Origin of the sequence: Mycoplasma sp. 1232 (genome assembly GCF_034863345.1) — a bacterium.
In the GTDB taxonomy this organism is placed as follows: Bacteria; Bacillota_I; Bacilli_A; order Mycoplasmatales; family Metamycoplasmataceae; genus Mycoplasmopsis.
Map to the genome: position 1 here is coordinate 1 of NZ_JAYFFB010000007.1, position 41,994 is coordinate 41,994.

The 41,994-nt window shown below is 28.0% G+C and carries 34 protein-coding genes and 2 tRNA genes; 18 read left to right on the forward strand and 18 right to left on the reverse strand.

Features of this window, described 5'->3' with window-relative positions; all coding sequences use genetic code 4:
* Nucleotides 1–244: 244 nt before the first annotated feature.
* The gene (locus VBM88_RS02220) at nucleotides 245–892 is read right to left on the reverse strand and encodes a DUF402 domain-containing protein (protein ID WP_257089504.1); all 648 of its coding nucleotides are present in this window, start codon (nucleotides 890–892) and stop codon (nucleotides 245–247) included.
* A 33-nt stretch (nucleotides 893–925) separates the two neighbouring features.
* Nucleotides 926–3,106: an MYPU_1760 family metalloprotease gene (locus VBM88_RS02225; RefSeq protein WP_323680350.1), complete on the reverse strand. Its 2,181-nt coding sequence runs from the start codon at nucleotides 3,104–3,106 to the stop codon at nucleotides 926–928.
* Between the two features lie 153 nt (nucleotides 3,107–3,259).
* On the opposite strand from VBM88_RS02225, the gene VBM88_RS02230 reads away from it, so the two are divergent.
* The 3 genes from VBM88_RS02230 to VBM88_RS02240 all read left to right on the forward strand — a co-directional run bounded on the left by VBM88_RS02230 (nucleotide 3,260) and on the right by VBM88_RS02240 (nucleotide 7,220).
* On the forward strand, nucleotides 3,260–3,475 hold the full coding sequence (locus VBM88_RS02230; RefSeq protein WP_257089500.1) for an MAG6790 family protein: 216 nt from the start codon (nucleotides 3,260–3,262) through the stop codon (nucleotides 3,473–3,475).
* 116 nt (nucleotides 3,476–3,591) lie between these two features.
* The gene (locus VBM88_RS02235) at nucleotides 3,592–5,499 is read left to right on the forward strand and encodes a M13 family metallopeptidase (RefSeq protein WP_323680351.1); all 1,908 of its coding nucleotides are present in this window, start codon (nucleotides 3,592–3,594) and stop codon (nucleotides 5,497–5,499) included.
* 341 nt (nucleotides 5,500–5,840) lie between these two features.
* Nucleotides 5,841–7,220, forward strand: a complete 1,380-nt coding sequence (locus VBM88_RS02240; RefSeq protein WP_323680352.1) for an MIP family Ig-specific serine endopeptidase — start codon at nucleotides 5,841–5,843, stop codon at nucleotides 7,218–7,220.
* A 25-nt stretch (nucleotides 7,221–7,245) separates the two neighbouring features.
* Here the strand turns inward: VBM88_RS02240 and lepA are convergent, their stop codons facing one another.
* Nucleotides 7,246–9,048: a translation elongation factor 4 gene (lepA, locus tag VBM88_RS02245; protein ID WP_323680353.1), complete on the reverse strand. Its 1,803-nt coding sequence runs from the start codon at nucleotides 9,046–9,048 to the stop codon at nucleotides 7,246–7,248.
* Nucleotides 9,049–9,434: 386 nt separating this feature from the next.
* Between lepA and VBM88_RS02250 the strand changes: the two genes are divergently transcribed.
* A complete protein-coding gene (locus VBM88_RS02250) occupies nucleotides 9,435–10,046 on the forward strand; it encodes a variable surface lipoprotein (protein WP_323680354.1) in 612 nt (203 codons plus the stop codon).
* 159 nt (nucleotides 10,047–10,205) lie between these two features.
* Here VBM88_RS02250 and VBM88_RS02255 read toward each other — a convergent pair whose 3' ends face one another.
* From VBM88_RS02255 to secG, 5 genes are all read right to left on the reverse strand, one after another.
* Nucleotides 10,206–10,865, reverse strand: coding sequence for a deoxynucleoside kinase (locus VBM88_RS02255; RefSeq protein WP_323680355.1), 660 nt, complete (start codon nucleotides 10,863–10,865; stop codon nucleotides 10,206–10,208).
* An 80-nt stretch (nucleotides 10,866–10,945) separates the two neighbouring features.
* Nucleotides 10,946–11,230 carry a putative quinol monooxygenase gene (locus VBM88_RS02260; RefSeq protein ID WP_323680356.1) on the reverse strand — a complete coding sequence of 95 codons (285 nt, stop codon included), beginning with the start codon at nucleotides 11,228–11,230 and terminating at the stop codon, nucleotides 10,946–10,948.
* Between the two features lie 24 nt (nucleotides 11,231–11,254).
* A complete protein-coding gene (metG, locus tag VBM88_RS02265; RefSeq protein WP_323680357.1) occupies nucleotides 11,255–13,588 on the reverse strand; it encodes a methionine--tRNA ligase in 2,334 nt (777 codons plus the stop codon).
* Between the two features lie 104 nt (nucleotides 13,589–13,692).
* Nucleotides 13,693–15,918, reverse strand: a complete 2,226-nt coding sequence (gene rnr / locus VBM88_RS02270) for a ribonuclease R (protein ID WP_323680358.1) — start codon at nucleotides 15,916–15,918, stop codon at nucleotides 13,693–13,695.
* A gap of 4 nt (nucleotides 15,919–15,922) precedes the next feature.
* The gene (gene secG, locus VBM88_RS02275) at nucleotides 15,923–16,162 is read right to left on the reverse strand and encodes a preprotein translocase subunit SecG (protein WP_323680359.1); all 240 of its coding nucleotides are present in this window, start codon (nucleotides 16,160–16,162) and stop codon (nucleotides 15,923–15,925) included.
* 158 nt (nucleotides 16,163–16,320) lie between these two features.
* On the opposite strand from secG, the gene VBM88_RS02280 reads away from it, so the two are divergent.
* The gene (locus tag VBM88_RS02280; RefSeq protein ID WP_323680360.1) at nucleotides 16,321–18,771 is read left to right on the forward strand and encodes a hypothetical protein; all 2,451 of its coding nucleotides are present in this window, start codon (nucleotides 16,321–16,323) and stop codon (nucleotides 18,769–18,771) included.
* Between the two features lie 2 nt (nucleotides 18,772–18,773).
* Nucleotides 18,774–19,298 carry a DUF4256 domain-containing protein gene (locus VBM88_RS02285; RefSeq protein ID WP_323176603.1) on the forward strand — a complete coding sequence of 175 codons (525 nt, stop codon included), beginning with the start codon at nucleotides 18,774–18,776 and terminating at the stop codon, nucleotides 19,296–19,298.
* A 118-nt stretch (nucleotides 19,299–19,416) separates the two neighbouring features.
* On the opposite strand, the gene VBM88_RS02290 is transcribed toward VBM88_RS02285, so the two are convergent.
* From VBM88_RS02290 to VBM88_RS02310, 5 genes are all read right to left on the reverse strand, one after another.
* Entirely contained in the window at nucleotides 19,417–20,742 is a 1,326-nt protein-coding gene (locus VBM88_RS02290; RefSeq protein ID WP_323176604.1) for a DUF2179 domain-containing protein, read from the reverse strand.
* A 160-nt stretch (nucleotides 20,743–20,902) separates the two neighbouring features.
* A tRNA-Lys gene (locus tag VBM88_RS02295) sits at nucleotides 20,903–20,978 on the reverse strand.
* Between the two features lie 175 nt (nucleotides 20,979–21,153).
* Nucleotides 21,154–22,134 carry a bifunctional oligoribonuclease/PAP phosphatase NrnA gene (locus VBM88_RS02300; RefSeq protein ID WP_323680361.1) on the reverse strand — a complete coding sequence of 327 codons (981 nt, stop codon included), beginning with the start codon at nucleotides 22,132–22,134 and terminating at the stop codon, nucleotides 21,154–21,156.
* Between the two features lie 2 nt (nucleotides 22,135–22,136).
* A complete protein-coding gene (locus VBM88_RS02305) occupies nucleotides 22,137–23,102 on the reverse strand; it encodes a bifunctional oligoribonuclease/PAP phosphatase NrnA (protein ID WP_323680362.1) in 966 nt (321 codons plus the stop codon).
* Nucleotides 23,103–23,283: 181 nt separating this feature from the next.
* A complete protein-coding gene (locus VBM88_RS02310; RefSeq protein WP_323680363.1) occupies nucleotides 23,284–24,432 on the reverse strand; it encodes a LacI family DNA-binding transcriptional regulator in 1,149 nt (382 codons plus the stop codon).
* Nucleotides 24,433–24,641: 209 nt separating this feature from the next.
* Here VBM88_RS02310 and gltX point away from each other — a divergent pair, with 209 nt between their 5' ends.
* The 7 genes from gltX to VBM88_RS02345 all read left to right on the forward strand — a co-directional run bounded on the left by gltX (nucleotide 24,642) and on the right by VBM88_RS02345 (nucleotide 31,380).
* Nucleotides 24,642–26,060, forward strand: coding sequence for a glutamate--tRNA ligase (gltX, locus tag VBM88_RS02315; RefSeq protein WP_323680364.1), 1,419 nt, complete (start codon nucleotides 24,642–24,644; stop codon nucleotides 26,058–26,060).
* Nucleotides 26,050–26,457, forward strand: a complete 408-nt coding sequence (locus tag VBM88_RS02320) for a hypothetical protein (protein ID WP_323176609.1) — start codon at nucleotides 26,050–26,052, stop codon at nucleotides 26,455–26,457. Before gltX ends, VBM88_RS02320 begins: the two co-directional genes overlap by 11 nt.
* A gap of 167 nt (nucleotides 26,458–26,624) precedes the next feature.
* Nucleotides 26,625–27,056, forward strand: coding sequence for a hypothetical protein (locus VBM88_RS02325; RefSeq protein ID WP_323680365.1), 432 nt, complete (start codon nucleotides 26,625–26,627; stop codon nucleotides 27,054–27,056).
* Between the two features lie 21 nt (nucleotides 27,057–27,077).
* On the forward strand, nucleotides 27,078–28,802 hold the full coding sequence (locus VBM88_RS02330) for a NusA N-terminal domain-containing protein (protein WP_323680366.1): 1,725 nt from the start codon (nucleotides 27,078–27,080) through the stop codon (nucleotides 28,800–28,802).
* Complete coding sequence (locus VBM88_RS02335) at nucleotides 28,789–29,067, forward strand: YlxR family protein (protein WP_257089457.1); 279 nt, start codon at nucleotides 28,789–28,791, stop codon at nucleotides 29,065–29,067. Before VBM88_RS02330 ends, VBM88_RS02335 begins: the two co-directional genes overlap by 14 nt.
* Nucleotides 29,060–30,865, forward strand: coding sequence for a translation initiation factor IF-2 (gene infB / locus VBM88_RS02340; RefSeq protein WP_323680367.1), 1,806 nt, complete (start codon nucleotides 29,060–29,062; stop codon nucleotides 30,863–30,865). Before VBM88_RS02335 ends, infB begins: the two co-directional genes overlap by 8 nt.
* Nucleotides 30,866–30,873: 8 nt before the next feature.
* Nucleotides 30,874–31,380, forward strand: coding sequence for an adenine phosphoribosyltransferase (locus tag VBM88_RS02345; RefSeq protein ID WP_323680368.1), 507 nt, complete (start codon nucleotides 30,874–30,876; stop codon nucleotides 31,378–31,380).
* Between the two features lie 51 nt (nucleotides 31,381–31,431).
* On the opposite strand, the gene aspS is transcribed toward VBM88_RS02345, so the two are convergent.
* The 3 genes from aspS to VBM88_RS02360 are packed head-to-tail and all read right to left on the reverse strand — an operon-like array spanning nucleotide 31,432 to nucleotide 36,182.
* Entirely contained in the window at nucleotides 31,432–33,138 is a 1,707-nt protein-coding gene (aspS, locus tag VBM88_RS02350) for an aspartate--tRNA ligase (RefSeq protein WP_323680369.1), read from the reverse strand.
* Between the two features lies 1 nt (nucleotide 33,139).
* On the reverse strand, nucleotides 33,140–34,501 hold the full coding sequence (gene hisS, locus VBM88_RS02355; protein ID WP_323680370.1) for a histidine--tRNA ligase: 1,362 nt from the start codon (nucleotides 34,499–34,501) through the stop codon (nucleotides 33,140–33,142).
* A 25-nt stretch (nucleotides 34,502–34,526) separates the two neighbouring features.
* Entirely contained in the window at nucleotides 34,527–36,182 is a 1,656-nt protein-coding gene (locus tag VBM88_RS02360) for an MAG5620 family putative phospho-sugar mutase (RefSeq protein ID WP_323680371.1), read from the reverse strand.
* Between the two features lie 108 nt (nucleotides 36,183–36,290).
* On the opposite strand from VBM88_RS02360, the gene ychF reads away from it, so the two are divergent.
* From ychF to VBM88_RS02380, 4 genes are all read left to right on the forward strand, one after another.
* Nucleotides 36,291–37,388, forward strand: a complete 1,098-nt coding sequence (gene ychF, locus VBM88_RS02365) for a redox-regulated ATPase YchF (protein WP_323680372.1) — start codon at nucleotides 36,291–36,293, stop codon at nucleotides 37,386–37,388.
* A gap of 38 nt (nucleotides 37,389–37,426) precedes the next feature.
* Nucleotides 37,427–37,500: transfer RNA gene (locus tag VBM88_RS02370), tRNA-Trp, on the forward strand.
* Nucleotides 37,501–37,640: 140 nt separating this feature from the next.
* Nucleotides 37,641–38,030: a DDE-type integrase/transposase/recombinase gene (locus VBM88_RS02375; protein ID WP_323680373.1), complete on the forward strand. Its 390-nt coding sequence runs from the start codon at nucleotides 37,641–37,643 to the stop codon at nucleotides 38,028–38,030.
* Between the two features lie 395 nt (nucleotides 38,031–38,425).
* Nucleotides 38,426–39,901, forward strand: a complete 1,476-nt coding sequence (locus VBM88_RS02380; RefSeq protein WP_323680374.1) for a class I SAM-dependent DNA methyltransferase — start codon at nucleotides 38,426–38,428, stop codon at nucleotides 39,899–39,901.
* Here the strand turns inward: VBM88_RS02380 and VBM88_RS02385 are convergent.
* Nucleotides 39,873–40,304 carry a restriction endonuclease subunit S gene (locus VBM88_RS02385; RefSeq protein ID WP_323680375.1) on the reverse strand — a complete coding sequence of 144 codons (432 nt, stop codon included), beginning with the start codon at nucleotides 40,302–40,304 and terminating at the stop codon, nucleotides 39,873–39,875. The genes VBM88_RS02380 and VBM88_RS02385 overlap by 29 nt on opposite strands.
* Nucleotides 40,264–40,821: a restriction endonuclease subunit S gene (locus VBM88_RS02390; RefSeq protein WP_323680376.1), complete on the reverse strand. Its 558-nt coding sequence runs from the start codon at nucleotides 40,819–40,821 to the stop codon at nucleotides 40,264–40,266. Before VBM88_RS02390 ends, VBM88_RS02385 begins: the two co-directional genes overlap by 41 nt.
* Nucleotides 40,822–40,826: 5 nt before the next feature.
* On the opposite strand from VBM88_RS02390, the gene VBM88_RS02395 reads away from it, so the two are divergent.
* Complete coding sequence (locus VBM88_RS02395; RefSeq protein ID WP_323680377.1) at nucleotides 40,827–41,939, forward strand: restriction endonuclease subunit S; 1,113 nt, start codon at nucleotides 40,827–40,829, stop codon at nucleotides 41,937–41,939.
* The last annotated feature ends 55 nt before the right edge of the window (nucleotides 41,940–41,994 follow it).

A 41,994-nucleotide genomic window follows, 5' to 3' on the forward strand; every position in this document is an offset into this window, starting at 1 on the left:
GTATTAGGCACACAGCCAGCGTTCATCCTGAGCCAGGATCAAACTCTCGAAAAAAATTGACTTGTCATGTCTTGTATATATCTAGTTTTCAAAGAACTTCTTTGCTATCAAAAGCATGAATATTATAACACTATTTTTTTTATTCAAAGTTTTTTTAAAAATTTTTTTCGAATTTTTTATTTGAACTTTTGATTAAAAAAATACTATCCACATCATAGTTTAATGGACAGTATTAAAGTTTTTGTTATTTGTATATTTTTGAAATATCAGCAAACATCGAAGTTTCTTCATTGTATTTTCTTCTATTATTAGTGTCTAATAATTTATTATATGTTTTCTCTGTTATTAATTTATCATCATATAAAACTTTTAAATAGTATGCAATAACTTCATCCGAAAAGAAATATTCATAATCATTATATAAAGAAATGATGTCTTTAATTTCATCATAAATAGTCTTTCTTAATGATTCGGGATATTTCATCTCTTTTGAATGTTCAGCAAATTCTTCTCTATCAACAATTTGTAATTCTTTATCTGGATAACATTTTATGTCTAAATCATAATCAATAAATTTAAGCGTGTCATCTTCAAAAATTGGACGTGATGCAAGGTTTATATAATAATAAGAACCGCTTTCTTTTAAAAGAACAATTGCATTGTACATTGAATCTTTCGGAATAAATCAAATTGCATTTTCTTTATATCTTCACCCATTTACATCTCTTTCATATTCAGCCACTTTAGTGTTTTTTAAAAATAAAACAATATGTCTCTTATTATGAAAAATTACTTTTACAGAATTTCATTGTCTATAAAGATGGCCATTATGTTTATAAGCTTGAACATTAATCATTTGTCCAACTTTTAATTTAGAAAAATCTCATAGCATAAATTCCTTTCTATTTGCTTGTGAATATCTTAACTATGTAAATAATTTATGAAAATCTAATTTAACTTTATTATCTGTAGTTTTTATTATATTGTAAACATTTTCATTTTTTGTTGATCTTGCTGTTGTTACTCATCTATTTTCAGGAAGCGTTATTTCTTTTTCTATTAAAATTTCATTTTCTTCAGCAATATTATTGTTATTTAAATCTTTTCATAAATAAATAACTGAATTATTACTTGGTTTTGTAATGAAATCTTCTGAAATATATGGAATAAATAAAGTGTTTGTATATTCATTTAATGAATTTGGATAAATTCTATTATTTAATTGTTCTTCTCTTTGCCGAGTTTGTTCTGATGTTAATGAATTTGATAATAATGCACCTTTATCAAAAGTTTTGTGACCAAAAAAATTGAATGTATCTAAGTATTTAATTTTTGATGTTGCAGTAACTTGATTATTATCTGGATTAACGAAGACAAACCCTGTGTACTCATTTGAATCTAAGTAACCACTTAATTTGATTTTATGTTGATTTGCTTCATTATTTTCGATTTGCGAATGCTCTAAATCAATTCATTTTCATCCACTATTATCATAATATAGTTGTGAAATAGTTTTTCCATAACCCATTGTATCTAAAAATAATTTGTAAAAATCAACTGATTTATCTTGTTTTATTTTCTGAAGATTTAAATATTCAGTTTTAGTTCTATATCCTACTTGAGGTTGATATTCAGATAAAGCAAAAGGTGTTGTTGGCAGAAGAATTGAAGATTGATTTTTATAAGTTCTTGATATGTTTGAATTTTCTTGAATTGTCAAATCACCTTCTATGTATCATCCTTGTCTATATTGTGAATCAAAATTATTCAAGAAAACTTTGCTCATATCATCTGCTAAAGATGTTGGCGAAATTGTGTAAGTTGTGGATGAAGATGTTTTGTCGATATGAGCATAGCTAAAATAACTCATTGTAAAGATATCTTGACCTTTATTTCTTGAATCTTCTATAGCAGGACCGATTGGATTTGGTAAATTTATATTAAAGTAAGGTTCAAAACCATATTTCAAATATTCTCTTGGAACTAATTCAGTCAATGAATAATAGTAGCGAATATTATTTGATGAAAGACCGAACTTTGTATCAGGTGAATAATACAATTTTGAATGTTCTTTTAATTTTCTATTAAGTTCAATTACATCAGGATTGCTTGGTTTTCCGTTTGAAAGATCTCAAATATCTTTTGGACTAAAAACATTATGAATAAAACTGTTTTTTTTGTTATTATCTGCTCTTAATATTTCTCAAGTTTCATCAGAGATTTTTGATTTTGAAGTTACGTCATAGTTTAATAAATATTGAAATGAATCAACAAACGATTTATTTCAATATTGAATGTAAAGATGATTATGCTGATCTTTAATTGTTGTTCCAGGTGAATAATAAATAATTGATGGGTTAACTAAATGTGAATCATCATTTTCAAAACTATAATATTTTGCAAGTACATCTTTTTTAAATGCAATTTCTGCATATGAGTTTGCTCAATGATGCATATATTCGTGGAATGTTGTTTGCATCATATAAGCAATAATTTCATAAAGGCTCATTCCTGATTCACAAAAAAAGAAACCATTAATAAAGATATTTTTAATATTCGGAATATATAAGCCGTTTGCAGTATTATCTATTACACTAAAATTATTTATATTTATAGCTTCAAGATCAAAAACTTCAGTACTGAATGGAATTTTTCTTTTAAATTCATGAGCATATAAAACTAAACCTTGAGGACCTAATAAATATCTACGCTCACTTTTGTCTTCGCTAACATAATATGCATAGTCTCTAAAAGTCACATTTGTGTACGGATCTATGTATTCAAAATAGCAAGATCCATTAGTTTCTTCATATTCGTGCACATTATTTTTTTCAGTTTCAAATCTATTTAATAATTGACTAACTTCATCATTGCTTTTTGATGAAGTTTTCATAAATTCTTTATTGTTAATTGAGACTACATTAGAAGCTGCAATTGTAGGATGTGTGTAATTTGTAAATCTTAATTTAACTTGATTAACTTGTTTTTTATCACCGTTTCCAGAAGATTTAAAAATATCTAGAAAACTGCATGAATTAGTCACAAGTGTTCCTAGACCTAAGATTGAACCAGTTAAAAACAATAAAGATTTACGTAATTTAGTCATGTTTAAATCATACACTTTTTATCTTAAAATAAGATAAGAAGTGCTGTAATTATTTTTTTCATAAATGTGAAAAATTTACTAGAAAATATTAAATTTTTGATAACTTGATCTCAAAAAGTTATAGAATAAAAGTGTAAGAAATCGGAGGTGCTTATGTACAAATACAAAGCAAAATTAGTAGCTAGTGGTGAAGTTATTGCACAAGCTAACACAATTGACGAATTAGAAGGTCAAATTAAAGGATTTCGCCGTGGTCAAAAACACGGATTACACACAAAGGGAAATGAAAAAATTGAAATATTCCATATAGAAAGAAACAATTTGGAAGGTAAATCACATTCTAAAGAAGTTTCAGTTAAAGTTGTTTAATTTATTAAATAGAATTTATATATTATTTTTATAGATATGTGCCACCAATTTTTGGTGGTTTTTGTTTAAAAAACTCTAATTGCTATATAATAAAAAGAAAATTATAAGGAGTTAAAATGTCAAAACCTAGATTAGAAGATAATTTTTATGAATACGTTAATTATGAATGATTAAATACTGCTACAATTCCATCAGATAGATCATCGATGTCAGCATTCGGTGAATTAGATATCAAATTAGAAAAATTACTTAAAGACTTAACAGTTCAGTGAGCTAATGGTCAAAAAGAATTACCTAATGATCCTATGATGAAGCAGTATGTTGAATTTTACAAAATGATTATTGATAAAGATAAGAGAAAAGAAATCGGAATAAAACCGGCTAAAGATTTTCTTAAAAATATTGAAGAATTAAAATCATTTGAACAACTTGCTTCAAATTTTGATTACTTTAATAATAGATATGTATCTTTACCTTTATCTTTTGGTGTTGGAGAAGATTTTAAAAATAATAAATTACAAGTTTTATGACTTGATGAATTTAGCTTAATTTTACCTTCAAAAGAAACATATGAAAATGAACAAGAAGCAAATAGATTAATGACTGTATGAATTAATATGGTTTTTGATTTATTACAAAAATACGGATTTGATGAAAGAAAATCAAATGATTTAATTAATAAAGCTATTGCTTTTGATTTAAAAATTAAAGATTATGTTCTTTCAGATGTTCAAAAAGCTGATTATGTTTCATTATACAACCCTAAAGAAATCACATGATATGATGATAAAAGTTCAATCTTTAATATTCCAAACATTGCAGAACAATTAGTAGGTCAAAAAGTTGAAATGATACCTTGTTCAAATGTTAAATTCATTGAAAACTTAAACAATATTTTCAATGAAGAAACGTTTGAAGAATATAAAGCTTTATTCTTTATTAAAAACTTAATTTTTGCAGCTTCATATTTAGATGAAGAAACAAGAATTAAAGCAACAGAATTTAAAAATGCAATTTACTCAATCCAAAAACCAAGAGATTTAGAAATGTTCGCTTATGATTTGGCTACTAAATATTTCAAAGAACCATTAGGTATGTACTATGCAAAACATTTCTTTGGAGAGAAAGCTAAAAAAGATGTAGAACATATGGTCGCTAATATGATTGAAGTCTATAAGAAAAACTTGGAAGAAAACACATGATTATCAAAAGAAACAATTAAAAAAGCAATTACTAAATTGAACAAATTAGGTGTTATGGTTGGATACCCAGAAATCATCAGACCATTTTACAAAGATTTTGTTGTTAAGACCTATGAGCAAGGTTCAAACATTTTAGAAAATGTTTTATTCTTTGAATCAATTAAGACTCAATACAACTTATCGCAATACAATCAATTAAAGAATGATAAGTATTGATCAATGTCTCCTGCAGAAATTAATGCTTACTTTAATCCATTTGCAAATCACATTGTTTTCCCTGCTGCAATTTTACAAGCTCCTTATTATGATATTAATCAATCTTCATCTGCAAATTATGGAGGAATTGGAGCAGTTATTGCTCACGAAATCTCACATGCATTTGACAACAACGGTTCACAATTTGATGAAAATGGAAGCTTAAACAACTGATGAACCGATGAAGATAGAGTAAAATTTGACGAAAAAATTGCCGCTGTTATTAAGTTATATGATGGTAAAGAAACTAAATATGGAAAAGTGAATGGAAAACTAACAGTTTCTGAAAATATTGCTGATATCGGTGGAGTTTCATGTGCATTTGAAGCTGCTAAACTTGAAAATGACTTTGATCCAAAAAACTTCTTCGAAAACTGAGCTAGAGTTTGAAGAATGATTATCACGGAAGGAAGCGCAAAAAGAAGATTGGAATCTGACGTTCACTCACCTTCAGAAATACGTGGAAATGTTGTTTTATTAAACAATCCGGATTTCACAAAAACTTATAACTTAAATGAAAACGATCAAATGTTTTTACCTGAAGAAGAACAAATCAAAATTTGATAGATAACTAAATTGAAAAATATAAACCTCAATATAACGAACACATTTTTTAGTGATAGTTATATTGAGGTTTTTTATAATTATTTTAACAATTTTAGTTTGATATTTAGTCTCCTAAAATTGTATATGCATTATTAGCATGTTATGCTTCATATTCTCCTCCATTAAATGTCTCAAGGCTCTCAGGATTATCTATAGAAAATGAATAACTTTATCAACTATTTTAATTTTTTTAACTATTTTTGTAACTAATTACCTAATAGTTCAAATTTGAGAAAAATCACTAAATTAATGAGGTGATTATGAAAAAAATTTTAGTTTGCTTAATAATTTTTACGAAGTTAATGTTTTGTTGCAGCTTCTTTACTGCTTCATGCAGGACTGATAACCATCAATTAAAAAAAGAAATCAATAAGAAAAACCATAATACAAATTCTTATAAAACAACAAATAGTTTATTGAATCAGAAATATTTAAGTAATTTTTCTCCATTATTAATTAATAATAAAATTTTGCTTGGTTCAGGAAAAATGAATTGAGAAAGTATCAAACTTGATAAAAATAATCAAATTAATCTTAATATTCATCATGAAGATATGATGGATAATGTATTTAAAGTTTCGTTTCATAACTATAACCCTCATAACAGGATAAACTCACAATCTAAATATATGATTCATTCAGGTACTATGAGTTTATTTGATTATCATCTTGATGATAATGGTGAAATTGAAAAATTGTATTTCGTAACAAATGCTCATGTTCTAAATAACTTTGTAAAGAATAATTCTGATGGCTCAATATTTTCAAATATTATCAGTGATAATCAATTATTAAATGATGAAAGTAATCTTATAACTTCTCAAGTTCAAATTTCAAAGTTGAAATTTGATACGAATAAAAACCAAGAAATTAAGCAAATTTTCAACTTTAATCCTAGTGATTTTAAAATTGTATATTTAGCATTAGATTTTTTAGAGTCAAGTCCTAAAAACTACATCCATAATATGGATAATGTTGAAGAAATGATTGACTTTGGTATACTGGAATTAGATTTGAAAAATCTTAATAATAAAAGTAATTCAATTTTTGAATACTCTAAAAATGAAAATTTAGTCAGTTGTCAAAATATCTCGTTTAATGAATGATTAGGCAAATTTATTAATATCAAAAAAATTAGCACAATATCATCAGATAATATTTTGGAAAATCATGAATTTTACTCAATTGGTTACCACGTTAAAGAAAATGAGTTTACTTTTAATAATTCAAATAATTTAAATCACTCAGAGCAATTTCATTTTTTAGAAAACTATCCTGGTTTTGTTGATATTTTGCTTAACTTTAGGTACATAAGTCATTTAAATAATTTTAAGTATCTAAATAAATCTGTTTTCAAAAGAAATAAATTTGTTAATTATGGTTTAGGATTCGTAATAAATAATTATCAACCATATTATGGTTCATCAGGATCTCCGGTTGTTAATCAAAATAATCAATTGCTTGGTTTAATGTTCGCTACATATGATGTTGATTTTAAAAATAAGGCATCAATATCTTGTCTATTAAGATCACCTAAATTAGATTATTCACATAACTTTGGCTCATATAACATAGAACCATATGATTTAATTTATGGAGGATATGAAAATCAAAAATCATCATATAAAGATGCGATTAGAAATTTGTATGGAGACAATTATAAAACTTGGCTAATAAAATAACCAGGTATTAACCTGGCTAAATAAATTATTTGTCAATATTTGTTTTTAAAACTGATAAGAAAGCTTCTTGTGGCACTTCGATAGAACCTAGTTTTTTCATACGTTTCTTACCTTCTTTTTGCTTCTTGAGTAATTTTTGTCTTCTTGTTACATCCCCACCATAAAGTTTTGCAGTAACATCTTTTCTATAAGCTTTAATTGTTTCTCTTGCAATAATTTTTCCACCAATAGTAGCTTGCACAGGTACTTCGAAGTTTTGCCTAGGTATTGCATCCTTGAGTTTTATGCACAACTCTCTAGCTGCTTCATATGCTTTTTCTCTATGAGAAATTATTGAGAATGCATCAACTTTATCACCATTTAATAAGATATCTACTTTCACTAAATCTGAAGGTCTATATCCAATTCACTCATATTCAAATGATGCATAACCTTTTGTGGTAGATTTTAATCTATCAAAGAAATCAAAAACAGTTTCAGCTAATGGTAATTCATAAATTATTCTAGTTCTTCTAGAGTCAACTGTCTCTAAAGTTTTATAAATACCTCTTTTATTTTGACAAAGTTCCATAACATTACCAATATATTCATTTGGTACAAAAATACTTGCTTCAACATATGGTTCTTCGATTTGTTCTATAAATGTTCTATCAGGAAACAATGTAGGGTTAGAAATGTATTCAATTTCTCCTTTTGTAGTAGTTACTTTATACTCAACACTTGGACTTGTCGCAATAATTCCAACCTTATATTCTCTATCAAGTCTCTCTTGAAGAATTTCCATATGCAACATTCCTAAGAAACCAACTCTAAATCCAAATCCTAATGCTTTTGATGTTTCTTGTTCTCATGTGATTGATGAGTCTGATAATGAAATTTTTTCTAAACTTTCCTTAAGATCCATGTAATCTTTTGTGTCGATTGGGTAAAAACCGGTAAACACAACAGGTTTCATTTTTTTGTAACCTGGAAGAGCTTGTTTTGTTGGATTAGAAATTAAAGTGATTGTATCCCCGACGTTAACTTCTTTTGCATCTCTAATTGCTGCTGAAACTCACCCAACTTCTCCTGCAACTAATTCATCTTTTTTGGTTTCATTTGGATTTTTAATACCTAAGTCAATAACATGATACTCGTTTCCTGCATCGTGTCTTGACATAAATTTAAACTTATCTCCTGTTTTAAGCTTACCTTCAAATACTCTAATAAGCATAACTACACCACGATATGGATCAAAGTAACTGTCAAAAATCAATGCCTTTAAAGGTTTATTATCATCTGCATTTTTAGGAGCTGGGACGTATTCAACAATCGCATCAAGCAATTGATGAACACCTTGGCCTGTTTTTGCAGACACCAAAATAGCATTATCAGTAGGTATACCGATAACTTCTTCTATTTCTTTTTTGACACCTTCAACATCAGCACTTGGTAGATCGATTTTATTTATAACAGGTAAGATTTCTAAATTATTTTCAATCGCTAAATAAACATTAGCTAAAGTTTGAGCCTCAATACCTTGTGTTGCATCCACAAGCAATAAAGCTCCCTCAGAAGCTGCAAGAGATCTAGAAACTTCATAATTAAAATCAACGTGTCCTGGTGTATCAATTAAATGAAAAATATAGTCTTTATACTTGATTTGAACTGCATTTAGTTTAATTGTAATACCACGTTCCTTTTCAAGATCCATTGAATCTAAAAATTGAGCAGTTAACTCTCTTGTGTCTACTGTATTTGTGTATTCTAAAATACGGTCAGCTAAAGTACTCTTACCGTGATCTATGTGAGCTATTATTGAGAAATTACGAATTTTACTTTTTTCCATAGTTCTTTAAATTATAGATGAAAATTTTTTTCATTTTTTGAATTTTTATCTTATAATAATACCAGTGCTTTATCCTTGAACTTGATTCGGATAAAGAATGTGATGTCTATGAAACATCCTTCTTGTGTTAAATTATTAAACACCTGTCACTAAATAATTTTATGTAAAACACATAATCATTATTATACCTTACATAACTTCGCCACAGCTTTCTAGCTGTGGTTTTTATTTCAGAATTCACTGAATAAAGAGTGTAACCAGAGAAAAAATCCTTAATTTTTCACAAAATGTGAAAAAAATAAGAAAAAATTACATATTTATTACATAATATTTGAAAAATGTGCTTAAATTTAAGTAGATAAATTAATTTTCAGGAGATGATTATTATGAAAAAATTAAAAACTTTACTTATGAGTATTGCTGGATTATCAGCTATTGTGGCACCAGCCGTGGCAGTATCATGTAAAGATACTAAAAAGCCAGAACAACCTGGTAACCCAAACACAGGTTCACCTGTGCAAGCTGACCCAGAAATTGCTGAATTAGATAGAATTGGTGAAAGATTAGTGGCTAAAGGAACTGAATTATTCACATTCTTACCAGAAAAAAGACAAGATGTTATTGACAAATTAACAAAAGGTGAAGTAAGAAAAAGACAATTATTCTTCTCTAACTATGATGGTCAATTAGCAACAGGTGTTGGTAGAGATTACAATGTTTCACAACCTTCAGCAGAAATTAAGGCTGTTAATACTGAAAAAGGAATTCAATACATTAAAAGTGGTTACATGATTGCTAATGATGTAAAACCTGAATACGAAAACAAACAAGGTATTCAAGGGGCAAGTGGATGACTTAACACAGTTTACAATGAATCACAAGGAACAGTTACAATTAAATTCAAAGTTGTTAAATACGTTAATGATGCAACACCAGTTAAGAGTTCATCAAAAACATTCCAAGTTACATTAAATCTTCCAGCTGCTACTACAAATTAAAAAAATACACCAGCTTAATAATTTTACATAGATTTTATACAACACTAAATCAATTAGATTAGTGTTGTTTTTTATGCTTTTGCAAAAAGAAAAACACTCATCCCTGTTCTTAATAGAACTAAAAATAAGTGTTTTCTTAATTGTGATAAAAATGAAAATCTATTGACTAAGTAATTTTTCTTCAGCACTAATAATTGATAATGCTTCTTGCAATATTTGTTTTTCATCTTTATCATTTGTGTCTATGACATAGTACTTAAGGTTATATTTTGAAGCTATCTCTTTAAAGATTTTTAAATAGTTAGAATGTAAATTTTTAAAATATTCGTAATTACAATCAAAATTCTTCACTTCTGATTCTCTATTTCTTGCAAACAATCTTTTCTTAAATGTTTCAAAATCTACATCCAAGAAAATTGCAAAATGTGGCATTTCATCTTCAGTTACTAACTTTTCAAACATAGCGTCATAAGCCTGTAAATATTTTTCACTTTTTGCAGATAATATCAACTTAGCAAAAATATAATGTTCTAATGCAAATCTATCAACAAAAATGTGATCTTTTTTAATATTTGAATTTGATTGATTGTATTCATCTAATAATTTTGCAAACTTATCTGAATGATTTTCAGCTATATAAGATTGAAAACTAATTGTTAAATTTGGTTTATTTTCATACAATCAATTTAAGAAAGTGTTGAAAACATCATCAGATTCTTCAAACTCTCTTAATATTTTTGAAGTAGGAAACTCTTTTTGTAAGTTTTTAACTAATGAACTTTTTCCTGCAGCAATCATTCCACTTATGCCTATAACCATAAATACCTCACTTTAATAAATTTGGATAAAAAATCAACTCGATTAATTTAATGAGTTGAATTTACTTAAAATTATTATTACTATTTAACTAAATCTACATCATATAATGTATTAACTGATTTACACATTTTGTTAAGGGTTTTAAACTCTTGTTTAAACTCTTCTAACTGCATAAACTTTTCATAATCTAATCTTGTAGATCATCTTTCTAAAACAATTACTATTCCCTCAGGATCGACAGAATATTCGAATGATAAATTTTCTTCTTTCATTCTTGTTTTTTTAGTTAATATAAATAAATAATCAATAAATCCTTTTAACTTTTCTGGATTTATTACATATCTTGATGCTTTGGCAAAAATCAAAATCGCCTCCTTAATAAGATCAAGTTATTTTTTTAAACGAGCAAAGAGCATATACTCATTCCCTTGATTAATATTATCAAATTTTTGATAATCTTCTATTAAATCAATAGAAAAACTATCAAAACCTAATGCAGTTGCTACTTCTTTTGTTTTATCTTTTAATACAACCGATAAATAAGTCGATACTGCATAAATACCATTTAGAAGTCTTATTAAAATTTGCTCTAATCTTGGTAAATCTTCTTTTAATTTTCACGGTTCTGTTAAATCAACATATTTATTTAAGTCGCTTGATAAATTAATAGCAACTTTTAATGCTTTGTCAATTTCTAAATTGTCAAAGTGTTTTTTGTATTCGAAGATAGAATTTCTAATTTTTAAGTCTATGTCCAAGTCATTTTGATCTTTTGATGACTTGTATTTTAAAGGACCTGAAAAACTATTTGATTTCATTTTTAAAGTTCTTGAAACTAAGTTTCCATAATTATTAATTAATTCAGAGTTAATCACATCAATAAATCTATCTTCATCTCAAACACCATCTTCTCCTAATGTGATTTGTGATGTTAAATAGTATTTAATCATTTCTTTATCGTATTTAGCTAATAAATCATATGGATCAACTACATTATTTTTTGATTTTGACATTTTTCCTGTTGGTGTAACTAATCAACCGTGCGCTTGAATTCTTGTAGGTTGTTTTAAGTTAAGTGCTTTAAGGAAAATAGGTCAATAAATCATATGGAATCTTGCGATTTCTTTACCAATTAAGTGAATAACTTCTGAGTCTTTGCTTGCTCAAAATTTCATAAACTCATCTGGTTGTTGTTTGTTTTTTACATCATACCCTAAAGCAGTTATATAGTTGCATAATGCATCTAATCAAACATAAAGTGTATGTGTTTGGTCTTCATCAATTTTAATACCTCAGTCAATGTTAGTTCTTGTAACTGATAAATCTTCTAATCCTTTAAGTAAGAAATTATTTTTCATCTCATTGATGATTTTGTTAGGTGCTAAAAATTCTGGATTACCATCAATATACTCAACTAATCATTTTGCAAACTCATTCATTTTAAAGAAATATGAATCTTCTGAAACTAAAATTAGCTTGTGAGCACTTGTCGGATGATAATATCCATCTTCTTTTTTGACTGCTTGTGTTTCTGTTAAAAACTCTTCATCTGAAACTGAGTATAACCCATTGTATTGACCTTTATAAATAAAATCTTTTTCTAAGAAATAAGAGAAAATGTGTTTTACTGAATCTTTATGGAATTGTGATGATGTCCTTGAAAAGAAATCATATTCTATTCCAAAATCAACTCACATTTGTTTATATTTAGCAACTAAATTGTCAACAAATTCTTGTGGATTTACATTTTGCTCAGCAGCTTTTTGTTGAATTTTTAAACCGTGTTCATCACTACCTGTAAGCATTTTAACTTCATAACCAAGTAGTTTTTTATAATTAGCTAAAACTCAAGCAACTGTAGTTGTATATAAGTGTCCGATGTGTAAATTTCCACTTGCATAATAAATAGGTGTTGTTATATAACTTGTTTTTTTATTCATCTTCTCCTCCACTTTTATAGGTCTATAAAGTTTTTTAATTTCAGGTAAATAATCGTGATTATTTTTATCGCTATTATCATGAAGATATAAGTTAGGTAAGAAATGAACACCTCAACCTGTCTGATATCTTGCTTCAAGTAAAATAAATTTAGGTTTATCGTCTATTCTAGGATAAATAAGTTGAACTCTTTTTGGCTCAAATTTATATTTTCTTAATAATTCAAAAGCATCAACCATTCTTTCAACAGGTAACACTAGTGATAAAAATCCTTTTTGTTCTATTATTTTAGAACAACCTAAAATTAATTGTTCTAAATTTAAATGAATTTCGTGCGTTGCAATTAGTTTTTCTTGTGAAATGTTATTTTTAACTTTTGTTTTATCATAAGGATAAAAAGGTGGATTACAGAAAATAATTTGATATTTCTTTTGTGCATTCTTTGTGTGCTGTTTGTAAAAATCATTAAAGTCTTGATTAATAATATGAATTTGATTTTCCATATTATTAAGCTTCACATTTTCTTTTGCTAACTCTGCTGCTTTTTTTTGAATTTCAATCGCATCAATTTTTAATTTGTCATATCTAGAAGCAACAAAAATTGATAAAGCACCATTATTAGCACCGATTTCAAGTGCTCTAGTGGTTTTTTTATTTAAATAAATAAAATTACCAAGCATAATGGTATCAACTGAATAATTAAACATATCTTTATCTTGTTTAATTACTAATCCAGCATCAAAACCTAATGAATTTTCCTCTAAATTTCTATTTTTATTTTTCATTCTTATCCTTTAATAAATATTTTTAATTATATTAAATAAGTTATATAAAAGATAACTTTTCATTATAAAAGCGCATAGCTCTTTATTAGCTTTGCGCTATTGTTTTATTTTTGAAAATTTTTTCTTGATTTTGAAAAATTTTGCTTATTTTTAGAAGCTCTTTCAGCTTCTTCTTTTTGCTTTTTAGCTAATCAAGCTTCGTATAAATCAGCTAATACACAAGTAACTTTACCTTCAACTAAATCAACTTCTGTAACAACTACATCTACAAAATCACCAATTGTAAATTTTCTATCTTTAGAAATCAATTTAGTTAAGTTTTCATTAGCTTCATATTCTCCATCAATCAATGTTGACTTATGAACTAGTCCACTAGCTTTAAAATCAAATTCAACAAAGAAACCAAAGTTAAGCACACTTAAAATTTGAGCTCTAAATGGTGAACCGATTTTATTTTTTAAGAATTCAGCAAACTTAAGATCATTAACATTTCTTTCAATTTGAACTGCCTTTTGTTCTGATTTAGTATTTAAATCACCAAATACAGGTAAGTTTAATCTAAACTCTTCAAGTTTTTCGGTTTGTTTATTAATGATAAAATCTCTAATTATTCTATGAATGATTAAATCTGGGTATCTTCTAATCGGACTTGTAAAATGGCAATAATATTCACTTGCTAATCCAAAGTGCCCAATGTTTACATCTGAATAAATTGCTTTTTGCATTGAACGCAAGAACATTAATTTAATAAAGTCATCATCTCTTTCAGCTTTAACTTTATTAACAAAATCTGCAAATATTTTAGGAGTAATTGAGTTTGCTTTAAGTTTTGATGCGTCTATTGAAACTGCTGCTAAAGAGTTTTGCAGTAATTGAATTTTATCTTCATCCGGCGCTTCGTGAACACGATATAAAACAGGTAACTTAGCATCAAAAAGATATTTAGCAACTGTTTCGTTCGCTCTAACCATAAAGTCTTCAATTAAAACTTCGCTAAATCCACGTTTATTAATCACGATTTGTTCAACTCTGCCATATTGATCAAGTTTAATTTTAGGTTCATCAATATCAAAATCAACATATCCTTCTTTGATCTTATAATCATGAATAATTAAACTTAATTCTTTAGCTACATTAAGCATTTGTTTTAATTTAGCTACATTTTCTTGGTTTGGATGATCTTCGTTAATTTCGCCTGTATTGTAGTATTTGTCAACTTGTTTGTATGTTAATCTAAATTTACTTTCAATAATACCTTGTGAAATATCTGCTCTAACTGTATTTCCTTTTTTATCAATTTCCATTTCGCAAGCTAAAACAAATCTTTTTACATTTGGATTAAGCGAACAAATTCCATTTGATAATTCAACAGGTAACATTGGAATAACTCTGTCAACTAAATAAATACTTGTTCCTCTGCTTAACGCTTCTTGGTTAATGAATGAACCTTCTTTGACATAGTGAGAAACATCAGCTATATAAACTCCAAGGAAATAATTTCCATTATCTAACTTTTTAACTGTGATTGCATCATCGAAATCTTTTGTATCATCACCGTCGATTGTTACAATCATTTCATTTGTAAAATCACGTCTATTTGTTTGATCTTCATTATCAATTGTTTCAGGAATTAATTTAATTTCATCTTCAGTATTTTCAGGGAAAGCTGATGGAACTTTAATTTGTTCTAAGTATGATTTAACAAAAACCATCGGGTCAGCTTCGTTTGTAATAACTCTTTCAACACTTATTGTTATGAATTTATCTTCGTAAGCTAAAACTTTAGCTAAAACTAAGTCATTTAATTTGTTTGGAACACTTGAAGGAATTAATTTAAATTTAACACTTTTAAATCTAGCATCAATAGGTGCAAATGATTTAACACCATTTTTTTCTTTTATAAATCCAACAAAACTTTCATTGTTTCTTTGAATAATCTGTGTAACTACACCATCTTTTAATTCTTCATCACCTTTTTGAAGTTTATAAACATTAACCTTAACTTCATCACCACTAATAGCTCCATTAAAATTAAAAGTTTTTACATAAACACTTTTTTTAGTTCCTTCTTCTTCGTTGATGTCATAATCAACAAATCCAAAGTTACCTTTTGTAGCAACTTTTAAAATTCCTGTAACTGTTTCTTCTAGTTCAGGTGAATAATATTCATCATTATTATTTCTAAAAACTAAATATTCAGATTGCAAATCTGAAATAGCTTTAGTCAAGTCTTTATTATTTCTCAATGAAACTTTAAAATGTTTTGCAATGTCTAAAAATGACCTTGACTTATATTTTCTAATGTAATTTAATATTTCTTGTTTTTGCATACTTTTATTTTTTCAGTACTATTCTTAAAATAACTGAAGCAATAATTAAAATTGCTCCTAAAACTATCATTGAGTATTTTAAGAATTTCTTAACTCCTCTTTCTTTTGAATTTTTAAATAACTCCAAGTCTCCTGAACCAACTAATGCTCCTGAAAAACCATTTGAATCAGGTGACATTAATAATGAAACGAAGACAATTAGAATTCCAACCATTACCAATATAACTGTTAAAAATGTTGACATTATTACTCCTAATATTTACTTATTTAATATAAGTTAGATTAATATTTTAAATAATACCACAATATCTGTTTTTTGTGCTTTACTGATATAACTATATGCTAGATAAAAATGATTTTTTAATAATAAAAATAATAAAGTTTAATAAAATTAAAATAATTATGAAAAAACTAGTTAAAAAATTCTTATTAACAATGCCGGTTGGAATATCTGCTGCATTACCAATTGTTGCACTTTCTTGCAACAATCAACAAAAAGAGGATCAAAATTTAAAATCGTTTAAAGGTGACTACTTAAAAACAGCTAATGTTTTATTTAACAATATTGTTAATACAGCTCAAAAATGATTAAATATCATTGAAAATGATTCTGCAGCTAATGAAAGATTAAATAATTTCTTTAGTCAAAATGAAAATGCTAAAAATACGGTTATTTATGTTTTAAAATCAGATCCAGAATCATTTAAAAACAACATTGTCAACTCAAACTTAAAACAAATTGAACAAATTATTAATGGTGAAATTCAAAATACTTATAAATATTTTAATGAAGTTTCAAGAATCACATGAGCTATAAATCCACAGTTTCTTAACGGTATTCTTTCTACATTTATTAGATTCATGCCTGAAAGTGAAGAAATTCAACAATCAATGAAATCTGACTTTAGTAAGTTAGTTGGATACTTATTTTATTCAAATGGTAAAGCTGAAATCATTAAAAATTACATTCTAATGAACGAGAGTGAAAATAGAGCTAATAAAATTAAATCATTGACAAAAGATGCTACACTTAAAAATTCAGTTGATCAATATTTATTATCAAATCAAAATGTTATTGCTGAGTATAAAAAATTAAACGATGCACAAAACTATGCATATGATTCAATCACTTCATTATCTGAAGAGAAAATCAGAGAAATGTCTGATGAATATTTAAAATTCCAAAAACAATTTATGAGTTTTAGAGAGCAATTTAATGTTCCATATCTTGAATTAACACAACCTGAAAGTTCCTTAAATAAACAATTTAACTCATTAATTGTTCCTAACTTTGCAAAAATGCCAAATATGAGCGAAATCGGTAAACCTATTCTTGATGAAAATGGTAAGGAGACTTACAAAAACCAAGCAACAACATATGATAGTTTATTAGAGAAATACAAAAAAAACCAAGAAGTTAAAGCTCTTATTGAAAAAATTAAAGCTAAAAACTTAAAAGAAAAAGTAACAATTGAAAATCCAAGTGTATTAAATGATCTTACAAATGGAAAAATGTTACCTTTATCGATTTCATTCACAACTAACTGAAATCAATCTTTCAAATTTGGTTCTGTAATTTACTCAAAAAACAAACAAACAAATTCATTTGATAAATTAAATCTTGAAGAAAAAATTACACAAGGTTCAAAATTAGTTTCATCAATGATTAATGACTGAAATGCTGATCATATTTTAAAATTATCACTGCCTATTGAAATTATTAATTATTGAGGAGTTTTCAACCCTAATGAAGCTAATACAAAGATAAATAAAGAGTCAAGCGATGAAAATATTAGAGAATTAACAAAACTAACTGACTATATTACATTAGGATTTAATTCAGTTCAACCAATTGAATATAAGATTAAAGAAGAAACTAAAGACAACAACAAATACAATTTATTGCAAATCGGAGTTGTTAGAAATTCATTATTAGGTGGAAGACATTACAAAGATTTTTGAGACACATTCTTCTTAACTCCATCATATGAATACTTAATTGATAAAAATGCTGTTAAACTTTCTGAGCAAGGAGTTAATCTTAATGCTTCATTTGACTTATATATAACATTGAGTGATGAAATTTACGAAAACCAAATTAAACCATTAATTATTGACCAAATGTCTGATGAAGAACTTGCGAAAGTATCTGAATTAAAAGCTAAAATCTCAGCACTTGAAGATAAAGAAATCACAATAACAGATGATGATAAGGAAATGATTTCTAAATTTGGTTATATGTATAGATTTAAAGATGTAACTGATGAAACATATCCAACTCAAGCTATTCCTGTTGATCAAATTCCATCTACACTACCTCAAAAATACTTAATTGATGCAATTGATAATTACATTAATGTATCAACAAAAGGTTCAGAATACATTTCTTCTTTAGAAAGTGAAATCTCAAATTACACATCTAGAATTGATACATACAAAAAAGAAGTAATTGCGCCTGCTGAAGAAAAACTTGCTGCGTCTCAAGATGAAGAAGAAAAGCAAAAGTTAAGAGAACAAATCGAGCTTTTCAAAGCTGAAGTAGATAAATTAGAAGGACAAAAAGAAGAAGCGACAGCAAGATTAGATGCTGCTAAAGCAGAAAAAGAAAAATGAAATATTTTTGAAAACAATAAAGTTGAATACTTCAAAAACAAATTAACTGAATTAAATGATCCGAAAATTGCTAACCCTAATAAAAATGCTGAGAGTGATCCTGAACAAATTTCAGATCCTGAAAAATCAATTAAATATAATAAAGAAGAGCTTGAAAAAGTTTATACAGCTTATGAAACAAGAAGAGCTCAAGAATTCAATAAATTAGTTATTGGATTCACATTTAAAGTAATTGATTAATTATGAAAACAAATTACATTTATAAAACTCTTTTAGAAAGAAATGCAAATTTGAATCTATTATCAAATGACGAATTTGAAAAACGTGTTCAAATAATTCTTTCTAGCCCACAATTAATTAACACATTTGACTGAATGGAACAAACTAATGGTGAACCAACATTAGTTTCAATGTTTGATAACATTTATCTTGTAGATTTATCAACTCAGTCACCTAATAGAAGATCACTGTGCTATGATAGAACTGCGCTAATTAACAGAAAGAAGTTTGTGCCTGAAAATGATGCTTTAAGTCTTGCACATAGTTATTTTAGTGAACTGCTGACTGAGCAAGACTATAGATTTTTAAATACAATCAAACCACTAGATACTAAGACATCTTCGTGAATTCACACACCTAAAGAAATTCGAGATAAAGGTGGTGCGATATTTTGCGACAATAGATATGGTGCAGTATTTGTCTACCATAATAGTGCTGATTCATATTATTCTTTTAGAGGTTTTAGAGTTAAAGTTAAAATCATTTAACCTATGCACATAGATACAAAAGTAAGATATTTAATTTGATATCTTGCTTTTTCTTTTAAATTAGTTACTAAAAAAGATAAAGAAAAAGCTACCTAAAAGGTAGCTAGTTAATGATTTATTAGAATTTATCTTGTGGTAAGTAAATTGAACCATCAATACTTTTAATATCTGAAATAGAGATAAATGCATCTTTGTCAACTTTACGAACATCTTTAATAATACGTAACACATGTCTGAATAATGCAACTGATGTAATAACATCAATATCTTTTCCTTCGTATCCACCTGTAGCTCTGAAAATTGTCATACCTGTAACAATTTTCTTGTCACTTGTGATAATTTCTTTAACTTTAGCAGCATTCTTTGTAAAGATTTGAACTCTAACAAGTTTAAATTTAGGGAATAATTTATCTAATACACCGATATAAACAACATTTACTAAGAATGTAGCGATGAAGTTAGGTGAGAAGTAAAGTTCAGCGTGTCATACTTTTGCTTTCAATGCTTCTGCTTGTCTTGTGAATTCAATTACTTGTGAATCTGATAATCCCATTTTAGTTTTATTATCAGCAACTAATGAAGGATCAACTTTTGATAAAAGAATTGAACCTGGTAATCAAGACCCAACTAAAACAGCGACAATCATAATTGCTATGTTCATATATCCACTAATTGAACCGAATGATTTTTGTTTTGCGTTTGCGTATCATTCTCCGATAACACCTGTAACACCAGCTGTTCCTCCAATAATTTGGATAATAGCAAATACGTAAGCTAATAATACTCCATAAACAATTGCATAAAGCATTAATGCTAACACGCTACCTGATGAGTATGAGTCTCATAATAATGGAACTAATCCTGAAAGTGATTGGTAAGCTTTAGGTAAAGCGGCTTTAACAGCTTTGTTTGAGAAGTCCCCGATAATATATGTTGAACCAGCACCTGGGATCATTCCGATTCCGAATGAAACCAATGATGAAACAACTAAGAATAAAATTGTTAAGTTTGTAAATAATTTTCCGACTTTCTTATAACCGAAAATGAAAATAGGAATACTTAAAATAACATAAGCAACTCAGAAGACGAACTGGTCAATTAAGTTAAGCACTGTTCCATCAACTTGTCCAGCTATAGAAACTACTAAAATCTTTGCTCCAGCTTGTCCAAAAGCAGCTAAACCAAAGTTGTAAATACCAACATTTTTAACAAAGAATACACCAATGATACCGAAGATAACTGCTGTAATGTTTGTTATTAAAATAATTTTTCAAAGTGGCATTTGTTGGTAGAAGTAATTTAATTTAAGACCAAAGTTAGACATTCTTGTTCTTTTGTATAAAGTGTTCTCTTTTTTAATGTGCACTTTTTCTAAGTTTTCAACTGTGTCTTGTCATTTAGAAGAATTTTGGTCTTTATGACTATTTGACTTTTTAAAAAGCATTTTGCTCCTTTCTTTAAAATTAAAAAATATGTTACCTATCAACAAGATAACTAAATTACTATTCTTATTCTATCACTTTTGCAAATAAAGCAAAATTTTAAAAATAGTAAATAAAAAACCACATATTTTTAATATGTGGAGATTGGTCGCTTAAACGAAATGGTAGACCGTACAGGGTTCGAACCTGCGACCCACTGGTTAAGAGCCAGTTGCTCTACCGGCTGAGCTAACGATCCACTAATATTATAAAACTTTTTCAGAGTGATTTGATAGTCTCTAATTTAAATAATCTAATAAATTAAAATTAACTTTTACAGTAGTGCTCTAGGTTTAAAAGTTGAATTCAATTTCTCTAAATTAAAAATAAATAAAAAATTCCATACATTAATTTGTGTATGGAATAAATTTATATTAAGCGTTAGCTTGTTCTTCTCTTCATCTAGCTACTTCAGCAGCACAATCATCAATAACTTGTTCAACTAAATCAAGTGAGTCAATAATAGCACCTGAGGCTCTTTCGTGTCCTCCACCACCTCATTTAACGGCAACATTTCTAACAATTGGTCCATTTGATCTAAATTCAACTCTAACTTTTCCGTTTTCTTCTTCTGTGAATTGAACTCACATTGGGAATCCATCGATGTTAGCAATTGAATTTACTCTAATTGATTGTTGTGGTGTTTTACCAAATTCATTTGTTGTTTTTAAATCATTTTGAATGTAAGCTACACCATCTCTTGTTTTTAATGTTGTCATTAATCAAGCACTGTATTTTAAGTCATCTAATGTAACTTTAGCTAAATTTGAGTGGATAAAGTCTTGTTGTAATCCTGCTTCATATAATTTAGCAGCTAAATTTAATGTTCTAGCTGTAGTGTTATTGAATAAGAATCTTCCTGAGTCAGTGTTGATTCCTAAATATAAGAAGTTAGCAGCTTTTTGTGTGATTTTTCAGTTGTTTACAACCGCGATTTCTGTAATCATTTCATCAGCTGCAATATATGATGAATCAACTCATCTAATGCAATGTTCACCTAAATCATCATCATTTGGGTGGTGGTCAATTCTAATAACTTGAGCAAATAAGTCTTTGTCTAAAACTTCTCTATATTCAATTCTTTCTTTGAAGTTTGCATCTACAACAACTCCTAAAGCAGTTTTTAAAAATTCATCTGATGGAATTTCATCCATTTTGATATCTAAGAATGAGAATGAACCTTTTGAATCACCTATTGCATAAACTTTTTTATTTGGGAAGTTTGTTTCAAGTAATTCTTTTAATCCAAATTGTGAACCTAAACAGTCTCCATCTGGACGAATGTGGTGAAAAATAACGATGTTATCGTATTTTTCTAATTGTTCAGTAACTAATTTTAAATTACCAATAACCATAATTATTTAGCCTCTCACTCAACGATAGCTTGGTTTAAGTCAGCTAAAACGTCTTTAACTTGGTCTCAAGATTGAAGAGTAATTCCGGCAGCGTTATCGTGCCCTCCACCACCATATTTGTTAGCAACTAAGTTAACTAATGGTCCATTTGAACGTAATCTTCCTCTAACTGTTCCATCTTCAAGTTGAATGAATAATGCTCAACAAGAGTTGTCTTCAATATTAGCTAATTCATTTACGTATTGAGCAGCTTCGAATGAATCCATATCATATTTCTTTAATGTTTCTGTATCAATTTCGTAGTAAAGAACTCTTCCTTCTTTTTTGAATCCATTTAAAATGTGTCCAACAAATTTAAGTTGTTTGAATGTTCTTTTTGAAAGTTCTTTTAAGATGAATGATGGGTGGAATCCTGTTTCCATTAAGAATGCTACTAATTTGTGTGTTCTAGCTGATGTGTCAGGGTATAAAAATCTTCCTGAGTCAGTGTTGATTCCTAGGTAAATGTGTGATGCAGCTTTTTGTGTAACTGTTCATCCTGCATCAAATGCGATTTGAGCAATCATTTCAGCAGCTGCAACATAGTGTTCATCGATTCAGTTGTAATCGTAATCGATGTCAGCTGAGTTAGGGTGGTGATCAATTCTTAATTTAGCCGTTGTCTTGTTTTCATATAATAAGTTTGCACATTCAATTCTGTTTCCACTTGAAGCATCAACTACAATTCCTAATGAGTTTGTAAAGTCGATTTTTTCAATGTCATCAAAGTGGTAACCCATAAAGTCAAATAAGTGTAAGTTATCCCCTACTGTGTAAACATTTTTGTTAGGGTAGTTTGTTCTAATTAATTCTGCAAGCCCAGCTTGTGAACCTAAACAGTCTCCATCTGGACGAATGTGGTGAAAAATAACAATATTGTCATATTTTTCAATAGCATCAATTGCTACTTTTGAATTTCCTATAACCATAATAATTTTCCTTTCTTAATAGTGATTTTTTAATTTAAATTAAATATTTCTAAATTATATAGCATTTAATTTTTATTAACATAACTTTCAAGATACTCTCATAGGTCTTAAAATCTTTATTTTTATTATTCAGATTGTTAGATTAAAAAAATAGATGCAATTTGATGTTGCATCCAAAATCTTAAGATGTTTTTTCACTTAATTCACTAATTAATTTAAGTTTAATAACTGCTGTTTGTGGATTTTTTGATGAAAGTTGTTTTGTAATCATTGATTCAATTATCACTCCGATATATGGATAGTCCACAAAAATCTTATCAACATAAACCCCTAAACTATCGTAAATTGATTGGTAACCAATGTCACTAATTCTAAAGTGCTTTGAAGCATACGTGTTAATTGAAATAAACGAATCGTGAGTCGAACAAATGATATTTGAAACATTATTTGTATTTGCAAAAGCAATAATTTCTTTGACTTCTTCTTTATTTTTCTTAGCACTGATTGGATATCTCATATAAGTCATACTATATTCTGAACAAGCTTCCTTAAATCCTGAAATTCTTTGGAATTTTTGATAATCAGATAACTTTTGATCTTCTAAGAAAATAATTTTATTTGAGTTTCTCGATCTTGGGACTCTTCTAATAAATGATTTTGTAAGTTTATAAAATGCTTCTCTATCATCTGGAACAACTCAAGAAACACCATCAACTTTGTGTCCATAAACTAAGACAGCAACGTCCTTAATGGTTTTAAGGAAATCAAATAATTCTAGATTTTCTTCACTAAGAAATACAACGATTGATTTTGGTTTTCATAATAAAAGATATTTTAAAGTTTCAATATATTCATCAGCTGTTGGTACAGTGTAAAATGTAACAACTCTTCTATTATTTTTTGATGCACCAGCAATAATTCCTGAAATAATGTTTTGAATATAATTTTGACCATAAAGAGGGCAGATAACAAAAATCGAGCTTACTTGAACTTTATTAATTCTACTTCTTGGATTAGGAACATAATCATATTCCTTTATAATTTCTTCAATTTTTCTTCTGTTATCTTTAGAAACATAACCATCATTATAGAAACGACTAATTGTGGCAACTGAAACGCCTGTAAGTTTTGAAATCTTTTGATATGTTATCGGTTTTCTCGAAACTCTTTTACCAAGTCTACCAGGTATTTTCATTTCAATTGAGTCATCTAATATTTCTAACGCTTGCTCGTGGTGGTTTTCTAAAATTCTAGGATCTAATTCTTCGCTAAACTGCCTTTTACTCTTTTTATATTTATCATTAATCATATAATTTAAATTTGATTTCATATTTAAATTATATTAAATTCTAAAATTAATTATTTTATATAATAAAACAAAAAATTCAAGAACTTTTTTGTGCTTTTTAAAACTTTTACCCTAGAGCACTATGGTAAAAGTTTGAAAATAGCATTTTTTATTAAGTTTTTTTCATTGCAAGAATATTGTTTTATAATTTTATAACTTTAATATTCAGCTACAAAAGGAGTTATTTTACTATGAGTAAAAAAATCAGAACACGTTATGCACCAAGTCCAACAGGATACTTACACATCGGTGGAGCTAGAACAGCTTTATTTTGTTATTTATTTGCTAAACATTTTGATGGTGATTTTGTTTTCAGACTTGAGGACACAGATGTTAAACGTAATGTTCCAGGTGGTGAAGAATCACAATTAAATAACTTGGCTTGATTAGGAATTGTTCCAGATGAATCTCCATTAAATCCAAATCCAAAATGTGGTAAATACAGACAAAGTCAAAAGTTGGATAGATACAATGAAGTTTTAAATGAACTTTTACAAAAAGATCTCGCATATAAAGCTTACGACTCATCTGAAGAATTAGAAGCTCAAAAATTAGAATCAGATGCTAAAGGTATTCCAAGTTTTAGATACGACAGAAACTGATTAAAAATTTCTGACGAAGAAAAACAAAGAAGAGATGCTAATGGTGAATATTCATACCGTTTAGTGATGCCTAAAAATCACACTTTAGCTTGAGATGATATTGTTAGAGGTGAAATTTCATTCAACTCTGATGAAATAGCTGATTGAGTTATTTTCAAATCAGATGGGTATCCAACTTACAACTTTGCAGTAGTAGTTGATGACCACGATATGGAAATTTCACACATCTTACGTGGAGAAGAGCACATCGGAAACACACCTAAACAACTTGTTTTATATGAATACTTAAATTGAGAAAAACCACAATTTGGACATATGACAATTATTACAAATATGGAAGGTAAAAAACTTTCAAAACGTGATCTTGAAACAAAACAATTTATCGAAGACTACAAAAATGAAGGATATATGCCTGAAGGTATTTTCAACTTCTTATCATTATTAGGATGAACATCTGCTGATGCATCTGAATTAATGAGCAAAGAAGAAATCATCGCTAAATTTGATCCACAAAGATTATCTAAGTCACCTTCAAAATTTGATGTTTCAAAAATGGATTGATTCTCAAAACAATACTTAAAAAATACAGACAATCAAAAATTAATTGACTTAATGAATTTAGGAAACTCAAATTTAGATTCAGAATGATTAAATATTTTTGTTGATACATTTAAAGCTAGCTCTGTAACAGTTTCAGAATTAAAAAATCACTTAAATTCATATTTAAATCCTGAATTCTCAAAAACTGAATTCAATGAAGCTGAATTAAATACAGTTAAAGAATTTGTAAATAACTTCAAAAAACTTGCAGCTGATGTCTTTACAATTGCAAATATTCAAGAAGCAATTAATTTAACCTCTTCAAATTTAAATGTTAAAGGTAAAAACTTATTTATGCCAATTCGTCTTGCTGCAACAGGAATTGCTCACGGACCTGAATTAGCAAAAGCCATTTGATTATTTGGAAAAGAATTAATTTCAGAAAGACTTAAAGAATATGAAAATTAATTTTAAATCAATTATTAAGGTTCCTACAAATGATGAACCTCAGGTTATTGAATTTTTATCACAACTTGATTTATATAACAAAACTGAAGATGGTGTTATTGAACTTAAATTCAATGAACCTAAATACAATGAAACAAATAGAATTGACATTTCAGAAAATGAAGTTAATATTTACACAAACTTAACAACTGTATGTGTAAAGAAAAATGAAGAGGGTAATGCAAGCATTTCAGTAGTTGACCCTTCAACACAGAAAAAATTTGAAATTAATTTAAAAACTGTATGTAAAAACTTCTTCACATCAATTAATGAATTTAACTTTCAATATGACTTATTCACATACGAAAATGATGAAGTTTTAACATCAATTAATATGACATTAGAACTTTATGAATAATACAAAAAATATTTTTATGCCTTATGTACTAGCATAAAAATCACTACATATAATAAATACTATTAAAATAATATGGTATTATTTATATACAACGTTAATTATATTTAGAGGTAAGAGAAAGGAGTTGCGAAAGCAGCTCTTTCTATTTACATTTTTATAGGAGTAAAATGTTTGATGAAAAGATTTTAAAAGAGCAATTTTCTAAAGTTTTATCAGCAAAAATGGAACACGATCCTCTTTTAGGAAAAACACTAGAAGTAGTGGTTGATTATAGAAGTTTGGATGAAGTTAACAAACTTGGGAAAGAAATTTCTGCATTTTTAGAGACACAAAAATGATTTACTGATGATATAAATTTAGTAGTATTATCAAAAGGAACAGACCTTAAAATTTCAATAGAAATGTTAGATCAATACATTGACAAATATATTGAAGTCAAAACTCAAAAAAGTTTTGAAGGACAAAATAATTTTGTAATTAAATTAACTGAAGTTCAGCCAGATCACATAGTTGGTAAATGAAATAAAAAAGGCCAAATTAGAACAATTAAATTAGATCTTTCTAATATAAACGAAATTGAAGAATATATTAAGTTTTAACAAAAAATAAAGGAGTAAATTATGGCAAAAGCTAAAAATAAAACACAAGTTGATGTTGAAAGTCAACAACTATTTAAATATATTGAACTTCAAGCAGAAGGTCTAAACTCTCCATTTGAAGAAGTTTTAGAATTATTTAGATCAGAAACTCAAAAAGCAATTACTAAACAAGTTGACCCTAATGCTGAAATTCAATTCGAAGTAGACTTTGATAATAAAGCTGTAAATATGTTCAACTTAAACGGTGAAGTTATTGAAGATGAAGAAATTTCAGAAGATGATGAACCTCAAGTTTTAAGTGAAGATGATGCATTAGCTAAAATCTACACAATTCCACTTTCAGAAGCTAGAAAGAACGATTCAAATGTTCAAGTTGATGATGTGGTTAGAATTCAATTTAAGTTTGCTGGATTATCAGACAAATTGAGAAGAGCAATCACAAGTGGTGTTAAACAATCTTTAAACTTAACAAACAAATCAAAAGTTGTTGAAAAATATTCAAAAATGATTGGACAAAAAGTTCCTGCAGTTGTTTTAAAACACTTATCTAACAACTCATACAATGTTATGTTAGAAGACAAACAAACAGCTTTCTTACCTGGAGCTAAAAAGCCTAAGAACTTAAAATTAAACTTAGGTCAAAAAATTATGGTTTATGTTGATTCAATTAATCCTGAATCAAGATTAAGCATTGTTACAGTTTCATTAAACTCAACAGAAGAATTAGTTGAAATCTTAAGAAACGAAATTCCAGAAATCAAATCAGGTGAAATTGTTATTAAAGACATTCAAAGATTACCTGGAGAAAGATCTAAAGTTTCATTTGCACTTAAAGACCAAGATAGTGATCAAATTAATTTAGTCGGTTCAATTACAGGACAATTTGCTTCAAGAATTCAATCAGTTGTCACTGAATTAGATGGTGAAAAAATTGACGTTATTGTTTACTCACCAGACACACTTGAATATGTTAAAAATGCTATTGCTCCTGGTAAAGCAGTTGATATTAAATGAGCTGATGAAGAAAGAAGAAAAGTTTATGCAATTGTTAAACCAAGCGATGCAACAGTCGTTATCGGAAAACAAGGAATTAATATTGAACTTGCTTCTAAATTAACAGGAACAAGAATTGAAGTATTAACAACTGAAGAAGCGCTTGTAAAAGGAATTAAATTCAAAAATGATTATATTCATGATGTGCACTACTTCAACACAACTCAACCAAAAGTAAATGCAAGTAAAAAACAATCAAAAACAAACTCAATGCTTAAAAACATTGATATGTACATTGATACAGACTCATTATTCGAAGACTTTAACAACAATATTTACACAGAATTAGAAACAGAAACAGTTGTGAAAGAACCAAAACAAAAAGCAGAAGAAACTAAAAAACCTGCAACTACCGAAGTTAAAACTAAGAAAAATAAAACAGAAGAAATTAACAATATTTTTGAAGAAGAATCTTCAAACATCGAAAAACTTCTTAACTCATTAGATGAATACAGTTTCGTTGATGAAATCGACAAATACAATGACGAATTCACAGATGAAGTTGAAGATGAAACTCTTGATGAAGAAGCTGAAAACGCTAAAAAAGAAGAGAAAAACAGAAAAATGCTTAATGAATTTAAGAGAACTAAAAATCAACTTAAAGACTTTAAAGTGGATGATGACCTTACAAACTATGGATTATCAAACGTAAAACTTGATTTAGATGACTTAAATTCAGATGACTGAGATTAAAACAGTTTTTCGTAAGTGTATTGCGACAAATCAAGTTTTACCAGTTGATGAACTCACTAGATTCAGTTACGATAAAGAAAATAATTTATTAGTTTTAGACTTACATAAAAACAAAAAACATAGAGGAGCTTATTTTGTTGCAAGTTTAGAAAACTGACAAAAAATAAGAAAAACAAAAGCTTTAAATAGAACATATAAAACTAACATATCTGATGAACAATATGATTCATTAGAAAATGAACTTAAGGAGGTGTTATATGGCTAAAAAACAAAACAGAATTTCGAACGTAAATGAAATTAAAGAGCAATTGCAAACAACAAAAACTGAATTAAAAGATGGTGTATTTATTTTCACTGAAAAAATGTCAATTGCTGATTTTGCACAAAAAATTGGAGTACCTGCTACAGAAATTATCAAAAAATTCTTTATGCAAGGTAAAATGTACAACCTTAACACACTTTTAGATGAAGAACAAATTGCTGAAATGGCAATTGAATATGGATATGACTTCAGAAAAGAAACAAACATTAATGGTTCAAACTTCCTTGATGAAGTTCAATTTAAAGATGATCCAAAAGATTTAGTTAAAAGATCTCCAATCATCACTGTTATGGGGCACGTCGACCACGGTAAAACTACATTAATTGACAAAATCAGAAACTCAAACATCGTTTCAACAGAAAGCAGTGGAATTACACAACATACAGGTGCTTACCAAATTAGTCACAAAGGTCAAAAAATCACTTTCTTAGATACACCTGGACACCAGGCATTCACACAAATGCGTGCTAGAGGTGCTAAAGTTACTGATATTGTTGTTTTAGTTGTTGCAGCTGATGATGGTGTTATGCCTCAAACAAAAGAAGCTATTGAACACGCTAAAGCAGCAAATGTTCCAATGATTGTTTTTGTTAACAAAATGGATAAACCTAACAAAGACCTTGACAGAATTAAAGGTGAATTGGCTGAAAATGATGTTCTTATTGAAGAATATGGTGGAGATGTTCAAATCGTTTATGGTTCAGCACTTAAAGGTGAAGGACTTACAGAATTATTTGACGCTATTATGTTATTAAGCGAAATTTTAGACTTAAAAGCAAATCCAAAAAGATATCCAATGGGAACAATTATCGAATCACGTGTTGATAAAGGAGTTGGAGTTGTTTCTACAATTATTGTTGAAACAGGAACATTACACAAAGGAGACTTCTTAATCGCTGGTTCAAAATACGGAAGAGTTAGAATGATTACTGATTCTAATGGAAGCCAAATTGAAGCAGTCGAACCGGGAGCACCAGCAATTATTTCAGGTCTTAACTATGCACCTGATGCTGGGGATAAATTTGTTGGATTCAATGATGAAAAATTCGCCAAGAAATTAGCTCAAGAAAAAGCTACAGCTGATCGTATGGATTTACTTCACTCAAAAACTATTACAGATCAAAATATTGATGGCAAAAAAATTATAAACGTTATTATCAAATCAGACGTTTACGGTACTTCTCAAGCTATAAAAGATCAAATTGATGGTTTAGAAAATGAAGATGCTATTGTCAAAGTTATCTCAGCAGCAGTTGGAAACGTTAATGATACAGACTTACTTTTAGCTAAAGCGTCAAATGCAGTTATTTTTGTATTTAACTTAAGAGTTTCACAAAATATTAAACAAAATGCAGCTGCATCAAATGTTACTGTTATTTCTCACGATGTTATTTACAAAATTATCGAAGATGTTCAAGGTATGCTTGATGGAGAAAAAGCACCCATCTATGAAGAACAAAAAATTGGAGAAGGTCACATTATTCAAATTTTCTTCTACTCAAAAGTTGGAAACATCGCTGGTACAATGTTAGATGAAGGTGTTGTAAGATCTAACTGTAAAGTTAAAGTTTACCGTAAAGGAAAACTTATTCACGAAGGTGTTATTGACTCACTTAAACGTGAGAAAAATGACGTTAAAGAAGTTCTTAAAGGTAAAAACTTTGGAACACACATCAAAGGATTTAATGATATTGAGGCAGATGATGTCCTTGAATTCTATGAAGATGTAAGAGTTAACTAATAATTATTATGAAAAATCTTAAAAATTTAATTACTGATATTCCTAATTTCCCTAAACAAGGAATTGTATTCAAAGATATAGCACCACTATTAGCTAATCCTGATGCATTTACCTATGTCATAGACAAAATGGCACAATTGTGCAAAGAAGCAGACATCATTGTAGCACCTGATGCAAGAGGATTCATCTTCGGAACTCCTGTTGCTTATAAACTTAATAAACCATTTATAATGGTTAGAAAGAAAGGTAAACTACCAGGTCCTACAATTTCTCAAAAGTATGACTTAGAATATGGCGATAACACTTTAGAAATTCAAGATAAAATTCTAAAACCAGGTCAAAAGGCAATCATTATTGATGATGTTTTAGCAACTGGTGGAACTACAAAAGCTATTATCGATTTACTTCAATCTCAAGGTGTAAAAGTTCTAGCTAATGTTGTTTTAATGGTCTTAGATGAACTTTATGGATACAAGAAAATCAGTAAACTAATTGATGTAAAATCAATTCTATAAATTGCAAAATAAAAATACTAGACTTACGAAATCTAGTATTTTTTTACATCACTATTTAGACTTGACTTCAAGGAATAATTCTGTTAATTGCTCTGAATCAACACTTGAAGGAGCTTGGGTCATAAGGTCTTCATTTTTTGAATTTTTAGGGAACGCAATAACATCTCTAATAGTTTTTTGGTTAGCTAAAATCATAATCAATCTATCGATTCCAAGACCAATACCACAGTGTGGTGGGACTCCATATTCAAAAGCTTTTAAGAAAAATCCGAATTTGTTTTGTTGTTCTTCTTTTGATAGATCAATCATTTCAAACATTTTAGTTTGAACTTCTTCATCATAAATTCTAGCTGAACCTGAACCTAATTCAAACCCGTTAAGAACTAAGTCGTAACTTTTTGCTCTAATTTTTTCTTTAGGTAATTTATCTAAATCTTCTAATGGATTATCGAATTGAGTGAATGGATGGTGAGCTGCCGCTCATTTTCCTGTTTCTTCATCATGCTCGAACATAGGTCAATCAATAATTCATTTGAAGTTATATTCATCTCTAGCTCATCCATATCAAGAATTAAGTTCAACTCTTAATGCTCCTAAAGCTTGTGAAGTATTTTCGAATTTATCAGCACAAATCAAGTATGTTCCTTCACCAAATTGTGAAATTAATTCTTCGACATCTACTGGATTTAATTTTTGAGCAAAGTTTGTTTCGACTAATTCTTTATTTTCGTTAACAACCAAGTAGAATAATGCTTTAACTTTGTTTTTCTTAGCTATTTCTTCAAGTTTCTTGTATTCTTTTTTGTTAATTTTTTCTACAAAATGAAGCAATCTAATTGAAGGAGCTGATGTTATGATGCTGAAATCACTATTTTTAGCAAATTCAGGAATATCAACAATTTTGTTTTCAAATCTAAAGTCAGGTTTGTCTGTTCCATAATCTCTAATACAGTCATCAAATCTTATTCTATCAAAAGGAACTTTGATATCAACGTTCATAACTTTTTTCATAAAGTGTTTGAATAAACCTTCAATGTATGATTGGAAGCTAGGAACGTCCATAAAACTTACTTCGATATCTAATTGTGTGAATTCAGGTTGTCTATCTTTACGTGAGTCTTCATCTCTGAAGCATCTTGCTATTTGGTAGTATTTTTCAAATCCTGAAATCATTAATAATTGTTTGAATAATTGAGGACTTTGTGGAAGTGCATAAAATGCATTTTCTTTATTACGTGTAGGGACTAAAAAGTCTCTAGCACCTTCTGGTGTTGCTTTAGATAAAATTGGTGTTTCGATTTCTGTGAATTCTTGAGATTGTAAGTATTCTCTAATTGCAAAAATTACATCATTACGTAATTTAATGTTATTTTGCATCACATTTCTACGTAAGTCTAAGAATTTATATTCAAGTCTTAATTCTTCTTTAACTTCAATGTCATCTCTAATTTGGAATGGTAATTGTTCTTTAGATGATGATAAAACTTTGTATTCATCAACTAAAATTTCAATATCTCCTGTAGGTAAGTCAGGATTTCTATCTTTTCTTTCACAAACTGTTCCGGTTACTTCTAAAACAGATTCTTTTGTGAATGAAATAGGTGTTTTAAATACTAATTGTGTAATTCCAAATTTGTCACGTAAGTCAACAAAGTTTAATTCACCAAATCTACGTTTGTTAGCTACTCACCCATATAAAGTAACAACTTGTCCAACATTTTCTAATCTTAATTGATTATTTTTAATTGTTTTTTTCATATTATTTTCCTTCTTCTAATTCTTCAATAAGAAGTGCAACATCAGCTAATTTAGAGTCACTGATTGTGATGTGTTCATCGCTATTTCCTAAAATAAAGTTAAGTGCAGAAATGATACCCTCTTCATTTTTTGAGAATGTTACTTTTTCTCCTGTAACCATATCTCTAATGATTAATAAGTTAGGATTAATCATTTTGTCATCATAAACTAAGAAGTCAGCAGTTCTCTTTGCTGCTTTTTCAAATAACTTTTTATTTTTAATTAAAGAATGTTCTGTGTAAACTGATAAACCAGCTGTTGCAATATAATTTTGTCCCATTATAGTACCAAAAGCAATATTATCTTCATCATTTGTCATTGCAATATAAACATCAGCGTGTCTTAATTCTGTATCTGGTTTTAAAATTTCCATTGCATTTTCTCTTACAACATCTACAACACGATCGATTCCCATTCCAAAACCAACACTTGAAATATTATCTCCACCTAATTGAGCTATTAAGTTTGAATATCTTCCACCACCAATTAATGTAAGTCCACTTGTTGAACCTTTACCTGTTGTTACAAATTCAAATACAGTTTCATCATAGTAATCAAGCCCTCTAACTAATTCATTTGAAATTTTGTACTCAATATTTGCTGCATCAAGTGCTGTAGTAACTTTTACAAAGTATTCTTTTGATTCATCTGATAAATAATCAGCAATTTTAGGCGCATTTTTAATAAAAGGTTTTTGTGAATCTTCTTTATCATCAAGAATTCTTAAAACTTTTTTGCTTTCTAATCTTTCTTGTGAAATTTCACTTAACTCAGATTTGTAAGGTAATAAGTAGTTATATAAAGCTTCTTCATATTGTTTTCTACTTAATTCATCACCAATTGTGTTGATTTTTAATTCTCAATCAACCATTAAGTTATCTAAAATGTGTGCAGCTAATAAAATAACTTCCACATCCTTTGTATAAGCTTTTTCACCTACAAATTCAACACCAGCTTGATAGAACTGTCTGTATCTACCTTTTTGAGGTTGCTCATATCTGAACATTGGTCCGTAGTAAGCAAATTTACTAAATCCATCATTTAATCATTTTTGTTCAATAAGCGCTCTAACAAAAGGTGCAGTTCCCTCAGGTCTAAGTGCTATATCTCTGTCACCTTTGTCTTTAAATTCATACATTTCTTTTTTAACAATTTCTGAATCATCCACAGAACGTCTGAAAAGTGTAGCTTGTTCCATAATAGGCGTTTCCACTAAAACATAACCTGCTTTAGCAACTGTTTCAGTGAACATATCAGTTACAAAATCTTTTAATAAAAACTCTACTGGTGAATAGTCTTTTGTTCCTTTAATTTTTGTAATCATAGTAACTCCTTAATATATTTGGAAATTATACTTTTTTCTCTTGCAGCTTGTTTATTTGTTTAACAATTTTTAAAATTTTTTTTCTGATTTTGTTTTTAACTAAATTAGCTCATATAGTTTCTAAAAATGGATGAAATTTATACATATGAGATTGAAATTCAGTTTTAATTTCAATCTCTTTTTTAGCTTTCTTGTAAGAAACACTTGTAATAGTTGAAAATCTTTTACCTTTTGTTTTAACTTGAAAAATGTAATGTTGTTTTGTATTATCTCAATCAAGTAATTGGAGCTTATCTATTTTTGATTTTTTAAGAAAGCCGGTTGGTTTATTGACTAAATAATCAAAAACATTTTTCATATCTTGAACAGTTTTGTTAATGTATGAATAAACATAGTAAGTTTTATTCATTGATTCAATCATCTTATTGTATTTAAGTGTAAGTAAGTTATTGTTTTCTAAATACTCTTGCAACATAACGCAGAAGTTAAATAGAAAACCATAATTTTCAAAACTTAAATGTTCATTAATATCATTTGAAAATGAATTTGAATTGTATGCAAATAAAATGTTGTTTGGGTCATCCATTTTATTTTCAAATTCATAAGGAATTTTAAAAGTATTAAGTAAGTTGATAATCAACTCTGAAGCATCTAGTGGAATAAAAATATTTGGTTTATCAGTTAACTTAGTTTCTTTTCATTTTAAATATTGGTTTGAAATGAAAAGATAAGCGATTTGGTCATTATTTAATTCAACAAAGCTATTTTTAACCCTGGCAAATAACTTAATATCATTATGTTCATCCATAACAATAATTAAGTTAGCATTGTAATTAGTTGATAGAGCTCATTTAACAATAGAAAAAGTTGAATTTTTATTTTTTAAATCTTTGTTAAGTGTTGGGTTCAATTTTGAAACCTTAACATTTAAATTTGATAAAAATCTATTAATAATGTAGTTTGATAAATTGTCGCTAATAAGTGTATAAACAGCCAATTTGTTGTTTGAACTAAAATCAAATTCAGATTTAACTGATTTTAAGAAGTTTTCATAAGCTGAGTCAATAACTTTGTCTGAGTTTAAAACAATTGAATAATTTGAATCAGAAACAAATATGTGATCTTTAACTTCATAAAGCTCATTAATTAACTTCTCTTGTTCTTCAAGTGAAATTAATTTATTTTTGTTGTAAATTTTTAAATAAAACTTATTATTAGTTTCTTTGTAATCTAAATAAACTGAATAATCTAAATCCATATTGTTTAAAGTTGTATTGATAAAAAAATCATTTAACTTATCAATATTAAAAGTATAAACGCGGTACTTTTTATCATTTAAAAATCTAATTAATAAATCTTGAAGTTTTGAATCAATATTAACTTTGTTTTTTAATGCAACTAAAACTTTTCTTCTTCTATTAAAAATTGACTTTCTAGGAAGCGATTTATCAAAAAGTGAAATCAAATTAAGCAATGTATAAGGGTTTAAATTGTTGTAACCAAGTTGATTTTGTGTATCAAATTCAATTCCATAAACAGTTGATTTTGCTCTTGTGTAAAATTCACCATTTGGAAACTGATTATCAACCTTTCTAACAAATTCATTAATGTCTGAGTTTATTAGTTCTTTGGATTTATAGAAATTAAATCAATGTGTGATTTTATTGTTAATTTGACTCATTTTCACCTTTCTTAAAATTTATTTTAATTTTATCAAATTAAAAAATTACTTTTCAAGCATTTAGAGTAAAATTAAAAACATAATTATTGATTAAAAAGGAGTTTATTTATGTCACTAAAAGCAGGTATTGTAGGTCTTCCAAACGTAGGTAAAAGTACATTATTTAGTGCAATTACTAAAAAGCAAGTTGAATCATCTAATTACGCTTTTACAACTATTGAACCTAACATTTCATCAGTTCCTTTAATTGATCCAAGATTACAAAAAATTGCAGACATTATCAAACCAGATAAAATTGTTTGAGCTACATTTGACTTTGTTGACATAGCTGGACTTGTTGAAGGTGCATCAAAAGGTGAAGGGTTGGGAAATAAATTCTTATCAAACATTAGAGAAGTTGATGCAATTATTCACGTTGTTAGATGTTTTGAAGACAAAAACATCTTGCACGTAGCTAATTCGGTAAATCCTGTAAGAGATAAAGATGTTATTAACTATGAGTTAATGTTAGCTGACTTAGAAACAATTAACAACGTAATTAATAGAGTTACTAAAAAAGCTAAATCAGGTGATAAAGATGGTTTAATTGAATTTAATGCTGCTAACAAAGTTAAAGATGCATTACTTCAATCAATACCGGCTCGTGATGTTGAACTTGATGAAAATGAATTAAAAGCTGTTAAAGGTTATCATTTACTCACATTAAAACCAATAATTTATGTAGCTAACTTAGGTACAGAACAGTATGCAAATTACAAAGATGATAAACTTTATAATGAGCTTAAAAATTCATTAAAACGAAATGAAAAAATCATTCCAATTTCAGTTCAATTAGAATCTGAGTTAGTTGATTTATCAGATGAAGAAAAAAACGAAATGCTCTCAATGTATGGCGTAGAACGTAGTGGTCTAGACGTTTTAACAAGAGAATCATTTGATCTTCTTAATTTAGAAACATACTTTACAGCAGGTAAAATTGAAGCAAGAGCTTGAGTTTACCATAAAGGTTGAGCAGCTCCTAAATGTGCAGGAATTATTCATACAGACTTTGAGAAAAAATTCATTAAAGCAGATGTTATTGCATATGAAGACTACATCGAACACAATGGTGAATTAGGTGCTAAAAACGCTGGTAAAATGCGTTCTGAAGGTAAAAACTACATTATGAAAGATGGTGACGTTTGCCACTTTAAATTCGGGAAATAATAATAAAAAAATCATCATTTTAGGTGATGATTATATGTGGGGGTTTAGTATAGTGGTAGTGCTGCAGTCTCCAAAACTGAAAGTAAGGGTTCGATTCCTTTAACCCCTGCCAATTTCAAATAAATTTTCTGGTGTTTTCGAAGTGCCAGATTTTTTTATTTTTGATATTTATTTTAATAGAAGAATTTAAGAATATTTTTAGGTATTTTAACTTTTAAAATAGACATAAATTACAGAACATGAGGAAGAATAATGAACAAATTAAATCTAATTTGTGTAGTTAGGTCAAAACGTAAAGTCAGAGAAATCAAGATTACAAATGTTAAGATTAAAGATTTTGTAAATAGAGATTACAATGGAATTACAAATAATATTATCGCAACAGATGTTTTATATATAAAAGCACCAAATGATATAGATGAAAATCACGTTTATCTTTCAGTTGCAATACATCATAAAACAAAGAAAATTTTGAATTGAAACTTATCAAGAAGAAATGATACAGATTTAGTTATTTCACACATCAAGGATATCAAGTTTAAAAAACCTTGAATTCTTCATTCAGATCACGGATTTCAATATTCATGTTCTAAATATCTTGATGTAGTTGCAAAAAAACAATGGAAATGTATCTGTGGGTAGGGTCTAAAATTCATTAGATAATAGGGAAGTTGAATATTTTTTTCAAACATCAAATCTGAGTGTTTAAACTTTGTAAATTAAAAAACAATTTGCTTTTATAAACTCAAAAGTATTATCAAAGATTACATTGAATGATATAACAATGAAAGATTTTAATCTGTGTTTAATTGAAAAACACCTCGAAATATTGAGATGATTTGATTTTTTTATAAATTGTCTATAAGACTTGTCCTAGTTTAATTTTTCTTGTTCTTATAAAATTCAGCGATCTAGTTGTAGTAATCTAGGATCTGATTTACCCCAAAAACATGCAGAATATAGTGATATAGTAATAAAATGCTTTGATTATGTTATAATAAAATAATTAAAAATATTGAAGGAATTTAAGGATAAGTATGTCACAAATAATTGATGAAAATGTTTTATGAAAAGCAGCAGAAAAACTAAGAGACAAATGTGATCCTGCTGATTATAAAAATGTTGTATTGGGCTTAGTCTTTTTAAAATATGTTAGTGATAAGTACATTGCTAAATATGATGAGCTAAAAAAAGTTGGCGACGGTAGAGAAAAAGATAAAGACTATTACATTCAAGATCATGTATTTTTAGTACCTGAAAATGCCTTATGAACCAATATAGCAAGCCACTCTAAACAAAGTGATTTAGGTCAAGTAATTGATGATGCCTTCATCGAGCTTGAAAAACACAATAATCAACTAAAAGGAATTCTTCCTAAAACTTATTCTAAGAGTGATTTAGATAAATCTGCTTTAGGAGACTTAGTAGACTTTTTCACTAATAATTTAAATATGGAAGATGCTGATGGTGATTTCTTCGGCCAAGTTTATGAGTACTATGTAGGTGCTTTTGCTAAGTATATACCAACAAAAGGTGGAGAATTTTTCACTCCAAAATCTGTTGTTGAATTAATGGTTGATATTTTAGAACCTTATAGTGGAAAAGTTTTTGACCCATGTTGTGGAAGTGGTGGTATGTTTGTTCAATGTTCTAAGTTTGTTAAAGAACATCAAGGTAACGTTGATAACATCTCAATTTATGGTCAAGAATCAAACCCTGGAACTTGAAAAATGGCTAAAATGAATTTAGCTATTAGAGGACTTGAAGGAAATTTAGGTGAAAAAAGCGCTGATTCTTTTACAGATGATTTACATAAGTCTTTAAGGGCAAATTACATCATCGCTAATCCACCATACAATTTAAAAGATTATTGAAAACCATCTCTTGAAGGTGATCCTAGATGAGTATTTGGTAAACCGGACATGAAGAATGCTAACTATGCATGACTTTCATTAATGTATTCTAAATTATCACCTAATGGTAAAGCAGCAATATTGATGCCGAACGGAGCTACAACAAGTAATACTAAAGATGATTACAAAATTAGAAAGGCTATGATTGAATCAGGTAAGGTTGAAGCAATTCTAGCATTGCCTAATAAATTATTTTCAAATGTTACCATTTCGGTTCAATGTTGAATCTTAAATAAAGGAAAAACTAATACTGATGTTTTATTTGTAAACGCAGACAACTTAGGGAAATTAGTCTCAAGAAAAATAAGAGTCCTTGAACAAGAAGATATAGACAAAGTTGTTAAAGCTTATCGTGATTTTAGAGAAGGCACTCTTATAGATATACCAGGTTTTTGTAAGAGAGCTACATTGGAAGAAATCAAAGAAAAAGATTTCTCTTTGAATCCTGGAAGATACGTTGGAGCAGATGAGTCTAATAAATTATCTCCTGAAGAAATTCAAGAAGAGTTAAGAAAGACTACTGCTGAATTATTAGAATTAATGAAGGAGGGTAAAGAACTAGAAGATAAAGTTAAAAAGATATTAATGGAAGAATTGTAATAGTGTTAACTATGTGACTTTGAGTAGGCTTTTCATGAAAACTTACTGGCATGTCCAGAAAGTGAACTAGTCTTAAAGATTTTACAGTTGAACCGGTTGCAACTAAATTGAAATAATCTCTGTGATAATAAAGATAGTAATATAGATATTTTATATCTAAGTCACTATTCTTAATCCTTATGCAATAACATCTTTGATGCAGGTCGAACTTACCATTGTAGTATCTTGGAATAAAAGAAGTTCCTTCACCAGGCATTATAATTGCCTCGTCATCAAATAAATAATTATTACTAAACTTAACTACTTCAGATCTGTCAAAAAATGGATATATACCAGACTGAACACAATCTTGTGTGTTGTGTTTACCATTTGCTATGATGATATATTCTGAAAGTTTTTTCATAATCTAACCTCCTATGAATGTTAACTATGTGTTGTTGTAATTTCAAATTATGAATAGATATATCCAAGTTTCTTAAGTCAGTCTTTGAAAATTTAGGCATTGCACTACCACTTGTTAATGACAGAAGTTTTTCTTGTCCATACATAGATAAAAATAAATAATAAAGATAATTATTGGATGTATATTGCGAGTTTGCTCTAATTAAAATTGCATTAGGTCCTAGCGTCATTTTGATACTTAATTTAGGACATTTAAATACAGTACCTAAATTTGCACCAACATTTGAAATGATAAGGTCTCCATATTTTAAGTTGCTCTTTTTAAGAAAGTTAAATGAATGTTCTGAAACATATATTGCATTTTCTTCAGAATAATTATTATTGAAATCAGTCAGACGAATTAATCGTGCATATGCATTGGTTTTATTATTCAAATAGTTAACGTTATCATTAAGTGATTTGAAACTTCCATTAGATACAAAATCAGTTATAACGTTTGTGATTTTTTCTAGTTTCATATATTATGTCAAAAGAACTTAAATATTTTATAAAAACTTCCGTAACTGGCTTAGACGCAATTAAGCGCGCTCCTATTGTCGAATACAATACCAGAATTAAATGTCTTAGAATAGGAGATATATCTCAAACCAATAGTTATGATAATTGAGGCTATTGTGAGGTTAATAAGACTAATTACGAGAAATTTCATATTGAGAAAAATGATATTTTTATTGCAAGAACAGGAGCTTCAATCGGTTGTTCCTTTATTGCAACTAAGAATTATGATTCTGTTTTTAACAATGGACTCATTAGAGTTAGGGTAAATGAAAATGCTTTGCCTCAATACATTTACTACTTACTCAAAACAAATAATTTTCTATCATTCATAATAGCTACAGGAATGAGCAGTGCAACGCAGCCTAATATAAGAATAAATGATTTATTAAAGTATAGTGTTAATAAAGTGCATTCTCTTACTGAACAACAACACATAGTTAACACTATAGGAACAGTTGATAATTTGATTGAAAAAACTAATCAAAAAATTATATTGTTTGAAAAATTACTAAAATATATTTATCAAATTTATTTTAATGATAAAAGTAGTGTAAACAAATTAGGTGATGTAATTAAATATTTTGTTGGTGGAACATTTAAAAGTAAGGATTATACAAATCTTTCATCATGAAAATTAATTACAATTAAAAACATAGGAGACTCTGGATTTAATCTTGATAATATCACTTATTTTAGTATGAAGCCAGAATATGAAAAATTTAAATTAGAAATTGGAGATATCTTACTCACCATGACTGGGTACGTAGGCAGAACAGGTATTGTTGATTCTGAAGATTGTTATTTAAATCAAAGAATTATAAAGATTACTTGTGAATCGAAAGCTTTAATATATACCTATTTACTAATGGATAAGGAAAATATTTCTAGTTTAGGTCACGGTAGTGCACAACCAAACTTAAGTATTTCAGATTTTCTAAACATTAAAGTTCCGTTCGGCGAGAATGAAGTTAACTATTTTAAAAAATATGATTATATATTTGATGCAATTCTAAAAAATAGAATGAATATTAGAAAATTAACAAATTTGAAGAAACTTCTTCTTTCAAAATATTTCTAGATAGTTAACACTATAGGAACAGTTGATGATTTGATTGAAAAGACTTTAGAAATTT